A 56,266-nucleotide genomic window follows, 5' to 3' on the forward strand; every position below is an offset into this window, starting at 1 on the left:
TCAGCTGCGGAACAAGGACATGGGTCTGGAGCTGACCGACAACGCGCGGCGGTACCTGGCGAAGAAGGGTTACGACCCGGTGCTGGGTGCGCGGCCGTTGCGCCGGACGATCCAGCGGGACCTGGAGGACAGCCTGTCCGAGCAGATCCTGTTCAACGAGTTGCGGCCCGGGCAGATCGTCCTGGTCGACTGCGAGGGCGACCCGGACAACATCGAGAAGTCCAAGCTGGTCTTCAAGGGTGCCGACCGCGGTCCGACCGTGCCGGACGCCGTGCCGGCCGACCTGGGCGCGGCAGCCGCCGAGGAGTGATTCGCACCATCCGTCATCGGAACGGCCCGGCTGCCACGGCAGCCGGGCCGTTCCGCGTCCGGCGCTAAAGCTGCTGGACGTCGGTGCGGGAGCCGTCCCCGGCCAGGACGAACCGGTCGGCGTCCGAGCCGAGCGGCTCCACCAGCCCGTCCTCGACCAGCCCGGCCAGGGCCCGGGCGCGCTGCACGTCGTCCGCCCACACGACGTCCAGGCGCTGCCGGGGCACCGGGCCGGTGGCGTGCCGCAGCACCTCCAGCAGCAGGCCGCGCACCTGGCGGTCGGTGCCCGCGTACCGCTGCGGGCGGCGGGTCGGACCGGCCGGGGCCGGCGCTCCGCTCCGCCGCCATGCACAGACCGACTCGAAGGGGCAGTCCGGACACTTCGGCGACCGGGCGGTGCAGATCAACGCGCCCAGCTCCATGAACGCGATGCTGGCCCGGGCGGCCCGGGCCGGCTCCTCCGGCAGCAACTCGGCCGTCGCCACCAGATCGGCGTTCGTGGTCGTCGGGCCGGCGTCCGGCAGCCCCTCGACCGCCCGGGACACCACCCGGCGCACGTTGGTGTCCACGACCGGGTGACGCTGCCCGTACGCGAACGTGGCGACCGCCCGCGCCGTGTAGGTGCCGATGCCCGGCAGCGCGAGCAACTGGTCCAGGTCGTCGGGCACCTCGCCGTCGTGCCGCTCCACCAGCGCGACCGCGCACTGGTGCAGCCGCATCGCCCGGCGCGGATAGCCCAGCCGGCCCCACATCCGGATCGCCTCGGCCGGCGGATCCTGTGCCAGCGCGGCCGGCGTGGGCCACCGGGTCATCCACGAGTGCCAGGCCGGGAGCACCCGGACCACCGGCGTCTGCTGCAGCATCACCTCGCTGATCAGGACACCCCAGGCGCTGATTCCGGGTGTCCGCCACGGCAGGTCGCGGGCGTTCTGGTCGTACCAGGCGATGGCTTCGTCGGCCCAACTGCCCGGGGCGGGGGTGGGGAGGTCTGATGGGGTCATAACGAGCCTTACTGTAGGCGGGTGCATGAACTCGCCATCACCGTGATCGGGCCCGACCGGACCGGCATCGTCGCCGACGTGGCGGAGGCGCTGGCCGGCGTCGGGGCCAACCTGTCCGACTCGACGATGACCCGGCTCCGCGGTCACTTCGCCATGACCCTGATCTGTACCGGCCCGGCCCCCGAGGCGGTGGAGAAGGCGCTCGCCCCGCTCAACGCGGACGGCAAGCTGCTGGCCACGGTGCGGGCGGTGGAACCCGAGGACGACTCCGCCGAGAGCGGCGACCCGTACCTGGTGAGCGTGCACGGGGCGGACCGGCTGGGCATCGTCGCCGCGGTCACCCGGGTGGTCGCCGCGGCCGGTGGGAACATCACCGATCTCACCACCCGGCTCACCGGCCCGCTGTACGTGATCATCGCGGAGGTGGACCTGCCCCGCGACGCGGCCGACGAACTCCGCGAGCGGCTCACCGCGGCCGCCGGCGAGCTGGGCGTCGACGTCACGTTGCGCCGAGCGGACACGGAGATCCTGTGACCGAGGCACTCGGCGACTGGAAACCCGAACTGCTCGGCGTCGACGGCAAGGTGCTGCCGGTGGTCAGCGCGCCCGCCGCCGTACTCAGCGGGGTGGGTGTGGAAGTGGACCCCGCCGACCCGGCGACCGTGCAGCTGGCCGCGGACCTGGTCGCCACCATGCGCGTCTCCCCGGGCTGCGTCGGCCTGGCGGCGCCGCAGGTGGGCGTCGGCGCGCAGCTGTTCGTCGTGGACGTCACGCAGCACCCCAAGACGGCCACCACGCACGGCACGTTCGTGCTGTGCAACGCCCGGATCGTGGAGGCCAGCCGGTGGCGGCCGGGTCGTGAGGGCTGCATGTCGGTGCCGGACCTGACCGGCGACGTGAAACGGGCCAGCCGGGTCGTGGTCGAAGGGGTGCTCCCGGGCACCGCGGAACCGGTCCGGTTCGGCACGGACGCCTTCGAGGCCCGCGCGCTGCAGCACGAGATCGACCACTGTGCCGGGAAGCTGTTCCTGGACCGGGTGGCCGGCGCCCACGCGATCCATCAACGGAAGGTCTACCTCTAAGGCCTGTTGGGGAATCCGGCCAGGGCTACGGCGTGGCCCAGGCGCCGGCTGACGGCGTCCGCAGAACGGCCACATAAACCCCCGGTATGAGGCCGCCCTGTGGCCGACGCCAGCCGACCCCTGGACCTCGCCTCGCACTTGGCCGGGTTACGAACAGACCTTAGGCGCGGAGGTGTTCAACGATCGGTGCGCGAGTCGGTGTCGCGTAATCGGCGCGTCGCGACCGTTCGGATGGTCCACCGGGCGTACCGTGACTCCATCATGCGATCGACGGTTGGTCCCCTTCCGCCCGCCGTGTACTGGCGGCGCCGGGCCGTAGTGCTGGGAGCACTACTGGTCGTCGTCATCCTGCTGTTCGTGTCCTGCGGGGGCGAGGACGAGAAGCCGCAGCGCGGGCAGGGTGCCTCGGCGTCGTTGCCTCCGACTCCGGCACCGGCCGGGTCCACCCCCGGGGTGGAGACGTCGTTCGCGGACGTCGGACCGGACGCCGACCCGTCGCTGCCCGCCCCGGAAGACCTGCAACCGGAGGATCCGGACGACGGCGAGGGTGTCCCACCGTCCGGCGGCGCCAACGGCACCGGCACCAACGCGAACGTGACGGCGGCGACCGCGACCGGTTGCGGCGACAACGAGGTGTCCCTGACCCCCATGCCGACCGCCACGTCGGCGAAGCGCGGCACCCCGGTCGTCCTCAAGCTGAAGATCAAGAACATCTCGGCCCGGGTCTGCACGCGGGACCTCGGCGCCGGCGCCCAGGAGCTCTACATCGACCAGGGCGCGCGGAAGTACTGGTCGTCGGACACCTGCAACTCCGACCGCAGTCCCAATCCGCAGCGCATGCAGCCCGGCTCCGAGTATGAGTACCAGGTGACCTGGAACGGCCGCCAGTCGAGCAAGTGCACCGGTGCCCAGCCCGCCGGCCCGGCTCCGCCCCAGGGCCAGTACGAGCTCCGCGCCCGCCTCGGCACCAAGATCAGCGAACCGGTGGCGCTGGCCGTCACGGCCTGAGCGCCGGCGGTCGGCTGACCGGCTCGAAACGTACCGTCCCCGCTGTGTGGGGGACCGGGTGACTGGGCGCCGGGCACCGCTCGGTGACCCCCCAAGACCAGCACTGCACCCGATGGCGGGACCAGGTGTGGACGAGGTCGGTGCTCGGTTCCGTGGTGGGTAGGTATGCCAAGGGGTGCGAGTTCTCCGGGGCGCACAGATCTTGGAGGACCCAGGCAGATCTTGGAGGCTTGGGCAGATCTTGGTGGCTCGCGGCCCTCCAGGGGGCACTACGGCTCCAAGATTTGCTCACGCCTCCAAGATCTCGTCGGAACAAGGCCGCATACCGGGCAAGCGGCATACCGGGCAAGCGGCATACCGGGCAAGCGGCATTCCGGGCAAGCGGCATTCCGGGCAAGCGGCATACCGGTCGAGCCCGGTGCGGGTCGAGCCCGGTGCGGGTCGAGCCCCGCGCGGGTCGAGCCCTGGAGCCGGAAGAAGGCCGCACATCGGACGGCGAGGTCGCCGCGTTGTCGAACTCCGCGACCTACCGCATCCCGAACGAGTCGCCACCCGCAGGCAAGCCGTCCAGCCCGAAGGCCCGTCCAGCCCGAAGGCCGTCCAGCCCGAAGGCCGTCCAGCCCGAAGCCGTTCCAGCCAATCGGACCCGTTCCCGTCGTCGGAGCCGGTTCCAGCCGCCTGCACCCGGCACCACCGCCGTGGGTCACCGCATTTGCGCGGATGGTTCACGCGCACCAGGCGGGAACGAGTAGTCCGATGGCCGGGAACTCAGACGTAACGTTCCAGGATCGATGCCTCGGCCAGCCGGGACAGGCCCTCCCGGACGCCGCGCGCTCGGGCGTCGCCGACACCCTCGACTGCCTGCAGGTCCTCCACCGTGGCGCCGAGCAACCGTTGCAGGCTGCCGAAGTGGTGCACCAGCCGGTCCACGATCGGGCCGGGCAGCCGCGGCACCTTGGCCAGCAGCCGGAACCCGCGAGGGCTCACCGCGGCGTCCAGGGCGTCCGAGGCGCCGCCGTACCCGATCGCCTTGGCCACCGCGACCAGGTCGATCATCTCGGTGGCGGACAGCAGGTCGAGTTCGACCAGGGCCTCGTCGAGCGTGCGGGACTTGCGGCCGGTCGGCAGGTAGTCGCGGATCACCAGGGTGCGGTCGGAGTCGACGCCGGCCATCAGCTCGTCCAGCTGGAGGGCGAGCAGGCGGCCGTCGGTGCCCAGCTCCACCACGTAACCGGAGATCTCGTCGGCGATCCGGCGCACCATCTCGAGGCGCTGCACCACCGCCACCGCGTCGCGCACGGTCACCAGGTCTTCGATCTCCAGCGCGGAGAGCGTGCCGGACACCTCGTCCAGCCGCAGCTTGTACCGCTCCAGCGTGGCCAGCGCCTGGTTGGCCCGGGACAGGATCGCGGCGGAGTCGTCGAGGACGTGGCGCTGACCATTCACATACAGCCCGATGATGCGCATCGACTGGCTCACCGAGATCACCGGGAAGCCGGACTGCTTCGCCACCCGCTCGGCGGTGCGGTGCCGGGTGCCGGACTCCTCCGACGGGATGCCCGGGTCGGGCATCAGGTGCACGGCCGCCCGGACGATGCGGGTGCCGTCGCTGGACAGCACCACCGCGCCGTCCATCTTGCACAGCTCGCGCAGCCGGGTCGCGGAGAACTCCACGTCCAGCGCGAAACCGCCGGTGCAGATGCTTTCCACCACAGCGTCGTGACCGAGGACGATCAGGGCGCCGGTGCGGCCGCGGAGAATGCGTTCGAGGCCGTCCCGCAGGGCCGTGCCGGGTGCCATCAGCGCGAGGTTGGCGCGTAGCGGGTCGGCCGCGCTGGCGCCGCTGCCGGTGAGGCCGGGCGGGTTCACGGACGCCGCTCTGGGCGCCGAGCCGTTGACGCCAGGGCGTGGCGTCGCAGGGGCGGCGGGAGGCTTGGAACCATCGCGGTCGAGCGGCACCTGTACATTCTACGGACCCCGATCCAGGTCAACGAGCCGCGGTTCGATGAATGCTCCGTAGCGTGATCAATGGTGACCGCACGTTACCGGGTGCCGTGTGCGGCGGAGACCCGGGCCGCCGACTGCAGCGCCGACTTGAGGTCGCCCACCTCGGTCACCTGCATGCCCGCCGGGGCGCTGCCGGTGCCGTCGGGGCCGCACCCGGGCGGGACCAGAGCGTGCCGGAAACCGAGCCGGGCCGCCTCGGCGAGCCGCCGGCCGACCGCGCCCACCCGGCGGATCTCGCCGGTCAGCCCGACCTCGCCGATCGCCACCAGGTGCGGTGCCATGGCCAGATCCAGCCCGCCGGAGGCCACCGCGAGCGCCATGGCCAGGTCGGCGGACGGCTCGACCAGGCGGATGCCGCCCACGGTCGCCGCGAAGACCTCGCGGTTGTAGAGCTTGAGCTGCTTGGTGCGGCGCTCCAGCACGGCGAGCACCATGGCCAGGCGGGCGCTGTCGAGGCCGGACACGGTCCGCCGGGGCGAGCCCTGCACCTCCGCACCGATCAGCGCCTGCACCTCGGTGACCAGCGCCCGGCGTCCCTCCATCGCGACCGTCACGCAGGTGCCGGGCACCGGCTCGGAATAGCGGGTGAGGAACAGCCCGGACGGGTCGGCCAGGCTGCTGATGCCGCCCTCGTGCATTTCGAAGCAGCCCACCTCGTCGGCCGCGCCGAACCGGTTCTTCACGCCGCGGACCAGCCGCAGCGACGAGTGTTTGTCGCCCTCGAAGTGCAGCACCACGTCGACCAGGTGCTCCAGCACCCGGGGGCCGGCCACCTGCCCGTCCTTGGTGACGTGCCCCACCAGGACGGTGGCGATGCCGCGCTCCTTGGCGATGCTGACCAGCGCCGAGGTCACCGCCCGGACCTGGGTGACGCCGCCCGGCACGCCCTCGGTGCCCGGGGTCGAGATGGTCTGCACCGAGTCGAGCACCAGCAGCCCGGGCTTGACCGCGTCGAGGTGGCCGAGGACCGCACCGAGGTCGCTCTCGGACGCCAGGTAGAGCCGCTCGTGCAGGGCGCCCAGGCGCTCGGCACGCAGGCGCACCTGACTCACCGATTCCTCGCCGCTGACCACGAGGGACGGTGTGCCGGCACCGGCCGCCCACTGCTGGGCGACGTCGAGCAGCAGCGTGGACTTGCCCACGCCGGGCTCACCGGCGAGCAGCACCACGGCGCCGGGCACCAGCCCGCCGCCGAGCACCCGGTCGAGCTCGCTGACGTTGGTCGGCACCGCCTTGGCCGGCGCCGCGCTGATCTGGGCGATCGGCCGGGCCGGCTCGGCCGGCAGCCGTGAACTCACCACCCGGCCGGAGACCACCGGTCCGGTCACGGTGGACTCGATGACCGAGCCCCACTCGTGACACTCCGGGCAGCGACCCAGCCACTTCGGCGGCTGGTGGCCGCACGCGTCGCAGACGAACGCGGGGCGGGGAGCCTTGGTGGTCGTGCGGGAAGACGTCACCCGGACAAGCTAGCCGGGCGGTACGACATAACCGCTCAGCCCTCGTGTTCCTCGGCCTCGCCGCCGGGGGCGCGCGAAGCCGGGGACGTCGCCACCGCGACCGGGGCCTGCACCACCAGGGGCTGGGTGCCGTTGCTGAACTCGAACACCAGGTTCACCGAGTTGCCCGGCGCGAGCCGGTCGCTGAGGCCGATGGCCTGCAGCGTCTCGGCGTTACCCGGCTGGAAGGAGACGAAGCTGAGCGGGCCGATGGCGATCCGGGCCGGGCGGGCGTCGACCGGAGCGGGCTCGGTCGACGGCGCGGGATCCGCGGTCTCGGACGGGTCCACTGACGGGTCGCCGGACGCGGACGGCTGCTCCACCGAACCGGACGGGCCGGCGTCGGAGTCCGGGGTGGCCACCGGGCGGCTGCCGGACGGCTCCGGAAGGGCCGAGCTGGGCGTCGTCGGGCTGCCGCCGACCAGGCCGACCGCGCGGGCCGACACCACGCCGCGGCCCTCGCCGCCGGCGGTCAGCGGCTGGCTGCTGACCAGCACCGTGATTTCCTGGGTGGTCTCGTTGTAGAGGTTGACCTCGAGCGGCGCGTTCCCGCCGGCCTCGTAGCCCTCGGTGCCGGGGTAGGTCACCGCGAGCCCGCGGATCAGCACGCTGGCGTCGGCGTTCTGTGTGTTGACGCCGTCGGTCGACGGGTTCTTGAGCGCAGTCTCGGCGACCTGCCCGGCGCTGCAGGCGGCCAGTGCGACGGCGGCGACCGTGGCAACGCCCGCGACCAGGGCGGCGCGGCGGGTTCCCAACGTGCGCATCACAGTCCTCCAACTTCCGATACCGGGCGTGAGGCTCAGCCTAGAGGGAGGTGATCCCTCCGCGTGCGGCGACCCGTCCATCACACCACCCGCCCGCTGAGGATGAGCAGGAGCACGTCGATGAGTGCCACCACGATGACCGCCCGGAACATCGCCACCGGGCGGCCCTGGGCGCGGCGGGCCGCGTACCACCCCAGGGGAAGGACCACGACGGCGGCCGCGGCGGCCGCGATGCCGGCCCAGGACGGCGGTCCGGCCGGCCCGAAGACCAGCGTGAGCGTCGCGGCCAGCAGCAGCACCCCGGCCGCGATCTGGGACCAGGTGGCGCCGAGCCGGTGCGGCAGGCCGCGGACCCCGGTGGCGGCGTCGTCCGCCAGATCGGGCAGCACGTTGGCGAAGTGGGCGCCGCCGCCGAGCAGCGCACCGGCCGCCACCAGCCAGGCCGGCGGCGCCGGGTGGCCGGGCAGGGCCACCACCACGAACGCCGGCAACAGCCCGAACGCCACCAGGTAGGGCACCACCGAGAACGCGGTGGACTTCAGCGGCCAGTCGTACAGCAGCGCGAAGACGCCGACCAGCGTGATGCAGACTGTCGCGGCCGGGCCGAACGGCAGGCCCAGGAACGGGATGGCCAGCGCGGCGAGCAGACCGGCGAGCCCGACGGTACGCCGACCCACCGCGCCCTCGGCCACCGGCTTGTCGGTGCGCCCGGCGACCCGGTCCCGGTCCGCGTCCAGCCAGTCGTTCACCCAGCCCACCGCCAGCTGGGTGGCGGCCACCGCCGCGCACACGCCGGCCAGGCCCCAGCCGCGGTGCCCGACACCCGCCGCGAGCAGCGTCATGGCCAGGGTCACCGCCCCGCCCGGCTCGGGGTGGGCGGACCGCAGCAGAGCGATGGCGCGAGACATGAGAGCAGTGTGGTGGTTGGGACGTGGGCGTGCCACGCTCAGTCGCATGGCCCCGCCGGTACGCAACGACCCGCGCCAGTACGACGACCTGGCCGGGCAGTGGTGGCGACCGGGCGGCGACTTCGAACTGCTGCACTGGCTGGCCGCCGCCCGGGCCACCCGGGTGCCGCCCGCCGTCCGCCCGGGCGCGGTGCTGGTGGACGCCGGCTGCGGCGGCGGCCTGCTCGCGCCGCACATCCGGCACCTGGGCTACCGGCACGTCGGAGTGGACCTGCGGCGGCCCGGCCTGACCCAGTCCGCCGCCCGGGGGGTGCTCCCGGTGGCCGGCGACGTGAGCGCCCTGCCGCTCGCCGACGGGTGTGCCGACGTGGTGGCGGCCGGCGAGATCCTCGAGCACGTGACCGACCTGCCCGGCACGGTCGCCGAACTGGCCCGGGTGCTGCGGCCCGGTGGCCTGGTGGTGCTGGACACGGTCAACGACACCGCGCTGGGCCGGTTCGTCACGGTGACCGCCGGCGAGTGGCTGGGCATCGCGCCGGTGGGCCTGCACGACCCGGCGCTGTTCGTCCGCCCGCGCCGGCTGGCCGCCGAGTTCGCCCGGCACGGTGTCGCGCTGCGGGTCCGCGGGATCCGTCCGACGATGACGGGGCTGGTGCGCTGGCTGGTGCTGCCGCACGGTGCCACCGCCCGCCGGCCGATGGGACGGATGGTGCCGACGTTCTCCACGGCGGTGCTCTACCAGGGCGAAGGACGCAAACAGTAAGGGGACCCAGATGATCGACGAAGCGAGGCGGCTGGCGCCGCGGTTCGCGGCCCGGGCGGCCGGCTACGACTCCGACGGCGCCTTTCCGGTGGACGACTTCGCCGATCTGCGGGCGGCCGGCCTGTTCGGGCTGATGGTCCCGGAACGTCTCGGTGGCGCCGGCGCCGGCTTCGCGGACTACGCCCGGGTGGCGTACGAGCTGGCCCGCGGCAACGGCGCCACCGCACTGATCTTCAACATGCACGCCTCGGTCACCGGCGCGCTCAGCGGCGTCACCGACGGGCTGGCCGACGCGCTGGGCCTGCCGCCGGAGGCGCTCGCCGCCCGGGACCAGTACCTCAAGGCGGCCGCGAACGGCAGCTGGTACGCGGTCGCGATGAGCGAGCGCGGCGCCGGCTCCCGGCTGTCCGAGATGACCACCACGTACCGGGCGGTGGACGGCGGCTTCCACCTGACCGGGGCGAAGACGTTCTGCTCGGGTGCCGGGCACGCGGACGCGTACCTGGTCGCCGCGCGCAGCGACGCCGATCCGGCGCAGGTCTCGCAGTTCCTGGTGCCGGCCGGCGACGGCCTCCGGGTCGAGCCGACCTGGGACGCGCTCGGCATGCGTGCCACCGGGTCGCACGACCTGCACGTGGACGTCACGGTGCCGGTCGGCGCCCTGCTCGGCGGCGTCGAGGGACTGGCCCTGGTGGTGGCCCAGCTCGCTCCACACTGGATGGTGGCCAGCTATGCGGCGGTGTACGTCGGGGTGGCCCGGGCCGCCGTGGACGCCGCCGTGGAGCACGTCACCGCCCGGAAGCTGGGGCACCTGCCGGCCGTCCGCGCCCGGATCGGCCGGGCCGACGCCGCGGTCGCCGCCGCGCACCTCGCGGTCCTGGAAGCCGCCCGCCGGGTCGACGAGGCCCCCGGCGACGCCGAGACGAACCGGTGGGTGTGGCGGGCCAAGCTGCTGGCCGGCACGACCGCGGCCGAGGTGTCCGCCTCGATGCTGGAGGCGGCCGGCACGTCCGCGATGCGCCGCGGGCACCCGCTGGAGCGCCTGTACCGGGACGCCCGGGCCGGCTCGCTGCAACCGGCGACATCGGACGTCTGCGCGGACTGGCTGGGTGTCGAGGCTCTCGGCGGAGATCCGGACTCGGAGGGGTCTGCACCGCGCTGGTGAGGGTATGCAATCCGCGGCGGGGTACGGCCTGGGGAGGCACATGTGAAGAGGACCGCGACCATCGCCGGCATCGGCACCGCACTACCACCGTCGGCGGTGCAGCAGGACCTGTGGGACGGCTTCTTCGCCGGCCACTACGCGGCGGGGGGCGCGCGCGGGCTGGCCAGGCGGATCTTCGAGAACGCCGGTGTCCGTACCCGGCAGGCGGTGGTCAGCCCGCTGCTGGAGGACGTGTCGGACTGGTCCACCGAGCGCCGGATGCGCCGCTACCGGGTGGAGGCGATCCCGCTCGGCAAGGAGGCGGTGGGCCGGGCGCTCACCGACGCCGGGGTCGCGGCCGACGAACTCGGCCTGTTCGCGGTCTGCTCCTGCACCGGGTACGCCACCCCCGGACTGGACATCCTGCTGGCCCGGGACATGGGGATGTCGCCCGGCGTGCAGCGGCTGTTCGTCGGGCACATGGGGTGTTACGCGGCGCTGCCGGGGCTGGGCACGGTGTCCGACTTCGCGATCGCCCGGGACCGTCCCGCGCTGCTGCTCTGCGCGGAGCTGACCAGCCTGCACCTGCAGCCCGCCGGCACCCGCACGGACATCCAGCAGATCGTGTCGCACGCGCTGTTCTCGGACGCGGCGGCCGCCGTCGTGGTCACCCCCGGCGACGACCGTCCGGGGTACGCGGTGCGCGAGGTCGCCGCGGTCACCGACACCACCACCGCCGACCACATGACCTGGGAGATCACCGACCTGGGTTTCCGGATGGGCCTGTCCCCGCAGGTGCCGACGGTGCTGGCGGTGCACGTCCGGGCGCTGGTGGACGAGTTGCTGGCCCGGCACGGGCTGACCGTCGGCGAGGTGGACGGCTGGGCGGTGCACCCCGGCGGCCCGAAGATTCTCGACGTGGTGGCGGAGCATCTGGACCTCGGTCCGGACGCGCTCGCCGCCAGCCGGGACGTGCTGGCCACGTACGGAAACTGCTCCTCACCGACGGTGCTGCTGGTGCTGGACGCGCTCCGCCGGCGGCCGCGGCCACCCCGGCACGTGGTGATGCTGGCCTTCGGTCCGGGGCTTACGCTCTACGCCACGCTCCTGGAAGCTTCTACGCTGACCGGGTGATGGGGGACCGGTCGCGCGGCGTGGTGCTGTACGCGGCCACCGGGGTGGTGCTGCTGACCGGCGCGGTGTGGTTCGTGCGTGCCGCCCCGGACACCGGCGTGGACCCGCGGGTGGCGGCGTGGCGGGCGACCGCCGAGGGACTGTTGCCGGACGAGCCGCGGCAGGCGGTCGCGGACACCATGGTGCTGACCGGCGTGACCACCCGGGAACGCACGGCGCCGGTGGACAGCGGGGCGTACACGCTCATCATGGTCTGTGCCGGCACCGGCCGGGTCCGGGTCCGGCTGAGCGCGGTGAGCAGCGACTCCGGCCGGGCGGTGCGGTGCGCCGACGACCCGGTCCGCGAGCAGCTCGACGACCTGGGCCTGCCCGGCGAGTTCTTCATGCTGGTGACCAGCGAGCCGGCGGACACGGGGAGCGTGGTGTTCCGCTGGCGGCTGGACCGCGCTCTCGGCCCGTAGCGCGGACGACGTCGGTGTTCCGGTGCGCCGGCCACGGCCGGCGGACTCTCGGGACGGTGGGCTGGCTACAGCCGGGCGAGGTCGGCGCGGAGGTCCGTCACCGAGGCGAGCCGCGGCACCTTGCGGACGATCTCCCCGCCCCGGTTGACCAGCACGGCCGCCGCGGTGCCGTCGGGCGTGCCGAGATCGAGGTGGGAGCGGAGTTCGTCGGTGGGGTCGCGGAGTTGCCGGACGATCTTGCCCTGAGCCTGGGGCGTGGCGCCGGTGGGCGGCACCGTGCCGGGTGACGGACCGGTGGACGAAACGGTCACCACGGCGATGTCCCGGCGAACCGCCGCGATGGTGTCCGCCACCAGCCGGGCGCACGCACAACTCTCGGTGAGCAGGACCACGGCGGGCAGATGGCCACGGAGCGCGACCGGATTGCCGTCCGGTCCGATCAGCTCCAGTGCCGGCAGGGTGTCTCCCTGGTCGTCGGTGGTGCTGACGGCGCGCGGGGTGGCCGGCGACCGGGGCGGTCCGGGCCAGGCCGAGGCGAACAGACTGGCCACGGTCACCAGGACGGCCAGCGAGATGATCAGCATGGGGGCGCGGAGCCCGGCGGCGGCCAGCCGGCGCAGTCTGCGGAAGGCGGGCCGGTCGGTGAACTGCTGCCAGCGGGTGCGGTGCTCGGGCAGGTGCAGCTCGGCGCGGATGGCCCGGACCTCGTCGTCCAGCTCGGAGAGGTCGTCGGGGACGACGATGACGCCCCACTCGTCGGGCAGGTCGGGAAGATCGTCCGGGGAGCCACCATCGTGCGGCCACCCACCGCCGTTGTTGCTGCGACCGCTCACCACTCACCCTCCCCCCGGGCCGACCAGAATGCGCCGAGCGGGGACCCGGCTCTAGCGTCCCGCACCCCGGGCCGGATCGCTAGTAGTGGGAGGTTCTGGACCCGGGAGATAAGCTTGACCTCGCAAAGACGCCAGGTCCGGAATTTCCGACTCGCTCGCGGTGGCCGTCACGACTCCGTCACTTTCTGTGATGGAGGCATCTCGCCGCCCGCATGTCAAGCGGTAGAAAGACCTCTCACAGACCCCCTGAGCTGCACTAACAGTCACCGGCACGATGAGACATCGCTGGCTGAGCGTGTTACTCTAGACACAGCGAAAGGGGTTTCGAACCTATGGTTTTCAGTGTCGGCGAGACCGTTGTTTACCCCCACCACGGGGCCGCACTCATCGAGGCAATCGAGACTAGGGTCATCAAGGGCGAGGAAAAGCAGTACCTCGTTCTGCGAGTTGCCCAGGGCGACCTGACGGTCCGGGTGCCCGCTGAGAATGCCGAGTTCGTCGGCGTGCGCGAAGTGGTCGGCGAAGAAGGCCTGGGCGAGGTCTTCGACGTCCTCCGCGCTCCGCACACCGAGGAGCCGACCAACTGGTCGCGGCGTTACAAGGCGAATCTCGAGAAGCTTGCCTCCGGTAACCCGCTCAAGGTTGCCGAAGTCGTTCGTGACCTCTGGCGTCGTGAGCGTGAGCGCGGTCTTTCGGCGGGGGAGAAGCGCATGCTCGCCAAGGCCCGGGACATTCTTGTCGGCGAGGTGGCCCTCGCGGAGAAGAGCACCAAGGACGAGGCTGAGGTGCTTCTCGACAAGGTGCTTACCGAGGCCTGATCCGTCACCATCCCTCGCACCGTTAACAGGACCGCGACGTGACCGCGCAGCTCAATGCTCGCGGTGACGTCGCGGTCCTCGTTCCGGCGGCAGGTGCCGGCGTGCGGCTCGGCCCCGGCGGCCCCAAGGCATTGCGGTTGCTGGACGGCGAACCCCTGCTCGTCCACGCGATCCGTCGGGTGGCCGCGGCGCCGTCGGTCCGGATGATCGTGGTGGCCGCCCCGGCCGCCGAGGTCGACGCGGTCGCCGCCCTCCTCGCTCCGGTCGCCCCGGTCACCGTGGTGTCCGGCGGCGCCGAGCGGCAGGAGTCGGTGGGCCTCGCACTCGCCGCCGTCCCGGACGACATCCCCATCGCGCTGGTGCACGACGCGGCGCGGGCGCTGGCACCGCCGGCTCTGATCGAGTCGATCGCCGCGGCGGTCCGCTCCGGCCGGCCGGCGGTGATCCCGGTGCTCCCGGTGGTCGACACGATCAAGCAGGTCGGCCCGGGCGACGTCGTGCACGGCACGGTCGACCGGTCGGTCCTGCGCAGCGTGCAGACCCCCCAGGGGTTCCGCCGCGACGTGCTGGCCGCCGCGCACGCCGGCGCGACGGACCCGCTGACCGACGACGCCGGCCTGGTCGAGAAGGCGGGTGTCGAGGTGACCTGCGTGCCCGGTTCGGACCTGGCCATGAAGATCACCCGGCCGCTCGACCTGGTGCTGGCCGAGGCGCTCCTCCGCGTACCCTGACGCCGTGGTCTTCCCCCGTGTCGGCATCGGCACCGACGTGCACGCGTTCGACCCCGATGCGGAGTGCTGGGTGGCCGGGCTGCGCTGGCTGGACGGTCCCGGCCTGGCCGGGCACTCCGACGGTGACGTCGCCGCGCACGCGGCCTGCGACGCGCTCTTCAACGCGGCCGGGCTCGGCGACCTCGGCAGCAACTTCGGCACCGACCGGCCGGAGTGGGCCGGCGCGTCCGGCGTCGCCCTGCTCACCGAGGCGACCGCGGTGCTGCGCCGGGCGGACTGGTCGATCGTCAACGTGTCGATCCAGGTGATCGGCAACCGGCCGAAGATCGGCACCCGCCGCGACGAGGCGCAGAAGGTGCTGTCCGCGGCCGTCGGGGCGCCGGTCACGGTCTCCGGCACCACCACCGACGGGCTCGGCCTGACCGGCCGGGGCGAGGGCCTGGCCGCGATGGCGGTGGCGCTCGTGGTGCCCGGCGCCGGCTGACCCCGCCCACGGCGCGGACCGGTGAGTTCCCCTAGGCTCGAGTGGTGTCGAGCTCCCCATCCGAATCGGAGACCACCCCCGAGGAGTACCGCCAGCGCGCGCTGCTCTTCGCCGATCTGGGGCGGTACGACGAGGCGGCTTCGGAGATCGCGGCCGGCCTGGCCGGCGCGCCCGGCGACGCCGCGCTGCTGACCACGCTCGCCCGCATCCACCTGATCGCGGATCAGCCGGCCGAGGCGCTGATCGCGGCGGAGCGGGCCGGCGCGCTCGCCCCCGAGCAGATCGGCACCCTGGTGGTACGCGCCATGGCGCTCACCGACAGCCGCCGGTTCGGCGACGCCGCCCAGGTCGCCGCGGAGGTGCTGCGCCGCTGGCCGGACGACGCGTTCGCGCAGCGCACCGGGGCGGCCCTGCTCAGCGAGGCACGCAACGGGCAGGAGGCGCTGAACGCGGCCTGGAGCGGGGTACGGATCGCGCCCACCGAGGCGGAGGCGCATCTGGTGCTGGCCGTGGTGGCCGCCCGGCTGCGGCTGTTCGACCTCGCGCAGCGGGCCTACGCCGAGGCGCTTGACCTGGATCCGGCGATCGGCGACGCCCAGCGCGACGTGGGCGTGGTCCGGCTGGAACGGCGGCGCTGGGCGATCGCGCTGGAGGCGCTGGCCGACCAGGCCACCCTGGACACGTCCCCGCCGCCACCACCGCCGGCCGAGTCGTTCCCGCGGGCGTACCCGGCCCCGGACCGGCCGGAGCCGGCACCCGACGCGTACGACCCGACGCTCGGCGCACCCGGGCCGCCGGGGCCGCCGCCGATCGCCCGGCCGTCCGGTCCGGTGCTGGACCCGTCCGCCGACTCCGCCGACGGCATCCGGCAGGCGGTCCTGTACGGCACCAACGGCGTGCTGGTCGCCGCCCTGCTGACCGCGGTCATGTCCACCGTCAGCTCCGGCGTGTCCCGGGTCTGGGCGGGCTGCATCGGCGTGGTGATCCTGGTCGCGGTGCTGGTCTGGCTGTCCCGGCGGCTGCTGGAACCGGTGGGCACCGCCTTGTCCCGGCTGCGGACCCGGGACCGGCGGGTGGCGGTGGCGGCCTACGGCACCTTCACGGCGCCGCTTCTGGTGGTGGGGTACGCCCTGGTCGGCGGCCTGGCACCGCTGGTGGCGGCGATGGTCGTGGCGGCCGTCGCGGAGCTGCTGGTGATCACTCGCCGCTGAGGACCGGCCTCAGCCGTTGCGGACCGTGCTGAGCAACGACTCCCGTACCGCGGTGAGACCGGCGTCCAGCGCGCCCAGCAGCACCGCGTCGTCGGAGATCGTGGTCACCGCGATGGCGCACTCCAGGGGCGCGTTCCGGCGCATGGCGGCGGCGACCGCGGCGCGCAGCACCTCGCCGCCGGCCTGGGCCACCTGCCCGGCCAGCACCACGAGCGGCGGGTCCAGCACCGCCACCACGGCGGCCAGGCCCACCGCCACCCGGTCGGCCAGTACGGCCAGGAAGTCGACGGCCGCGTCCGGGTCGGCGGCCGCCCGGGACACCACGTCGGTCGGGGTGTCGCCGGCGATCCCGTGGTCGTGCCCGAGGTCCAGCACCGCCGGTCCGCCCACCAGGTCCTGCAGGTCGACCTTGCGGTGGGCGGAGTCCGGCGCGTACAGCGGCATGTAACCGATCTCGCCGGCGCCGCCGCGGGCGCCGCGCATCAGCGTGCCGCCGATGTCGATCGCCAGGCCCAGGCCGTCCTCGCCCAGCCAGAGCAGCGCGAAGCCGTCCGCGTCGCGGGCCACGCCGTGCCGTCGCTCGGCCACCGCGGCCAGGTTCACGTCGTTGTCCACGCCGACGTGGGTGCCCAGGTGCCCGGCCAGTTCCGGCACCAGGCCGGCGCGGCCGAAGCCGGGCACCTCGACGTGGTGGATGGTGGCGGTGCGGCTGTCGTACGAGCCGGCCACCCCGACCTGGACGTACCGGATGCGGTCGGGCGGCACCTCGGTCTCGGCCCGCATCCCGGCCACCACGTCGGCGAGGGCGGTCACCGGGTCGGTGTGCAGGAAGTCCACGTGCGACTCGGCGCGGGCGCGTACCGCGCCGGTGAGGTCGCGGAGCGCCGCCACCACGGAGGGCGCGCCGCTCGTACCGATGTCGCGCACCGAGATCGCCGCGATCCAGGCCGCGTCCGGGTCGACCGCGTAGATCTCCGCGTTTGGGCCGGGCCGGCCGCTGTTGTGGCCGACCACCGAGATCAGGCCGGCCTCAGTCAGCCGCCGCAGCACCTCGGAGATGGTCGGGGTGGACAGCTTGGTGAGCCGGCGCAGATCGGCCCGGGTGAGCATGCCCGGATCCAGCAGATGGGCGAGCGCGGCGCTCTCGTTCATCGCGCGCAGCAGCTTCGACGAACCCGCCAGACGCGACACGTGGCTCCTCAGAACACTGCACCGACCCGCCAAACAACGTTACGGAACGTAGGCGCGCGCCTGGGCGGTGTCAAGCCGTGGGCTGCGCTTAAGCCATCGATAAGAAAGAATTGCTAAAGCAGTTTAACTGACCGAGCGTGATGGCGCCGCGGTCAGCCCGGGTGGCGGTTCCAGGTCCACGCGTAGGCCGTGTCCTCCACCTGGAGGGCCGGTTCGCACAGGTCCAGGGGACGGAACGTGTCGACCATCACCGCCAGCTCGTCGAAGAAGTCGGCGCCCAGGGAGCGTTCCACGGCTCCGGGCTGGGGGCCGTGGGTGAAGCCCGACGGGTGCAGCGAGATGGAGCCCTGTTCGATGCCGGAGCCGCGGCGGGCCTCGTAGTTGCCGCCGGTGTAGAACATCATCTCGTCCGAGTCGACGTTGTGGTGGTGGTACGGCACCGGGATGGCCAGCGGGTGATAGTCGACCTTGCGCGGGACGAACGAGCAGATCACGAAGTTCGGGCCCTGGAACGTCTGGTGCACCGGCGGCGGCTGGTGCACGCGTCCGGTGATCGGCTCGAAGTCGTGAATGGAGAATGCCCACGGGTACTGGCAGCCGTCCCAGCCGACCACGTCGAACGGGTGCCTCGCGTACACGTGCTTAGTCCATCCGCCGCGCGCCTTCACCAGCACCTCGACGTCCGTACCCTCGGCCGTGAACGGGCCTTTCGGGCCGCGCACGTCGCGCTCGCAGTACGGCGAGTGCTCGAGGAACTGGCCCCGCACCGACAGGTAACGCTTCGGCGGGCCGATGTGCCCGGTCGCCTCCACGGTGAGCATGCGGACCTGGGTGTCCGGGACGATCCGGTGCACCACCGACGTCGGGATGATCACGTAGTCGCCCTGGATCACCTCCAGCGCACCGAACGTCGTCTCGATCGTGGCGGAGCCCGACTCGACGTACAGGCACTCGTCGCCGACCGCGTCGCGGTACAGCGGGGACGGCCGGTCGGCCACCACGTACCCGATCCGCACGTCCGCGTTGGCCAGCAGCGGCCGGCGGCCGAGCACCGCGTCCGCCGGGCCCGCGTCCAGTTTGTGGGTGCGCAGATGCCGCGGCTTCAGCGGCAGGTTCGGCACCTGGCGGTACGCGGGCGGCTCGAACACCTCGGCGGAGACGATCGCGGTCGGCGGATTGCGGTGGTAGAGCAGCGACGAGTCGGACGAGAAGCCCTCCTGACCCATCAACTCCTCCGCGTAGAGCCCGCCGTCGGGCCGGCGGAACTGGGTGTGCCGCTTGCGGGGCACCTCGCCGACGCTGCGGTAGTACGGCACCGTTGCCTCCCACCTAAAATCTGACATAGCGGACGTGGTTGTCCACCTCTCGAAGCGTCCATTAGGTTCAGTATTCGTGTCAACGCTGGTGCCACCGCTGTTCGCCGGGCTCGTCGACGACGCGTCCGTGCTGGCACCCAGCACGCTCGACGCGGACGAGGCCGTGGCCGCGCACCGGGAGAAGAGAAGTGCCTGGTTCGCCGACCTGCTCGGCGTCTTCCTCATCCCCGCCTCCCTCGCCGACCCGGGTGTGCCGGCCGAGGGCCTGCCGGTCGGCGTGGTCAGCGACACCGGGATCGCCGCGCTGCCCGCCGCGGCCGCCGAACTGCGCGACGCGGGCGCCGTGGTGCGCCAGGTGGAGGCGGCGGTGGCGCGCCGCGGCGAGGACCCCCAGCCGGGCCTCGCCGATCTGCGCGGGCTCGCCGCGGACCAACCCGACCTGGACGTGTACGCCGAGATCCCGCTGAGCTGGGGCCTGCTCGCCGCGCTGGACGTGGTGGCCGAGGCGCGGACCGGGGGCTCCCGGATCGCCCCGAAGTTCCGGATCGGCGGGCTGGCCGCCGAGCTGTTCCCGACCCCGGTCGAGTTGGCCGCCGTCATCTGCGCGTGCCGCGACCGGGAGCTGCCGTTCAAGCTCGCCAGCGGGACCCGGCACGCGCTGCGGCACACCGACCCGGAGACCGGCTTCACCCACCACGGATTCCTCAACGTGCTGGTCGCCACGGGCGTGGCCGGGGACGGCGGCGAGGTGGCCGAGGTCGCCGAGGTGCTCGCCGCGACGCATCCGCTGCCGCTGGTCGAGCCGGCCCGCGTCCAGCGCGACGGCGCCCGCCGGCTCTGGGTCGGCTTCGGCACCCCCGACCCGCGGGAACCGCTGACCGAGCTGGTCCGGCTGGGCCTGATCAACGGGGGATACGAGTGAGCGGGTACGGGGTGGAGAACCTGCCGTACGGGGTGTTCAGCTCCGGCGACGGCGTGCGCCGGATCGGGGTACGCCTCGGCGACGACGTGCTCGATCTGTCCCCGCTCGGCGACGACCTGGTCCGGCAGCCGACGCTGAACCCGCTGCTGGCGGCCGGCCGGACACAGTGGACGGCGCTGCGCGACCGGGTCACCGAGGCGGTCCGGCGCGACGAGGTCACCCGGGTCCCGCTCCGCGAGGTGACCCTGCACCTGCCGTTCGAGGTGGCCGACTACACCGACTTCTACTCCTCCGAGCACCACGCCACCAACGTCGGGCACATCCTCCGGCCGGACCAGCCGGGCCTGCGGCCGAACTGGCGGCACCTGCCGATCGGCTATCACGGGCGGGCCGGCACCGTGGTGGTGTCCGGCACCCCGATCGCCCGGCCGCACGGGCAACTCGGGCCCGGCGAGTTCGGACCGTCGCGACGGCTCGACATCGAGGCCGAGGTCGGGTTCGTGGTGGGCGTGCCGGGCGCGCGGCTGGGCACCGGCGACTTCGCCGACCACGTCTTCGGCGTGGTGCTGGTCAACGACTGGTCCGCCCGGGACATCCAGGCCTGGGAATATCAGCCGCTCGGACCGTTTCTGGGCAAGTCGTTCGCCACCTCGGTGTCGCCGTGGGTGGTGCCGCTGGCCGCGCTGCCCACGGTCGCCGCGCCGCACCAGGATCCGGTTCCGCTGGACTACCTGCGGCCGGCCGGCTCCGGATTCGACCTGCGGCTCGCCGTGGACTGGAACGGGACCCGGGTGAGCGAGCCGCCGTTCGCGCAGATGTACTGGACGCCGGCCCAGCAGCTGGCCCACCTGACCGTCAACGGCGCGTCCGTGCGCACCGGCGACCTGTACGCCTCCGGCACCGTGTCCGGCCCGGCCCGCGGGCAGTCCGGGTCGTTCCTGGAGCTGACCTGGAACGGCACCGAGCCGGTGAAGCTGGACGACGGTTCCACCCGCGGCTTCCTCGCCGACGGCGACACGGTCACCATCACCGGCACCGCGCCCGGACGGGACGGCGATCCCATTGCGCTCGGTGAAGTCGTCGGGACGGTAGTCGGCTAATCGCTGTTCGGCCTGACCGATTCCCCGTACGGTGTACGCGGGGGGTAACGCAATGTCGACAGTCGCGGTGACACGGTTGATCGAGGCGCCGGTGTCCGAGGTGTGGCGGGTCTTCACCGACCTGCCCCGGCGCTGTGACTGGCTGTCCACGGTCACCGAGGTGCAGTTGCTGACCACCGGCCCCTTCGGCGCCGGCACGGTCTGGCGGGAGACCCGCACCATGGCCGACGGCGAGGAGATCACCGAGGAGTTCCGGGTACGCGAGTGCGTGGTCCCGGAGCGGTTCGTGGTGGCGTCTCCCGGCATCGGCGCGGACTACCGGATGTCGTACACGTTCGTGCCGGTCCTCGAGGGCCGGCACCGCGGCGGCACGATGGTCACCGTGGTGCAGGACGGCACGCCGACCGCGCCGGCCGGCCGGTTCCTGGCACTGGTCTTCGGCGGCCTGGCCGCCCGCACCGTCGAGGGTGCCCTCCGCCGCGACCTCGACGACCTCGCCGCCGTCGCCTGAGCCGGCCCCCACGGCGGCTCGGTAGGGTCGGCGGGTGCGGGGGACTCGGATCGTGGGCGCGATGGTGGCGGTCCTGTGTGCGCTGGCCGCCGGACTCGTCGGTTGGCGGGTGCTCGGGCCCGCCGAGGTGCTCGCCCCGGCCACCGGCGCCTACCCGGCCGTCCCGGTGCGCCCGCCGGGTGTCACCGGGCGGACCGCGCAGGCCCCGCTGATCGTGGACGGACGGATCCGGGTGTACGCCGGCAAGCGCCAGGTCCGCGCGGACGGGCCGGTGGACGCGAAGACCACGTACACCGCGCGGTGGTCGTACCGGCGGTGGCCGCAGCAGGTGCACGGGATGGTGGCGGCCGGGACCACGGTGGTGACCCGGTGGTCGGACGGGCGGCTGGTGGCGATCGACGGCCGTACCGGGCGGATCGGGTGGCGCGCCGACGGCCCGGCCGCGGGCGGGTACGCCGGCCACCGCACCGGCGCGGCGACGGTCTGGGCACCGGACGGGCTGCACCTGGCCGGTTCCACGCTGCTGGTGGCCGGGGCGGGGCGGCTGACCGGGTACGACGTGGCCACCGGCGCGCGGCGCTGGACGACCGACTGTGCCGGGCCCACGTTCACCACGGCCGGCGGGCAGGTGATCTGCGGGGCGGGGGCGTACCAGGCCGGCTCGGGCGTGGTGGCGCTGGACTGGCCGCGCGGCCCGTTCACCCCGCTCGGCTGCGACGTGGCCCGGTCCGGCTGCCGGGGCGTCCGGGACGGCGCCGGCGCGGGCTGGCTGACCGGCACCGCGGTCCCGGCCCGGGCCCGCCCGCTGGACGCCGCGGACACCACCGTGCTGACCGTCCGGCGCACCACCGCGAAGGGCGCGGCGACGAGCGCCTTCGCGATCAGCACGGGGGACGCGGTGGTGGCCCGTTCCCCGCTGACCGGCACCGAACTGTGGCGCCGTCCGGACGCCGGTGCCACCGTGCTGGGCGCCGGCCCGGACGCGGTCTACCTGCTCACCGGCCCGGCCGGGGCGCGGAATTTGGTCACCCTGGACCCGTCGACCGGCGCGGAACGTGCCTCGTTCCGCCCCGCCGTCGGCACCGAGAAGACCGACTGGAATCCGGGCGGCTGGCAGGTCGCGGACGGCTTCGTGGCGGTCGAGCGGATGAGCACGGACGGCGACCCGGACCACTACTTCACGGTCGAGACCGTGGTGCTCGCCGCCGTACCCTAGATCTGCCCGAGCGCCGCCTCCGCGGCGGCCAGGAACGCATCGTTCTCCTCCGGCGTGCCGATGGTCACGCGTACCCCGTCGCCAGGGAACGGCCGCACGATCACCCCGCGGCTCTCGCAGGCGGCGCCGAACGCGGCGGCCCGGTCGCCCAGCGGCAGCCAGACGAAGTTGGCCTGGCTGGCCGGCACGTCCGGGAGGAGCTTGCGCAGCGCCTCGGTGACCCGGTTCCGTTCCGCCACCACGATCGCGCAGCGGCGTTCCACCTCGGCGCCGGCGTCCAGCGCGGCGATCGCCGCGGCCTGCGCCACCAGGCTGGTGGAGAACGGCGTCACCACCTTGCGGATGGCCGTCGCCACCTCGGGCTGCGCCACCAGGAAACCGACCCGCAGCCCGGCCAGGCCCCACGCCTTGGACAGGGTGCGCAGCACCACCACGTTGGGCCGGTCGCCATAGGCCGCCAGGGCGTCCGGAACCTGGGCGTCCGTGACGAACTCGCGGTACGCCTCGTCCAGCACCACCAGCACGTCGGACGGCACGTCGTCGAGGAACCGGTCCAGGTCGGCCCGGGTCACGCTGGTGCCGGTCGGGTTGTTCGGGTTGCACACCAGGACCAGCCGGGTCCGGTCGGTCACCGCGGCCGCCATGGCGGACAGGTGATGCCCGTGTCCCGGGGTGTTGGGCACGCGCACGCTGGTCGCGCCGACCCCGGCCGCGATGATCGGGTACGCCTCGAACGAGCGCCACGCGTAGACGATCTCGTCGCCCGGGAAGCAGGTGGCCTTGGCCAGGTGCTCGGCCAGTGCCACCGAGCCGCAGCCGGTGACGATGCGGTCCGGGTCCACGCCGTACCGCGCGGCCAGCTTGTCCCGCAGCACCGTCACGCCCATGTCCGGGTAGCGGTGCGACGTGGTCACCGCCTCGGCGATCGCCTCCGGCACGCCGGGCAGCGGGCCGAACGGGACCTCGTTGCTGGCCAGCTTGATCGCCTCCGGGATGCCCAGGTCGCGGGCCAGGTCGGCGACGTTGCGCCCCGGAACGTATCCGGGCAGGGCATCCAGGTCGGAACGGGTCAGCCGGCTCATTTCTCTCCTTGCATGGCGTCGCCACCGCCGGTGGCCTTCACGGTGGGTGCATAGCCCCGCGGTAGTGCGACCACCACGGTACGAGCGGACTTGTCGTGCAGCGCCTGGCGCATCCGCGGGTCGAACGCCGGCGACAGCGAGTCCACCAGCTGCATCACCAGCCCCAGGCCGAAGCACGTCCACAGCGGCGTCCACATGCCGAGGCGGGCCCACCGGCGGAACGCCCGGCCGTTGCCGATCCGCTCGGTGTTCTCCACCGCGAGCACCTTGATCCGCATGATCCGTTTGCCCAGGGTCTGGCCGCTGGTGCCGAGCGCCGGTACCTCGTACGCGAGCCACAGCGCGGTCGTCACGAACAGCATGGTGAGCATCAGGTAGTCGGCGCGCGGCGACGGCTGCTGCTGGGAGCCGAACGGGTCGTTCAGCGCGGCCCGGAACACCGGCTCCACCTCCAGCCACCACTGGTAGCCGAGGTAGCCGTTGACCAGCACGTTGAGCAGGAGCAGGGCGGCGATGTCGATGAGCCGGGCGACCAGGCGGGTGCCCAGGCCGGCGAGCGCGAAGCCGTGCGGGCGGGCCTGCACGGGGTATGGCACCGGGTAGCCGGGCGGCGGCACCCAACCGGGCGGCGGCACCCAGCCTTGGGGCGGCATCCACCCCTGCGGCGGCGGCCCGCCGGGCGGCGGGGTCCAGCCCTGCGGCGGTGCGGTCCAGCCCTGCGGCGGCGGCCCGCCGGGCGGTGCGGTCCAGCCCTGTGGCGGTTGCCCGGGGGCCGGGGTCCAGCCCTGTGGCGGCGGTCCGCCGGGCGGTGGGGTCCAGCCCTGCGGCGGCATCCATCCCGGCGGGGGAGCCCAGCCCGGGGGCGGCGTCCAGCCCGGCGGGGGAGCCCAGCCCGGTGGCGGCGTCCAGCCCGGTGGCGGCGTCCAGCCCGGCTGGGGCGGCTGCCCCACCGTCGGCGGCTCCGGCGAGACCGGGGGCGGGGTGGTCGCGGGCGGTGACGGGACCGGCGACGGGGCCGGCGACGACGGTGCGGCCTCCTCGGCCGGCGGCGGGCCGTCCGGCGGTACCGCATCGGCCGGGATGGCCTTGCCGAGCCACCCCTCGCCGTCCCAGTAGCGCTGGGTGACCGGATCGGCCGGGTCCTTGTACCAACCGGCGGGGAGCGAGCTCATGCGGAAACCTTTATCACGACAGTCTGGGCGGCCTTGTCGTGCAGGGTCTGCTGCAGCGGGGAGTCCCACAGCTGCCAGAGCCCGTCGAGGTAGACGAACAGCGGCACGAACGTCCCGGCCACGAACTCCACGAGGTACCGCTTCGCCGCCATGGTCCGGGTCAGCCGCCGGGCCGGGTCGGCCGCGACCACCCGGATGCCCAGCAGTTTCTTGCCCACGGTCTGGCCGGAGCGGTGCATCATCTCGACGTAGTAGACGTAGTAGGCGATCAGAAGGACGGCTATCAGGCCCAGCTCGACCAGCAGCAGCGGCCCGACGATCTCGCCGAAGAACGCCCCCGGGTCGGCCGGGCCGCCGGAGAAGTCGACCCAGCGCAGCAGGAAATAGAACATCACCGGCGTGGCGAACAGCGTCGCCACGGCGAACAGGATCGCGGAATCGATCAGGTAGGCGAGCAGCCGCGTGCCGAAATCGGCCAGTGGCTGCCCGCCCGGGCTCAGCGCCGGCGGCGGCGGACGGTACCCCGGCGGAGCGGGATGGTGCGGCGCCGCCGGGTACGGCCCGTATGGTTGAGTCACGCGGACAGTGTTACAGGTTCCCGCGCAGCTCCTGCTCCCGCTCGATGGCCTCGAACAGCGCCTTGAAGTTGCCCTTGCCGAAGCCGAGCGACCCGTGCCGCTCGATCAGCTCGAAGAACACGGTCGGGCGGTCCTGCACCGGCTTCGTGAAGATCTGCAGCAGGTACCCGTCCTCGTCCCGGTCCACCAGGATCTTCCGGCGCTTCAGCTCCTCGATCGGCGCGCGCACCTCGCCGATCCGGGCCCGCAGCGACGGGTCGTCGTAGTACGAGTCGGGCGTGTCGAGGAACTCGACGCCGGCCGCCCGCATGGCGTCCACGCTGGCGATGATGTCGTTCGTGGCGACCGCGATGTGCTGGGCGCCCGGGCCGCCGTAGAACTCGAGGTACTCGTCGATCTGCGACTTGCGCTGCGAGACGGCCGGCTCGTTCAGCGGGAACTTGACCTTGCGGGTGCCGTCCGCCACGACCTTGGACATCAGCGCGGAGTAGTCGGTGGCGATGTCGTCGCCGACGAACTCGGCCATGTTGGTGAAGCCCATCACCCGGCGGTAGAACTCCACCCACTCGTCCATCCGGCCGAGCTCGACGTTGCCGACCACGTGGTCGACGGCCTGGAAGAAGCGCTTCGGCTGCAGGCCGGCGGCGATGGCCGGCTGCCGGTCCACGATCGGGCCGCGGGCGGTGAAGCCGGGCAGGAAGGGACCGGTGTACCGGGAGCGGTCGACCAGCGTGTGGATGGTGTCGCCGTAGGTGGCGATCGAGGCGACCCGGACCGTGCCGTGCTGATCGGTCACGTCCTTCGGCTCGCTGACGCCGCGCGCACCGGCGGAGAGTGCGTGCGCGTACGCCCGGTCGACGTCCGGGACGGCCAGCGCGATGTCGTAGATGCCGTCGCTGTGCTTGGTGACGTGCTCGGCGCCCGGGGCACCGGCGTGCACCGCGCCGGTGATCAGGAACCGGGCGGAGCCGCTGACCAGGACGTACTCGGCGTGGTCGCGATAGCCGTGTTCGGGGCCGCGGTAGGCCACGCAGGTCATCCCGAACGCGGTGGAGTAGTAGTGGGCCGCCTGCTTCGCGTTGCCCACCAGGAACTGCAGGTAGTCGACGCCCTTGACGGGGAAAACGTCGGCTCGTCCGGTCGTCTGTTCCATCATCTGCGTCATGTCAGGATGCTGGACCTCCGCGCCGCGGTGAGCAATAGTGACGTTCTGGGCTGGTCAGTCTGCGCAAGTCGTAGACCAAGGGAGCGCTATGGCTGCACAAGATGTCTACCTCGACGGGCTCGACGCGAAGATGCTGGCGCTGCTCGACGCGGAACCCCGGATCGGGGTACTGGAGCTGTCCCGGCGCCTGGCGGTGGCCCGGGGCACGGCGCAGGCCCGGCTGGACAAGCTGATCGCGCGCGGCGCGATCCGCGGCTTCGGGCCGGACGTCGCGCCCGCCGCGATCGGCTTCGGCGTGACCAGCTTCGTCACCCTGGAGATCAGTCAGCGGTACGGGCACACCGCGGTCGCCGAGCACCTGGCGGACATCCCGGAGGTGCTGGAGGCGCACACCATCACCGGCAGCGGTGACCTGCACTGCCGGATCGTGGCCCGCTCCAACGCCGACCTGCAGCGGGTCATCGACCAGATCGTCGGGTACGAGGGCATCGTCCGGGCCTCGACGATCATCGCGCTGGCGGAACTCATCCCGTACCGGGTCATGCCGTTGGTCTCCGCAGCGGCGAATCATCCTTAAGGCCAACGACACGGACTAAACGGGCTTACCCCATCCGGCCCGTTGATCTCCTAGCGTGTCAGCGTGGCCGGGGCAGGGGGAACGCCGAAGGGTTACGCGGCGATCCTCGCCGTGGTGGCCCTCGTCCTCCTGGCCACCACCGGCGTGTTCAACCCCTGGCCCAAGGTCTGGTCCTGGGTGACCACCAGCGGGCCGATCGCCGAGGGCGCCTCGCAGTGGCAGATCAACCTGGGCGGCTCCCCGGCCAGCGTCGCGCTGGCCGGCGACGCGGTGATCGTCGAATACCGCACCCGGGTCGAGTCGTACGGCGTGGGCGCCGGGGTGAAGCTGTGGCAGTCCGACGCCGACTGGGCCTCGGTGGCCGGCAGCGGCGGAGACGCGGTCGTGGTCACCGGCAAACTCCTCACCAAGGGCTACCAGGTGCTGGACCCGCGTAGCGGCGCGGTCCGGCGCACCGACACCGCGGCCACCGCGGTGTGGACCTACGCCAACGCGATCGTCGACCTGCGCTGCGCCAAGGGCGACGAGTGCGAGGTGACCGCCTGGGACCCGCGCGGCAAGGACCCGCTGTGGACCGTCGGCACCGGGGGCATCGGCTTCGTGCTGGACGCCGCCAACCCCGACCTCCCGGACACCCGGTCGCTCGGCTCGGCGCGGGTCCACGACCAGGCGGGCGGCCGGCCGCCGATGCCGGAACTGCTCGGCCTGCCGGACCAGGGCCGGATCCGGATCGTCGACACCGCCGCCGGCCGGGTCGTGCACACCGTCGCACCCGGCCCCAACCAGCGGGTCTCGGTCACCGGCGGCCGGGTACTCACGGTGACCGGCGAGGCCCGCGACGGGACCTGCTACTACGAAGTGACGGCGACCGACCCGCCCGCGGGCACACCGGTGTGGCGCCGGGAAGCCCTCAACCTGCGCACCGCCGACGACGGTGCGGCGTGCAAGCAGGACCGCGACCCGGCCGGCGGCGACGACGTGGTGCTCGGCGTCGACCCGTACGGCCGGGAAGAGGTGGTCGCCGCGCACGACGGCCGGATCCTCTGGCGCGGCGAGAAGAACCAGGACGTGATGGCGGTCAACGACGGGTACGTGGTGGTGCGCAGCGCCGACCAGGACACGTTCACCGGGCGCTCGTTCCGGCGCGGCGGCCGCACCTGGCGGCGGCCGGTGAACGCCGGCGCGTCCGCGGCGCTCACCCGGCACGCGGCCATCGTGGCGACCGTCAAACCGAGCCGGCTCACCGCGCTGTCCCCCGGCGGCGGCGCGGTACTCACCGAGGCACGTACCGATGCCAAGGTCTTCGCGGTCGGCGCCGACGGCATGATCGTGGTCGCCGGGCGGGACATGGCGTACCTGCCGTTCCGTTGACCGAACCGGTATGGAGCGGGTTCGCACCGCCGCCGGGGGCTGGCCTAGGCTTGCCGCTCATGAGCAGAGCCGCCGCCTTCTCGTACACCCCGCTGTTGCCCATCGGTGACGACCTCACCGACTACCGGTTGGTGACCGACGAGGGTGTCGACGTGGTCGACGGGCCCGGCGGCCGGCGGTTCCTCACCGTCGAGTCCTCGGTGATGACCCAGCTCACCGCGGAAGCCATGCACGACATCGCGCACTACCTGCGCCCGGCCCACCTGGCCCAGCTGCGCGCGATCATCGACGACCCGCGGGCCTCGCCGAACGACCGGTTCGTCGCCCTGGACCTGCTGCGCAACGCGAACATCGCGGCCGGCGGCGTGCTCCCGATGTGCCAGGACACCGGCACCGCGATCGTGATGGGCAAGCGCGGCCGGCACGTGCTCACCGACGGGCTCGACGAGCAGGCCGTGGCGCAGGGCGTCTACCAGGCGTACACCCGGCTGAACCTGCGGTATTCGCAGCTGGCGCCGCTGACCATGTGGGACGAGAAGAACACCGGCACCAACCTGCCGGCGCAGATCGAGCTGTACGCCGAGGACCCGGGCGGCCAGCCGGACGCGTACAAGTTCCTGTTCATGGCCAAGGGCGGCGGCTCGGCCAACAAGTCCTACCTCTACCAGGAGACCAAGGCGCTGCTGAACCCGGCGCGGATGATGCAGTTCCTGGACGAGAAGCTGCGGCTGATCGGCACGTCCGCCTGCCCGCCGTACCATCTGGCGATCGTCATCGGCGGCACCAGCGCCGAGTACGCGCTGAAGACCGCGAAGCTGGCCAGCGCGAAGTACCTGGACAACCTGCCCCGGCACGGCACGATGGGCGCCCACGGCTTCCGCGACGTCGAACTCGAGGCCGCGGTGCTGGAACTGACCCGCGACTTCGGCATCGGCGCCCAGTTCGGCGGGCGCTACTTCTGCCACGACGTACGGGTCATCCGGCTACCCCGGCACGGCGCGTCCTGCCCGGTGGCGATCGCGGTGTCCTGCTCGGCCGACCGCCAGGCGCTCGCCAAGATCACCCCGTCCGGCGTGTGGCTGGAACGGCTGGAGACCGACCCGGCCCGCTTCCTGCCCGACGTCGACCTCGGCGCGGAACCGGTCGTGCAGATCGACCTGAACCGCCCGATGGACGAGATCCGCACCGAGCTGTCGAAGTACCCGGTGAAGACCCGCCTGTCGCTCACCGGTCCGCTGGTGGTGGCCCGCGACATCGCCCACGCCAAGATCGCCGAGCGGCTGGATGCGGGCGAACCGATGCCGCAGTACCTGCGGGACCACGCCGTCTACTACGCCGGACCGGCGAAAACCCCCGAGGGGTACGCGTCCGGCTCGTTCGGACCCACCACGGCCGGGCGGATGGACGCGTACGTGGAGAAGTTCCAGGCCGCGGGGGGTTCTCTGGTCATGCTCGCCAAGGGCAACCGGTCCAGCCAGGTCACCCGGGCCTGCCAGACCTATGGCGGGTTCTATCTCGGGTCGATCGGGGGGCCGGCGGCTCGGCTTGCCCAGGACTGCATTCGCCATGTCGAGGTGCTGGAGTATCCGGAGCTTGGCATGGAGGCGGTGTGGAAGATCGAGGTTTCCGATTTTCCCGCTTTTATCGTGGTGGATGACAAGGGTGAGGATTTCTTTGCCGAGGTGACTCGGCCTTCGAGTGTCTTTCAGATCGGGGCTCGGCCCTAGTCGGGTTGCCTGCGGCACCCACCCTTGCCGGGCGGCAGGTTCCGGGTGGGTGAGCGGTTGCTCGGATCTGGGTGCGGGTCTGGGCCCGGTGGTCACCTCGCCGGTTGCGGTTAGCCCCACCCCACGGGTCGTCCGGGTCATGGTGGGCTGGCGGGGCCGCTGGTCCCTTACGGAGTGCGGCGGTTTACGTAGGTGCCGCGCTGCGGCGCGGTTGTTACGAGACCGCGCTCCCGCAGTACGCGGATGGCCGAGCGCACCGTTCCGCGTGCAAGGCCGTACTCCTGTTGCAAGTACGACTCGCTTGGCAGCGGATGTCCCTCCTCGAGTTCGCCGCGCTCGATCATTCCCGTCAACATGTCGGCGAGCTGCACATACAGCGGAGTCGGGGCAAGCGGGTCGATCACCCGTCCCACGCTAAGACGTTCAAGATGAGCCTATTCGTGGAATACGTTCTAGACGTTCAGAACGTACATACGTTGGGCTCGGGGCAACTCATGAGGGACAGCGCGGCGGGCAGTGGTTGGGTTCGCCCGTGGTCGAGGTTGCGGCCCGGCGCGATCGAGATGCGCCGGGCCTGCACCTGTCTACAACCGCTATACGCGGTGCGGTGGGAGAGGATCCGATTGGCTGCGGTGGGGTGCTCAGTCGATCCGGCTGGTGTTCAGTCCGCTACCCGGAAGCGCCGCCGCCGAGCGTCAGGCGCAGTAGCCGGCCACCGGGGTCAGCCACTCGGCCATCCGGTTCTCGATGGTCCGGTCCAGGTCCTTCTGGGTCTTGATGCTGTCGAAGAACTTGCGGTCCGCGGCGCTCTTGGTCAGCTTCGCGGCGGACGAGGCGCCGGCCGTCTTGAGGTCCGGGTCCTGGGCCGCGGCGGTCTCCTTGCGCACCTTCGTACCGATGTTCTTGAGCTGGGTGCCGGCCGCCTTCTCCGCCTTGTCGGCCTCGGCGCCCTCCTTGGCCTCCTTGTAGGCGATCATCTTGCCCATCTGGGTGCCGAACGCCTTGATGTCCTGGGCGAAGATCTTGTTGACCTTGCCGCAGACCACCTTGGTGTTCGCCGAGTAGTCCGGGGCCGGGCTGGTCGCCTCCGCCGACGGGGTGGTCCAGGCCGGGGCCGCGTCGGTGGCCTCCGGGTCGTCGCTGCAGGCGCTCGCGGTGAGCAGGGCGCCGCCGAGGGCCAGGGCCAGGAAGGCGCGTCGCATGACAGATGATCCACTTCGTGAGGCGGGTCCAAACTCTCGGGACGATACGTTCCGTAGCGCCGATCGTCCAACCACCCGACCGCGGCGAGGCCCCGATCACCTGCAGGCGGGAGCACCTCGGGGCACCATGGAACGGTGACGACTGACGAGAGTGGCTACCGCATCGAACGCGACACCATGGGCGAGGTCCGCGTGCCCGCCGACGCGCTGTGGCGGGCGCAGACCCAGCGGGCGGTGGAGAACTTCCCGATCTCCGGGCGTGGTCTGGAGTCCGCGCACATCACCGCACTGGCTCAGATCAAGGGCGCCGCCGCGCAGGTGAACGCGTCGCTGGGGGTGCTCGACGAGGACCTCGCGAAGGCCATCGCCACGGCCGCGGCGCACGTCGCGGGCGGCGGCTACGACGACCAGTTCCCGATCGACGTGTTCCAGACCGGCTCGGGTACGTCGTCGAACATGAACACCAACGAGGTGATCGCCACCCTGGCCGCCCGCGAGCTGGGCCGGCCGGTGCACCCCAACGACCACGTCAACGCGTCCCAGTCCAGCAACGACGTGTTCCCCTCGTCGATCCACCTGGCCGCCACCGAAGCGGTCACCAACAACCTGCTGCCGGCCCTGGACCACCTCGCCACGGCGCTGGAGGCCAAGGCCGGGGAGTGGGCCGAGGTGGTGAAGAGCGGCCGTACCCACCTGATGGACGCCACGCCGGTCACCCTCGGTCAGGAATTCTCCGGGTACGCGGCGCAGGTGCGTTACGGCATCGAGCGGCTCGGCGACGTGCTGCCCCGGCTGGCCGAACTGCCGCTCGGCGGCACCGCGGTGGGCACCGGCGTGAACACCCCGCCCGGGTTCGCCGGAGCCGTCATCCGGCAGCTGCGCGAGGTGACCGGGCTGCCGCTGACCGAGGCCCGGAACCATTTCGAGGCGCAGGGTGCCCGGGACGCGCTGGTGGAGGCGTCCGGTCAGCTGCGGGTCGTGGCGGTCGGCCTCTACAAGATCGTGAACGACATCCGGTGGATGGGCTCCGGGCCCCGGGCCGGCCTGCGCGAGCTGCGCCTGCCGGACCTGCAGCCGGGCTCGTCGATCATGCCGGGCAAGGTGAACCCGGTGGTGCCGGAGTCGGTCCGGCAGGTCTGCGCCCAGGTCATCGGCAACGACGCGGCGGTCGCGTTCGCCGGCACCCAGGGCGACTTCGAACTCAACGTGATGCTCCCGGTGATGGCCCGCAACCTGCTGGAATCGGTCCGGTTGCTGGCCGCGGCGGCCCGCATGCTGGCCGACCGCTGCGTGGCCGGCCTGGAGGCCGATCTGGAGGTCACCCGGGCCTACGCGGAGGGTTCGCCGTCGATCGTCACCCCGCTCAACCGCCACCTGGGGTACGACGAGGCCGCCGCGATCGCGAAGCAGGCGCTCAAGGAGAACAAGTCCATTCGGGACGTGGTGCTGAAACGCGGTCACGTCGGCACCGGCAAGCTCACCGAGGAGCAGCTGGACGAGGCACTGGACGTGCTGCGGATGACCCGGCCCTGAGCCCGGCCGGCGGTCACCCGGCACGGGGAGAAATCCCGCGCCCCGGGTCGGTACCCTTGACCGGTGACGCTCCGCCTGCATGACACCGCGACCCGATCCGTCCGGGACTTCGTCCCGAAGACGCCCGGTCAGGTCGGTGTCTACCTGTGTGGTCTCACCGTGCAGTCACCGCCGCACATCGGTCACCTACGGTCCGCGGTCAACTACGACGTGCTGCGGCGATGGCTGCTGCACACCGGCCACGAGGTGACGTTCATCCGCAACATCACCGACGTCGACGACAAACTCCTGGTCAAGTCGTTGGAGCAGGACCGGCCGTACTGGGCCATCGCGTTCGCCAACAAGCTCGTGCTGGACCGCGACTACGCCACGCTCAACGTGCTGCCGCCGACGTACGAGCCGCTGGCCACCGGGCACATCCCGGAGATGCACGAGCTGATCGGCGAGCTGATCGACCGCGGCCACGCATACCCGTCGGCCGGGCACACCGGTGATGTCTACTTCGACGTCGCGACGTATCCGGACTATGGCGCGCTCTCCGGCCAGAAACCCGAGGACATGTTGTCCGCCGGGGAGTCGCCGGAACGCGGCAAGCGCCAGCCCGCCGACTTCGCGCTGTGGAAGGGCCTGAAGTCCGAGGAGCCGGCCGACGCCTCCTGGCCCTCCCCGTGGGGGCGCGGCCGTCCCGGCTGGCACATCGAGTGCTCGGCGATGGCCCGGCGTTACCTGGGCGACGAGTTCGACATCCACGGCGGCGGCCTGGACCTCACGTTCCCGCACCACGAGAACGAGATCGCCCAGTCCCGCTCGGCCGATCTGCCGTTCGCCCGGTACTGGGTGCACCACGCGCTGCTCAACCTCGGCGAGGCCAAGATGAGCAAGTCGCTGGGCAACGTCATCGACGTGGACTCGGTGACCGCGATGGGGATCCGGCCGGTGGAGCTGCGGTACTACCTCGGCACCCCGCACTACCGTTCGCGCATCGACTACTCCGACGACGCGCTGCGGGAGGCCGCCGTGACGTACCGGCGGATCGAGGGTTTCGTGCACCGCGCGGCCGAGGTGGTCGGTCCCGGCCGGCCGATGGACGTACCCCCGTCCTTCGCCGCCGCGATGAACGACGACCTGAACACGTCCGCGGCGTTGGCCGTCGTGCACGACACGATCCGCGAGGGCAACACCGCACTGGCCGAGAACGACGAGACCGGGGTACGCGGCGCGCTGACCGCGGTGCGCGCGATGCTCGGTGTGCTCGGACTCGACCCGCTGGATGCTGCCTGGGGTGGCAGCGACCGCGGCGGCGATCTGAAGCCGGTTGTCGACGGGCTGGTGAGCCTCGCGCTGGAACAGCGGGCCCAGGCCCGTGGACGCAAGGACTGGGCGGCCGCCGATGCGGTCCGCGATCAGCTCAAGAACGCGGGTATTCAGGTGGAGGACACTCCTACCGGTCCGCGCTGGACGGTAGGAGAGCAGCACTGATGCCGGGAAACTCGTCGAATCGCAGCCGGCGCGTCGCGTCGAAGAAGGGCGCAACCGCCGGATCCGGCGGCAAGAACCGGGCCTCGCTCAAGGGGCGCGGCAAGACGCTGCCCGCCGACGAGCGGCCGTGGCACAAGGCGTACTCCGGAACGGAGGAACTGCCCGCCAAGACCGCCCGGAAGCAGGACAAGGAACGCCGGGCCGCGGCGGCCGAGGGCCGGGCGCCCAAGGTCGGCGTCCCCGGCACCAAGGACACCACCTGGGGTCGCGGCGGAGGCCGCGGCTCCGGCCGGCCGGCCCAGCAGCGCGGCGGCAAGCTGCCCCACCGCAACGGGCCGCGGATCGCTCCGGGGCGCCGGTCGAACCCCACCCGGGAAGGGCCGGAGCTGCTGCTCGGCCGCAACCCGGTGGTCGAGGCGCTGCGTGCGCTGGTGCCCGCCACCGCGCTGTACGTGGCGCAGGGCATCGACGTCGACGAGCGGATCACCGAGATCGTCCGCGGCGCGGGTGACCGGGGCATTCCGATCCTCGAGATCAGCCGCAACGAGCTGGACCGGATGACCGGCGGCGTGCTGCACCAGGGCGTCGGCCTGCAGGTGCCGCCGTTCGCGTACGAGAACCTCGACGACCTGATCGCCGCGTCGCTGGAACAGACCGCACCGCTGCTGGTCGCGCTGGACGGCGTCACCGACCCGCGGAACGTGGGCGCGGTGATCCGGTCGGTGGCGGCGTTCGGCGGCCACGGCGTCTTCATGACCGAACGCCGCGCGGCCGGCATCACCGCCACCGCCTGGCGCACCAGCGCGGGCGCGGCGGCCCGGGTGCCGGTCTCCCAGGTGGTCAACCTGACCCGCGCGATCAAGGCGTGCCAGCAGGCCGGGTTCACCGCGATCGGCCTGGACGCGGACGGCGAGACCGACCTCTACCAGCTCGAGGCGGCGGTGGGCCCGCTGCTCGTGGTGGTGGGTTCCGAGGGCCGGGGACTGTCCCGGCTGGTCGGCGAGACCTGCGACCTGCGGGTCAGCATCCCGATGGCGTCCACCGTCGAGTCGCTGAACGCCAGCGTCGCGGCGGCGGTCACGCTCGCCGAGGTGGCCCGGCGCCGTACGTACGGCTGATCCGGCCTGGTCCGCTCGCCCTGTCCCACCCTGGCCGTACCATGACGGCCGGGTGTGGGGAGGCGAAGTGATCACTGGTCAGGACGGCGTCGTGCTGGGCGTCGACCTGGGCACCTCGCACACGGTCGCGATGCTCCGGCGGCCGGACGGGCGCACCCGGCCACTGCTGTTCGACGGCCTGCCGCTGCTGCCGTCGGCGGTGTTCCTGGACGCCACCGGCCGGCTGCACGTGGGCCGGGACGCGCTGCGTCTCGGACAGGCCGAGCCCGGCCGGATGGAACCGCACCCCAAGCGGCACATCGACGCCGAGACGCTGCAGCTGGGCGCGGCGACGGTCCCGGTACGCGACCTGTTCGCCGCCCTGCTCGGCGCGGTGGCGTCCGAGGCGGTGGCCACCGCCGGGTTCCTGCCGCCGGCCGTGGTCACCTACCCGGCGGCGTGGGGCGCGGGACGCCGCGCGGTGCTCACCGAGGCGCTCGGCAAGGCCGGCTGGCCCGCCGGGACGCAGACGCTGCCGGAACCGGTCGCGGCGGCGCGCTATTTCGCCGGCGTGCTGCGCCGCCCGGTGCCGGTGGGCTCGGCGGTGGCCGTGTTCGACTTCGGCGGCGGCACGCTCGACGTGGCCGTGGTCCGCAACACCGGCCCCGGCCCGGACGGCCGTCCGCACTTCGAGGTGGCGGCGTCCGGCGGCGCCGGTGACCTGGGCGGCCTCGACCTGGACGCCGCGCTGGTCGACCACCTCGGCACCGCCCTGGCCGGCACCGAGCCGACGGCGTGGCAGGCGCTGACCGACCCGGTCACGCTGGCCCAGTGGCGGGCCCGGCGGCAGTTCTGGGAGGACGTCCGCGGCGCGAAGGAGATGCTGTCCCGCACCCCGCTGGCGCCGGTTCCGGTGCCCGGGGTGGAACAGGCGGTGCACGTCACCCGCGACGAGTTCGAGACCGCGGTCGGCCCGCTGATCCGGCACGGGGTCACCGAGACCGGTGCGGTGCTGGCGGCGGCCGGCGTCACGCCGGGCGAGCTGTCCGGGTTGTTCCTGGTCGGCGGGTCGTCGCGGGTCCCGATGGTGGCCCGCCTGCTGCACGGCAAGCTGGGCGTCGCGCCGACCGTCCTGGACCAGCCCGAGCTGCCGGTCGCCGAGGGCGCCACCCTCCCGGTCGCGGACGGCCCGCCGGGGGTCGAGTCGCCGATCACCCCGACCGCCATCGAGTCCGATCCCGCGACGGACGCCGGGGTGCGCTTCCATACCGGCGTGGCGGACGCCGCGACTCCGCCGCCGACCGCGGACACCGTGCCGGACCGGCCGCGGTCCCCGGAGACCTTGGCCGGTCCGGAGACCGAGGCCGGTCCAGAGACTATGGCCGGTCCGGGGACCTTGGCCGGTCCGGAGAGCGACAGCGTCCCGGACACCGAGCCGCAGGGGCCCGCCCAGCCGCCCGGTCCGTCGGCTCACCTGCCCGGTCCGTCGGCTCACCTGCCCGGTCCGTCGGCTCAGTCGACGAGCGCGTCGCACCAGCAGGCGGGCGTGTCCGCACCGGCAAGCTCGGCGGGCGAGCCGCCCGGCACCCGGCCAGCGGGCCCGGCGGCTTCCGGCCCGGCGGCTTCCGGCCCGGCGGTGTCGGCCGAGCCGGAGCGGGAGTATGCCGAGCCGGTCGACCCGTGGGCCACCGCCGAGGCTGCCGCCATCGCCGCGGGTGGCGGCGCTCCGCATTTCCCCGGCTCGGGCGCGCCGGTGAGTGGCGGCGCCCCGCACTTTCCCGGCTCGGGCCCGCCCGCGAGCCACCCGACACCCCCGCACCCGGCCCCCGCATCATGGCTCGCCTCCGCGGAAGCTCACCAGAACGGGCCGGACCGTCCGCAAGTGCGCGTGCGGGCGTACCGGAAACCGGTCCTCTGGCTGACCGCCGCGGCCGTGGTGATCGTCCTGAGCGTGGCCACGACGCTGGCCGTGATCTTCTGGCCCGGGTACCGGGCGCTGGACTTCCAGCCGCTGGCGGCGGCCGATCCGGTGCGGCTGGCGCCGGCGGTCCCGGTGACGTCCGGTTTCGCGGACACCGCCGTACTCGGCAACCGCGCCTACTTCGCCAGCGTCTCGGACAGCGGCGAACTGGGCGTCGTGGCGGCCGACGCGGCATCCGGCAGACGGCTGTGGGCCAGCACCCGCGCCGGCACGGCACCGCGATGGGAACGCATGGTGGCGCTCCCGAGCGGCCTCGCGGTCTTCACCGACGCCGATTCGGCCACCGGCAAGGCACGGATGGCGATCCTCGGCGCGCAGAACGGCGACCTGCTCTGGGCGCGCACCATCGACCGCGACGACAGCGTGCTGTTCGTGGCGGACGTCGCGGTGCTGGTCGACCGGGCCGAGCACCGCCTGCTGTTCCTGGAGATCAACGGCCAAGGGCGGGTGCGGAAGGAACAGGCCGACCCCAAGACCGAATCGGGTACGTCCACCGCGGTCGTCGCGGTCAGCACCCCGGCCGACGTGTCTGGGCCGGCCGGCGTGCTGGGTGTGGCGGCGGCGCCGGACCCGGACGACGACCCGCGGATCGTGCAGATCAGCGCGGACCGGTCCGCCCGGGTCCTGAACGGGCGCACCGGGGAGATCGTGGTGCCGTCCCGGCAGAGCGTCGCCGACCCGGACGACGACGTGGTCGCGCACAACGGCCGGCTGATCGTGCGGGAGTCCGTGGAGACCCACCGGATCCTCGCGTACGACCTGGAGACGCTCGCCGAGCCGAGGATTCTGTACACCGCGTTACGGCGGAGCAATCAGCTCGGCAACCTCACACCGTGCGGCGACGAGCGGGTTTGCTGGGTGGAGACCGCCGACTACCAGGCGCAGAGCACCGAGGTGGTGAGCGTGAACGCGGCCGAGGGCGGCGACGCGTGGCGGCGGGCCGTCGCCCGGACCGACGCCCTGGTGCCGGTCGGCGACTGGGTGCTGGCCGTTCAGGACACCAGCCCGCCCACGGTGCACCTGCTCGAACCGGACGGCCGGGTGGCGTGGATCCACGCCGGGGTGGCGGCCCGGCTCGACGCCGGCAACGTGCTGCTCTTCTCCAAGGGCCTGAACACGTCACCGGACGATCCGTCGCTGAGCGGACGCCACCTCGGCGACGGCGTGCAGCCGCTGGGCCCGCTCAGCGACGTACGGTCGCAGACCTGCTCCTGGAACACGTCCGTGCTGGCCTGCGTGGCCGACGAGGACTTCCTGCTGCAGCGCTTCACCGGCTGACGTCGCCGGGCACGCACAAGGGCGGCCCCCGTGCCCGGGGACCGCCCTCGATGCTGCGTCAGATCAGATCCGCGCGCCGCTGGTGGCGTTGAAGACGTGCACCTGGTTGGCCTGCGGCTTGATGTACACCGTCTCGCCCATGGTCGGCATGTGCCGCCGGTCGGTGCGGACCACGAACCGCTCCGAGCCGCCGTCCAGGTCCGCGTGGCCGTACACGTTGGCGTCCGAGCCGAGGTCCTCGACCAGGTCCACCACGATCGGCAGGCCGCCCTCGTTCGGCGACACCACGTCGGTGGCCTCGGGACGGAAGCCGATGGTGACCTTGCCGCCGCCGTTCTGCGCGGCCGAGACCTGGTCGCGGGTCAGCGGCACCGCCAGCGAGGCGAACGCCGCGCCGGACTCGGTCAGCGGAACCGTCTTGATGTTCATGGCCGGGGAGCCGATGAAGCCGGCGACGAAGACGTTGCCCGGACGGTCGTACAGCTCGCGCGGGGTGTCGCACTGCTGCAGCACGCCGTCCAGCATGACCGCCACGCGGTGGCCCATCGTCATGGCCTCGACCTGGTCGTGCGTCACGTACACGGTGGTGATGCCGAGCTTCGCCTGCAGCGTGGCGATCTGCGAACGGGTCTGCACCCGGAGCTTCGCGTCGAGGTTCGACAGCGGCTCGTCCATGAGGAACACCTGCGGCTCGCGGACGATGGCGCGGCCCATGGCGACACGCTGGCGCTGACCGCCGGAGAGCGCCTTCGGCTTGCGGGACAGGTACTCGTCGAGCTGCAGGAGCTGCGCGGCCTCCTTGACCCGGCGGTCGATCTCGGCCTTGCTGGTCTTGCGGAGCTTCAGCGCGAACGCCATGTTCTCGTACACCGACATGTGCGGGTACAGCGCGTAGTTCTGGAACACCATCGCGATGTCACGGGACTTCGGCGGCAGGTTGGTGACGTCCTTGCCCTGGATCAGGATGCGACCGCGGTCGACGTCCTCGAGGCCGGCGAGCATGCGCAGGCTGGTGGACTTGCCACAACCGGAGGGGCCGACCAGAACGAGGAACTCGCCGTCACCGATCTCGAGGTCCAGCTCGTTGACCGCGGGGCGGTCCGAACCGGGATAGACGCGGGAGGCCTTCTCGTACGTGACTGTAGCCATGGTGTATCGACTTCCTTTCCACCGGCAGGAACGTGCCGGACGATCCGAGTGGAGGAACACAGCGTGAGGTCACTCACGCCAGGTCACCGTAAGTCCTTTCGGGTGACCTGCCAAGCGTGGACCTTGTTTCTGGGACGGTCGGTTGGCGCGGGGTGCACGTTTCGGTCCGTCCCGTGGTCAGCCGCTATGCTGAGACCGCGCCCCTGTAGCTCAGTTGGCCAGAGCACTCGCCTTGTAAGCGAGATGTCGTCGGTTCGATTCCGACCGGGGGCTCCACCCTGATTGCCACGGGTCCCGGCGCATGCGGACCTCGCCGGGGAGTTCGCGATCGAATCTGGCACCGGGTGCCGCAGCGGGACTGCCGGTAACCTTCGGCGCTGTGATGGTGCGGGTGTTGTTCACGGTGGCGTTCGCGGTGGCCATCCTCGTCTCGGTGAGCCTGCACGAGGCGGGGCATCTGCTCACCGCGAAGCGCTTCGGGATGCGGGTCACCCAGTACTTCGTGGGGTACGGGCCGACGATCTTCTCGTGGCGGCGCGGCGGGACCGAGTACGGCCTCAAGGCCGTCCCGCTCGGCGGATTCTGCAAGATCGTCGGGATGACCCCGGACGACGACGTCGACCCGGCGGACCAGCACCGGGCGATGTGGCGGTTCCCGGTGTGGAAGCGCACCGTCGTCATGGCCTCCGGCGTCCTGGTGCAGTTCGCCCTGGCCGTCGTCGCGCTCTGGTTCGCCGCCGCGTACGTCGGTGTGCCCAACCGCGACTATCCGCAGAGCGAGGCCGACCTGGCCGCCCAGCCGGCCGCGATCACGGTGGGCGACTGTGTCACGCCGGACGCCGTGCGGCCCTGCACCTCCGCCGACCCGGTGGCGCCGGCCAAGGCGGCCGGGCTGCGTACCGGTGACGTACTCACCGCCCTCAACGGGGTGCCGATCTCCACCTACGCCGAGATGCTGTCGGTCGTCCGCCAGGCCAGGCCCGGCCCGGCGGAGGTGGCCTACACCCGCGACGGGCGCCCCGCCGTGGTGCGGGCCGACCTGAGCGCGGTGCGGCGCCCGCCGCTGGACGACCCGGCCGGCCCGGTCGGCACCGTGGCGGCACTGGGCGTCGGCCTGCACATCTCGGCCCCTCGTGAGGTGACCTTCGGCCCGGCCGGCGCGGTCGGGGCGACCGTGACCTATTCCGGCTGGCTGGTGGAGCAGACCTACGAGTCGGCCAAGCGGATCCCGTCGAAGATCCCGGCGCTCTGGCATTCGATCACCGGTGGGGAGCGTGACCCGAACACGCCGGTCAGCGTGGTCGGCGTCAGCCTGATCGGCGGCGAGGCGGCCTCCCTCGGCCTCTGGTCGACGGTGTTGATGATCTTCATCGGGCTGAATGTGTTCATGGGCTTCTTCAACCTGTTGCCGCTGTTGCCGCTGGACGGCGGGCACATCGCCATCGCCTGGTTCGAGCGGGTCCGCGCCTGGGTCGCCGCGCGGCTGGGCCGGCCCGAGCCGGGACAGGTGGACTATCTCAAGCTGATGCCGCTGACGTACACGGTGATCCTGATCGGCGGCGCCTTCACGCTGCTCACGGTGGCCGCCGACATCATCAACCCCATCACCATCCGGTAGGTCGCCCTAGAGTGGTGGGATGCGGATCGAGCGCGTGGTGGATGCCGCGGAGGTGCTGCGCGCGGCGGATCTCTTCGATGCGCCGCCGCTGCCGGCGGCCACGGACCGATTTCTCGCCGAGCCGACGCATCATCTGCTGTTCGCGTACGACGACGCCGGCCGCGCGGTCGGCATGATCTCCGGCGTGGAGACCACCCACCCGGACAAGGGCACCGAGATGTTCGTGTACGAACTGGGCGTCGCGCCCGCCGCCCGCCTGCAGGGTGTCGCCACCGAGCTGGTGCGGGAGCTGGCCGCCCTGGCCCGGGAGCGCGGTTGTTACGGCATGTGGGTGGGCACCGAGCCGGACAATGCGGCGGCGCAGGCGACGTACCGCCGGGCCGGCGCCACCGAGGAAGCGCCGTTCATGCTGCTGAACTGGGATCTAACCGGCGGCTAGCCCACGCAGCAGCAGGTCCAGGCCGCCGGCGAACTCGTCGTCCGCGGGCACCGTGCGGGCCTGCCGGGCGGTGTCCGACATGTACGGGAACTCCGCCTCGGGCAGGTGCGCGATGACGGTGGTGCCGGGTCCGGACAGCGGTCCGAGGTGTTCCAGTTGCAGTGCGCCGATCAGATAGCTGAGCAGGGCGCGCAGCGCGACCACGCGGCGGGTGCCGTCGAGGCCGGCGTCGTGCAGGATCCGGGCCACGGTCTCGGACCAGCGCAGCAGGGTGCCGGACCGGTGCCGGTGGCGGACCAGCAGCGGCACGGTGCCGGGGTGCGCGCCGACCGTGTCGCGTACCCGTTGGGCGAGGGCCCGGAGCCGGTCCGGCGGGTCGTCGCCGGTCGGTGCGGTGGTGTCCAGGTCCCGCAGCACCCATTCCACCGCGAGCAGTTCCAGCTCGTCGCGGTCGCTGACGTACCGGTACAGCGCCATGGTGCTCATGCCCAGCTCGGTGGCGACGGTGCGCATGGTGAGGGCGCCCAGGCCGTCGCGGTCGACGACCGCGACCGTGGCCTCGGCGAGACGGTCGGGGCTGAGGGAACGGGGACGGGGCACGGCTTGACAGCGTACGACATACGCCTACCATTCTTAGGTATATGCTGTACGCCTACGAAGGGCCCGTCATGCAGGTTGCCGCGCGTCAGCTCGCCTCCGTCACCGACCAGCCGATCCCGGTCCCCGATCCGCAGCGCCTGATCCATCTGCAGTTCCGCCGGTTCGCCGGGTGCCCGGTCTGCCACCTGCACATCGGCACGCTGATCCGCCGCCGGGACGAGATCGACGCCGCCGGCATCCGCGAGGTGCTGGTCTTCCACTCGCCCGCCGAGGAGCTGCGGGAACACGCCCCGAGCGTGCCCTTCGATCTGGTCGCCGACCCGGACAAGCGGCTGTACCGGGAGTTCGGCGTGACCGAGGCGCCGCGGGCGCTGCTGGATCCGCGGGTGTGGCCGGCGATCCTGCGGGCCGTGGTGCGCAGCGTCGTCCAGATCCTGCGCCGCCGGGAACGCCCGCCGTCGGTGCACCCGCACGGCGGCCGGATCGGGCTGCCGGCCGACTTCCTCATCGCCCCGGACGGTTCGGTGCTGGCCCACCGCTACGGCGCGCACGCGTACGACCAGTGGTCGGTGGACGAGCTGCTGGCGCTCGCGGCCGGTCAGGACACCGGTCCGGACGGGACGGCGTCGCCCCGGCAGCGCGCCGGACGGTCCGACGCCGGCCAGAAGTAGGGCAGGTCGTCGGCCACGTCGCCGAAGAGCGGGCGGTACCGCTCCGGATCCTTGCGAACCAGCGCCGACCGGTGGCTGACGTGCACCGCCTCGTCGCCGAGCCAGGGCGGCAGGTCACCGGCCGCGGCCAGCTCGGCCTGGGGCCGGATCGCGGTGACGCCGCACGCGGCGGTCAGATCCGTGACCAGGGTGGTGGCGCAGGTGTCGGCCCGGCCGGTCTGCGACCAGACCGTGCACATGTCCAGGCCGTACCGCACCAGGGCCTCCTCGTAGCCGGCCCACATCTTGACCGCGGGGTGGTGGCGCCAGCCGTACCCGGGCTGGATCAGCCCGCGCAGCACCTGGATGGCCTCCACCCGTTGCTTGCCGAGACGCTTCTGGTCCAGCGCGTGCGCGCTGGCCGTGAAGTCCGGGTACGGCAGGAACGTCTGCATGGGCCCAGAGTTCCCCACCGCGGGACCGCCAATCGGTGGACCGCCATTTACCATCCACGCATGAGTGCCGAAGCGGGGCGGGACGGGGGGCGCCGCTCGCTGGTGTCGCGGCTGCAGGGACGGCTGAGCCAGAACGGCGCCGACGGCCTGCCGCACTTCGTGGTCTGCGGCAGCGACGCGCTGGTGTACACGCTGGTCGAGGAGTTGTCGAAGGCCGGCCACCGGATCCGGATCACCGTGGTGCTGCCGTACAAGGTGCGTGCCGACGTGCCGGATCTGACCCACCTGCGGTCGGTCCGGGTGATCCGGTCGAACCGGCTGGACGAGGCCACCTTCCGTACCGCCGGGCTCGCCGGGGCCGCGGCCCTGGCCCTGGTCATGCCGGACGACGTGGTCAACCTGCACGCGGCGCTGTGCGCGCAGTCGGTGGAACCGGACCTGCGGCTGGTGATCCGGATGTTCAACACCGGTCTCGGGTACGGCGTCCGCAAGCTCTTCGACGACTGTGCGGTGCTGTCCGACGCCGACATGGCCGCGCCGTCGTTCGTGGCGGCGGCGCTCGGCGAGGTGGCGCCCACGCACTTCCGGCACGCCGGGCGCACGCTGTACATGACCCGGCGGGCCGACGTATCCGAGCGGCGGGTGGTCTGCACGCTGACCACCGCGGGCGAGGTGGGCGAGACCGTCGTGCTGCCCGCGGAACCGGCCGGGGACGCGGCCCGGCCGACCGACCTGGTGCTGGCCGAGGCCACCGGGCAGGCCGCGGCGACCCGGCGGCTGACCCGGGCGGCGCGGCGGCGCCGGCCCCTGCGGGCGTTCGGCCGGGCGGTGGGGGCGGCGTTGAGCCGCAAGCTGGGCATCGCGGTGCTGATCACGCTGGGCGTCACGGCGGTGGCCGGTACGGTGCTGGCGCTGGCCGACGAACATGTCGACGGCTTCTGGCAGGCCATCTACGTGACGCTGCTGACCGCAGTGGGTTCGTCCGATGTGGAGGACGAATACGGCGCGGTCGCGCAGGCCGCGCAGCTGGTGCTCACCATCTCCGGGCTGGCGTTCCTGCCGCTGATCACCGCGGCCGTGGTCGAGGGCATGGTGAATGCGCGGCTGGCGCTGTCCAGCGGCAAGGTCCGCGGCGCGCGTACCGACCACGTGGTCCTGGTCGGCCTGGGCAGTGTGGGCACCCGGGTGCTGCGCCAGTTGACCGACCTCGGCATGGACGTGGTGGCGATCGACCGGCAGGCCGACGCCCGTGGTGCGAAGGTGGCCGAGCAGCTCGGCGTGCCGCTGATCGTGGCGGACGCGGCGCTGGAGGAGACGCTGCGGGCCGCGTCCGTGGACGCCGCCCAGGCGCTGGTCGTGGTCTCCACCGACGATCCGACGAACCTGCAGGCCGCGTTGAACGCCCGCTCGGTGCGCAGCGACCTGCGGGTGGTGCTGCGCCTGTTCGACGACGACTTCGCCCGCCGGGTGCAGACCGCGTTCAACATCGGCATCTCGCGCAGTGTGTCCCGGTTGGCGGCGCCCGCGTTCGCGGCTTCCATGCTGGACCGGGACGTGCTCGCCACCATTCCGGTGGACCGGCACGCGCTGCTGGTGGCCTCGGTCCGGATTCTGCCCGGCGCGCCGCTGGACGGCGCGCCGCTGAGCCGGGTGGACCGGCCGGAGAGCGTACGGGTGATCGGCATGTCCGCGGCCGACTCCGAGTGGGTGGACTGGTCCCCGGATCCCCGCCGGGTGCTGGCCGCCGGCGACCGGGCCGTGGTGGTGGCCCGCCGGGCCGGGCTGCGCGCGCTGCTCGAGCAGGCGACGCCGCCGCCGGTGGCGATCGAGGGAATCGCCTAGAGCATCTCCAGCTCGCCGACCTCGACGCCCAGCACGGCCTGCTCGTCCGGCTTGTGGGCGAGCACGTCGGTCAGGTAGGACTGCACCGCCGGAGCCATCCCGACGTCCCGCCCGGCCCGCTCGGACAGCAGCCACTTGTGCTGGATGATCTGCGAGAAGATCTCCTGCGGTTCCAGCTTGCGGCGCAGCTTCGCGGGCACCGCGCGGACCACCGGCTCGAACACCTCGGTGAGCCAGCGGTGCGCGGCCTGGTGCTCGTCGGTGAGGTCGCTCTCCGCCCGGTACGCGTCCAGGTCGTTGAGCAACTGCCGGGCCTGGTTCTCCTCGGCGTCCAGTCCGGTCAGGCGCAGCAGCCGGCGGGTGTGGTAGCCGGCGTCCACCACCTTGGGGCGGACCGCGTACCCGCCGCCGTCCACGGTGGACATGGCCACCTCGGCGACGTCGAAGCCGAGGTCGTTGAGGCGCCGGATCCGGCCTTCGATGTCGTGCCGGGCGTCGCGCGGGATCCGCTGCTCGTACGTGACCTCGTGCCACAGCCGTTCGTACCGCGCCACGATGTCGTCGACCACGGTCTCCGGGTCGATCGCCTCGTGCAGCAGCTCGGCGGCCTGCAGGTCGAGGCATTCGCCGAAGATGTTGAGCCGGAGGATCTCGATGTCCTCGAGCCGCTGCCCCTCGGACAGTTGCGGGTACAGGTTGCCGGTCTCCGCGTCCACCAGGTACGCCGCGAACGCGCCGGCGTCGCGGCGGAACAGCGTGTTGGACAGCGAGCAGTCACCCCAGGAGAAACCGGTGAGGTGCATCCGCACGATCAGCGCGGCGAGCGCGTCCAGCAGGCGGTTCATCGTCTCCGGCCGGAGCACGTGCGAGAAGAGCGCCCGGTACGGCAGCGAGAACTGCAGGTGCTGGGTGATCAGCACGCTCTCCAGTGGCTCGCCGTCCGCGTCGCTGACCCGGTCGGTGACGATGGCCACCGCGCGTACCGCCGGGAAGTCGATCCGCTCCAGCGCGCGGAGCAGGTCGTACTCCTTCTCGGCGATCCGCTCGCGGGTTTCCTTGAGCGCGTAGACGGTGTCGTTCAGTTTGACGAACCGGACGATGTGCCGCGAGATGCCCTGGGGCAGCGCGACCAGGTGATCGGCCGGCCAGTCCTCCAGGGGAGTGCCCCACGGCAGATCCAGCAGGGCCGGGTCGACGAGGGCGGACGTGATGCGCACGGACCTAGTGTGCACGCTCGGGTGCGCGCGTCGCTGCCGCTCGTGGCTCGTTACACAGAAGCGAGATACGTGTATTGGCGTATATGTCCGCGATGGGAATTTCGGGAGAAGCATGCGACGCAAGGTGGGCATCGTCGTCGGAGTCTGCGCCGCCCTCGCCCTGGCCGGTTCGGCGGGCGCGGCGGCGCGGACGTACACCAGCGACGAAGGCCGCCCGGTCGGCACCTGGCACGAGGCGCCGGGCGTTGCGCGTACCCCCGTCGCGGTCGCCAAGGTGCAGCCCGCACCCGCCGCCGGGCCGGAGACCAAGACCACCGCCCGGCCGGCCCCCACCGCGTCGGCGCCGCGGGCCGTCCGGACGGAGAGGGCCACCAACGGTCGGCAACGGGTAGGGGAACTGCTCGACGTCAAAACCGTGCTCGGGTACGCCGGAAAGGCGCACCGCCAGACGTTCCGCTACCCCGGAGCGTCCTACGTGAAGCTGCACCTCAACCGCATGCTGCTGCTGCCCGGCGACTACCTCACCGTGTCCGACCCGGCGGGGCAGGAGTCGTACCGGTACGACGCGCCGAAGCCGATCGGCACCGGCGCGGTGGACAAGTGGACCATGTCGATCACCGGCGACACCGCGGTCCTGGAACTGCACCGCGGCGGCGGCAGCGCGGCCGGTGTCCTGCTCGGCAGCCTGGGCGTGCACGTCGACCGGGTGGCCCGCGGCTTCACCCGCACCGAGCAGTCCCGGGCCCCGGAGCCGGCCGCACCCGGCCGGACCGGACGCGAGGAGTCGGTGTGCGGCGGCGACCAGAGCGCCGACGCGATCTGCTACCGCTCCACCGCCCCGGTGGCCTACACCCGCTCCAAGGCGGTCGCCCGGCTGCTGATCAACGGCGTCGAACTGTGCACCGGCTGGCGGGTCGGCGAGAAGAACCGGATGCTGACCAACAACCACTGCTTCACCACCTCGGCCGACGCCTACGACACCGAGGTCTGGTTCAACTACCAGTGCACCCGGTGCGGCGGCTACCAGGTCTTCCGGCCCACCAAGGTGTGGGGCGACCGGGTGCTGGCCACCAACCGGATCTACGACTACACGGTCTTCACGGTGGAGAACTTCCCGCTGGTGCGGAAGTTCGGCCACCTCAACCTGGACCCGGTGCGCCCGGTGAAGGGCCAGCAGCTGTACGTGCCGCAGCACCCGGCCGGCGAACCGGTCCGCATCGCCGGGGCCCTGGGCGACCGGGCCGGCAACTGCGCGGTGGTGGACAACGCCTACGACGGGTACGCCCGGGACACCGACGTCTCCTACTTCTGCGACACCGAGGGCGGCTCGTCCGGGTCCCCGGTCCTGTCCCGCAAGACGAACCGGGTGGTGGCCCTGCACCACTTCGGCGGGTGCCCGAACTCCGGCGTCCGCGCCGACATTCTGGTCAACAAGCTGAAGGCCGTGCTGTAGCCGCTCGTCCGTCGCCTCGCCGGGGGTGGGAACGGTGGGCGACCTGGCCCGCCGGGTTTGCCCGGGTCGGTAGCGTGGGAGCGTGACCCGTCCCAAGAACTGGTGGCCCGACCTGGCGAGCCTCGTCGGGTTCGTGCTGCTCACCGGGCTGCTGGCCGCCGGGCATCTGCTGGATCTCGACGCTGCGGTGGCCGACTGGGCGGATGACCACCGGCCGGCGCCGCTGTACTGGGCCGCCCGCGTCCTCAACTACCTCGGGCAGGGCGGACAGGTGCTGATGCCGGTGTCCGTCCTGCTGGCCGGGGTGCTGGCGTGGCGGCGGCGCTCGGTGCGGCCGCTGATCGTGTTCGCGGCCGGGTTCGGGTTGACGTACCTCACGATCGGGCCGTTGAAGGTCTGGCTCCAGCGGGCCGCGCCGCGGTTCGACGGGCCGGACCGGACCCACCTCTTCAACGAGGCGGCGATCGGTCCGCTGGGGATGAGCTACCCCTCGGGGCACGTGGCGAACGCGCTGGTCTGGTACGGCGTCATCGCCCTGCTGCTGGCGGCGCTCCTCGGTGGGCTGGACCCGCGGGTGCACGCGGCGCTGCGGATCGTGCCGCCGGCCGTGGTGTTCGTGACGACCACGTATCTCAGCTTCCACTGGATCACCGACTCGGTCGCGGGGCTTCTGCTCGGCCTGGTGCTGACCCGGCTGATGGCCCGGGTGCCGTGGGACACAATGCCGTTGCCGCGCCTGCCGGACGGCTGGGACCGGCCGGCCGGTCTTCAGCCGACCCAGGAACCGGCCCGCATGACGCGCTTGACCTGAAGGTCCGGCGTCAGCACCACCAGGTCGGCGCGCAGCCCGGCCTCCAGCGCGCCCAGCTCGTCGGCCAGGCCCAGTGCCCGGGCCGGCGTGGTGGCGGCCATGGCGCAGGCGTCGGTCAGGGCAAGCCCGGCGCCGACCGCCCGGCGCAGGGCCGCGTCCATGGTCAGGGTGCTGCCGGCGATCGAGCCGTCGCGGGTCAGCCGGGCCACCCGGTCCGCCACGGTCACCTCCTGGCCGCCCAGGTCGTAGCGCCCGTCCGGCATGCCGGCCGCGTCCATCGCGTCGGTGACCAGCGCGGCGCGGCCGGGTCCGGCGGCGTGGGCGGCGAAGGTCAGCATGCCGTCGTGCAGGTGTACGCCGTCGGCGACCAGTTCGCAGATCACCGACGGGGAGTCGAGCAGCGCCACCACCGGACCGGGTTCCCGGTGGTGCACCGGTCGCATGCCGTTGCAGAGGTGGGTGGCGACGGTGGCGCCGGCCCGTACCGCGGCGCGGGTCTGCTCGTGGGTGGCGTCGGTGTGCCCGACCGCGGCGATCACCCCGGCCTGAGCGAGGTCGGCGATGGCGGCCAGGGCACCGGGCAGTTCCGGGGCGATGGTGACCATGCGGACCGCGCCGGCGCCCAGCTCGATCAGCGCCGACAGTTCGTCCGGTGCCGGGTCGCGCAGGTACGCGGGGTTCTGCGCGCCGCACCGCACGCCGGACAGGTACGGGCCCTCGAAGTGCAGGCCGGCGAGGGTGCCGTCGGCCACCAGCGGGCGGTAGGCGGCGGTGGCGTCGCGCATCAGTTCGTACCGGGAGCTGACCAGGCTGGCCAGCATCGTGGTGGTGCCGTGGCGCAGGTGGAACGCGGCGGCGGCGCGGGCGGCGTCCGGCGAGCCGGTGGTGAAGGTGTGCCCGCCGCCGCCGTGGCAGTGCAGGTCCACGAATCCGGGTACGACGTAGTCGACACTGTCGGTCGGGTGCTCGCCGACGGCCGCGATGGCCGGCCCGTCCACCTCGACGTATCCCGGCACCACCGCGCCGGCGCGGACGATGCGCCCGGTCACCCTCGTCATGCCGGCCGGCCCGCTGCCGAGTCGAGGGCCAGCAGGGCGGCGCCGAGGCAGCCGGCGGTGTCGCCGAGCGCGGCGCGCACCACCCGCGGCATCCGGTGGAACGTGAGGCGCTGGTCGAGCGCGGTCAGCAGCGGCGCGAGCAGGGCCTCCCCGGCCTCGGCCAGGCCGCCGCCGAGCACCACGATGCCGGCGTCGTACAGCGCCTGCGCGGTGAGCAGGCCGTCGGCCAGGGCTTCGACGGCGTCGCGCCAGACCGCGGTGGCGAGCGGCTCCCCGGCGGCGGACCGGGCCGCCACGTCGAACGCGGCCGCGTCGGTGATGCCGGACAGTTCGGCGTACCGGCGGCCGATCGCGGAGGCGGACGCCACCGACTCCAGGCAGCCGCGCGCGCCGCAGTTGCAGGGCAGTCCGCCCGGACGCACGATGACGTGCCCGACCTCGCCGGCCGCGCCGTGCGCTCCGGCGAACGCCCGGCCGTCGACCACGTGCGCGGCCGCGATGCCGGTGCCGATCGCGATGAACAGCACGTGCGGTTCGCCCCGGCCGGCACCGAGGCGGGCCTCGGCCATGCCGCCCACCCGGACGTCGTGGCCGAGCGCCGCGGGCACGCCGAGCCGGGCGGTCACCAGATCCCGCAGCGGTACGTCGCGGAAGCCGACGTTCGACGACCACACCGCGGTCCCGGTCGCCTCGTCCACCACGCCGGGTACCGCCACCCCGGCGGCGACCGGGTCCAGCCCGTCGGCCCGGGCCCGGTCGGCGAGGCCGGCGGCGATGTCCAGGATGTTCGCGGTGACCGCCTCCGGACCGCGGGCGGCGAGCGTCGGATGCCGTTCCGCGTGGTGCACCACCCCGGTGGGCCGGACCAGCGCGCACTTCATGCCGGTGCCGCCGACGTCCAGGGCGATGACGACCGGATCACCCGGAGTTTTAAGGTCCTCCGCGGATCGGCGCTCGTTCACCGGGACTCGACGGACCGGGTGAGGTGGCGTGGTCGGTCCGGGTCGAGGCCCTGGCTGGTGGCGAGCAGGACGGCGACGCGCTGGGCGAGGATCAGGTCGGCCATCGGGTCGAGCGGGTCGCGGCCGCCGCCCCAGGCGCCGAGCGCGGCGTACCCGCCGTGGTGGCGGCTGTGCACGAAGGCGGCGCCGGTCGACTCCACGTCGTCGGCGAGGCCGGGCGGGATCTCGCCGAAGGCCCACACCACCCGGCGCGGACCGGCGATCGAGATGGGTCCGTGCCGGTAGTCCATGGCCGGGTAGGCCTCGGTCCAGTACGCCGCCGCTTCGCGGCACTTCAGTGCAGCCTCGTGGGCCAGGCCGACGGTCCACCCGCGACCGAGGAACGTGATCTGCTCGGCGAGTGCAGGGTGCACCGGCAGGGGCATGCGGACGGCCACCTCGGCGTCGCAGGCGATCGGCGTCAGGTCCTCGCCGAGATGGGCGCGGAGCAGCGCGAGCGTGCTGGTGGCGAAGCGGGTCTGCACCACCGCCTGCTCGTCGGCGAAGTCCAGCACCACCGCGTCGGTGGCCAGCGCCGCGGCGGGCCGGCCGCCGTCCGTGGTGAGTACCGTGGTCGGGCTGCGGCCGTCCAGGGCGTCCAGCAGGTGCAGGATCTCGGTGGTGGTGCCGGAGCGGGTGATCGCGACGACCCGGTCGTAGCGGCGGCCGAGCGGGAACTCCGACGCCTGGAACGCGTCGGTCTCGCCCTGGCCCGCCTGCTCGCGGAGCGCGGCGTACGCCTGGCCCATGAACCAGGACGTTCCGCAACCGACGACGGCGACCCGTTCCCCGGGCTGCGGCAGGCCCGGTGACCCGGCCAACTTGGCGGCGAGCATCCAGCAGTCGGGCTGGCTGGCGATCTCCGACTTCACGTGCGTCATGCTGATCCTTCACGGCGTGTGATGCGCAGATGCGCTCGGTCCAGCGCCCTTTCGAGCGCCATTCTGCGCAGAGGCCCCGGGGAGGCGCAACCATCCGCCGTGGTTCGCGCAAGCGCCTTCTTTGCTTCCCGGCCTTTCGCGCACTAATGTGCACACTCTTATCACGGATTGTGCATCGGGGTGGGTTGGTGGACCGGTACGCGCGGTGGAATGCCCTGCTCGAGCTACTCACCGACAGCGGGCGGGTGAGCGTCGAGGAGGCCGCCGAGCGCCTGGAGGTCTCGCAGGCCACCATCCGCCGCGACTTCGACCAGCTGGCCCAGCAACAGATGATCACCCGGACCCGGGGCGGCGCGGTGGCCAACGGCGTGTCGTACGACCTGCCGCTGCGCTACAAGAGCGCCAAGCACTCGGCCGAGAAGCAGCGCATCGGCGAGGCCGCGGCCAAGCTGGTCACGCCGGGGACCGTGGTCGGGCTGAACGGCGGCACCACGATGACCGAGGTGGCCCGCGCGCTGGCGGTCCGCCCGGACCTCAACGCCAGCGGCGAGGGCGCCCAGCTCACCGTGGTGACCAACGCGCTGAACATCGCCAACGAGCTGCTGGTCCGGTCCCGGATGAAGATCGTGGTGGCCGGCGGCGTGGTCCGCCCGCAGTCGTTCGAACTGGTCGGCCCGCTGGGCAGCGCGCTGCTCAAGGAGGTGACCCTGGACATCGTGCTGCTCGGTGTGGACGCGCTGGACGTGGAGTTGGGCGCGGCGGCCCACCACGAGGGCGAGGCCGCGATGAACAGCCTGATGGTGGCCCGGGCCAAGCGGGTGGTGGTGATCGCGGACTCGTCCAAGTTGGGCGGGCACGCGTTCGCCCGGATCTGCCCGATCAGCAAGGTGGAGATGTTGGTGACCGACTCGGGCGCGCCGGAGCCGGTGGTCGAGGGTTTCCGCGACGCGGGCGTACAGGTGGTCTGCGCCTGACTCATTCGGTGGCAATCACCGCCTAGAGTCCGCTACGTGACCGCTGTACTGGAGATATCGGGTCTCGCGAAGACGTATCGCAGCCGCAAGGGCGTGCGCCGCGCGCTGGACGGTTTCGACATGGTCGTCGAGGCCGGACAGGTGCACGGCTTCCTCGGGCCGAACGGCTCGGGCAAGACCACGACGCTGCGTACCCTGCTCGGCCTGATCAAGCCGAACGGTGGCCGGATGGCCGTCCTCGGCCGCGAGGTGCCGCGGCACCTGCCCGAGGTGGCCGGTCAGATCGGCGCGATCGTGGAGAGCCCGCAGTTCTTCCCGCACTTCACCGCGCGGGACACGCTGTCGCTGCTGGCCGACGCCGGTGGCGTGGACCGGCACCGGGTGGTCGAGGTGCTGGAACTGGTCGGCCTGCGGGACCGGGCCGGCGACCGGGTCAAGACCTACTCGCTCGGCATGAAGCAGCGCCTGGCGGTGGCGTCGGCCCTGCTCAAGAACCCCAGGCTGCTGATTCTGGACGAGCCCGCGAACGGCCTCGACCCGGGCGGCATCCGGGAGATGCGCACGCTGATGCGCAACCTCGCCGAGTCCGGCATGACCGTGGTGCTGTCCAGTCACATCCTCGGCGAGATCCAGCTGATCTGCGACTCGGTCACGATCATCTCGGCGGGCCGGCGGGTGGCCGCAGGCTCGGTCGCGGACGTGCTCGCCCAGCACAAGTCGTCGTCCGTGCGGGTCCGGGTGGAGGCCGGCGTGGATCTGCTCGCGGTCGCCCAGGCGCTGCGTACGGCCGGCGCCCCCACGGTGGAGCTGGAGCAGGACTATCTGATGGTCAGCGGGGTGGACCGGCCGGCCTGGATCACCTGGGCGCTGGCCCAGCACAACGTCTGGGTCAGCGAGCTGGCGCCGGTCGAGGTCGACCTGGAAAGCGTGTTCCTCCAGCTCACCGGCACCGCGCCGGTGGCCGGGGAGAACCGCCAGGTGGATCAGACCGCGGCGGCGCCGGCGGCGCTGCAGGGAGGGTGGGGACAGTGAGCCTGTACAAGGCCGAGACCCGGCGCCTGGTCAAGCGGCGTTTCACCCGCTGGCTGGTCATCGGCAGCCTGTTCGCGCTCGCCGCGGTGGCGGTCGGCACGGCGGTGACCAACTCCAAGGTCGGCCCGGAGCAGATCGCCGCCGCCCAGGCCGAGGCGGAACGCTACTACCAGGAGAGCGTGCGCTACGCCGAGCAGGACCGGCTGCGGTGCGAGGCGGCGAAGGGCACCCCGGAGGCCGGCCAGTACCCGGCGGACTGCGGGCAGATGTACACCCCGTCCCGGGAGGACTACGGCTACCAGGGGTACATGACGCCGACGTTCGACTTCCGGGAGGAGTTCGGGAACATGGTGGTCACCCTGGCCGCCATCCTGGCGCTGGCGGCGTTCGTCATCGGCGCGTCCTACGTGGGCGCCGAGTGGAGCACCGGCGGCATGATGAACCTGCTGCTCTGGCGGCCGAAGCGGCTCCAGGTGCTGACCACCAAGCTGCTCGCGCTGCTGGTCAGCCTGGCCGTGCTGACCGTGTTGACGGCGGTCGCCTGGACCGGTGCGTTCGCGTTGATCGCCAACCTGCGGGGCAGCCTGGACAGCATGACGTCCGGAGCCTGGCAGTCGTTCGCGCTGATGGAGCTGCGGGCGCTCGGGCTGGTGCTGGCCGCCGGGGCGATCGGCTTCGGGATCGCGTCCCTGGGCCGGCACACCGCGCTCGCCCTCGGCGCCGTCGTCGGCCTGCTGGTGGTGTTCCAGTTCGGTCTGGTCACGGTGCTGTCGATGGCCGAGGTGAAGTTCGCCGAGGCGTGGCTGCTGCCGATCTGGGTGATGGCCTGGATGTCCAAAACGGTCACCATCGAGGACTTCAACTCCTGCAACTACTCGGCCGACGGCTGCCGGCCGGACCAGTTGACGCTGACCTGGCCGATGGCGGGCGGGGCGATGGTGGTCGCGGTGGTCCTCGTGGTGGGGACAGCTCTGTGGACTATGCGTAGTCGCGACATCACCTGATGTAGCGTCGGGGATCCGGGTACCGCGGGCGGCGGGGATCGGCGGCGGCCATTATGCTGACCATCCCTTCGTACGTACGTGCGTGCTCTCGACCCCGCCAACGAGGAGCGCCATGCAGCCCGCCGAGGACGCCACCGCCCTCACCGAACGCGAACAGCAGATCATCGCGTTCGAGAGCAAGTGGTGGAAGCATGCCGGCAGCAAGGAGCAGGCCATCCGGGACACCTTCGGGCTGTCCTCGACCCGGTACTACCAGATCCTCAACGGCCTGCTGGACAACCCGGCCGCGCTTGCGCACGACCCGGTGGTGATCGGCCGCCTGCGGCGCCTGCGTTCCACCCGGGCCCGCACCCGCCGGCGTTAGTCAGGCCCGGTGCGTCTCGGCGTACGACGCCAGCCAGGCCACCTGCTCCGGGTCCAGTGACGGGCGCACCCGTTCCCGGGCGGTCGCCACGTTCTCCGCGGTGACCATGGTGGCGTCCAGCGAATGCCGCATCGCCGCCAGTGCCGCCTCCCGGATCAGCGCGGCGCAGTCGGCCGCCGAGAAACGGTCCAGCTCCGCGCCGAGCGCGTCCAGGTCGACCGACGGGTCCAGCGGCACCGCCTTGGCCGACGAGCGCAGGATGGCGGCCCGCGCCTGGGCGTCCGGCGGCGGCACGTACACCAGGCGTTCCAGCCGGCCGGGCCGCAGCAGCGCCGGGTCGATCAGGTCGGGCCGGTTCGTCGCCCCGATCACCACCACGTTGCGCAGGTCCTCCACGCCGTCCAGCTCGGTGAGCAGCGCGGCCACCACCCGGTCCGTGGTGCCGCCGTCGGTGGCCTGGCCGCGGGTCGGCGCCAGCGCGTCCACCTCGTCCAGGAAGACCAGCGTCGGGGCCGCCTCCCGGGCCCGGCGGAACAGCTCCCGCACCGCGCGTTCGCTGTCGCCCACCCACTTGCTCAGCAGCTCCGCGCCCTTCACCGACAGCACGTTCGCCCGGCCGGTCCCGGCCATCGCCTTGACCAGGAAGGTCTTGCCGCAACCGGGCGGGCCGTAGAGCAGCACGCCGCGCGGCGGGGAGACGCCGAGCCGGGCGAACGTGTCCGGATAGGTCAGCGGCCACAGCACCGACTCGGTCAGGGTCTGCTTCGTCTCGGCCATGTCGCCGACGTCGTCCAGCGTCACCGCGGCCACCTCGAGCGTCGACTCGGACATCGACGTCGGGCGGACCACGTCCAGCGCGGCCTCGAAATCGGCCATGGTCACGGTCGGCGACTCGGCGGTCTTCTGCCGCAGGGCGGCGCGCACCCCGGCCTCCCGGGCCAGCGCGCCCAGGTCGGCCGCCACGAACCCGGGGGTACGGCCGGCCACGTCGTCCAGCCGGACGTCCTCGGCCAGCGGCATCCCCCGGGTCAGCACGCCGAGCTGCTCGCGCCGCATGGCCGCG

55 protein-coding genes and 1 tRNA gene (1 of these 56 cut by a window edge) are annotated in these 56,266 nt (G+C 72.6%); 34 read left to right on the top strand and 22 right to left on the bottom strand.

Translation table 11 applies throughout. From position 1 onward, the window contains the following. On the top strand, positions 1 to 310 hold a 310-nt coding region (locus LDL48_RS11960), incomplete at its 5' end, for a ClpB D2-like domain containing protein (RefSeq protein ID WP_504785487.1). 64 nt (positions 311 to 374) lie between these two features. Here LDL48_RS11960 and LDL48_RS11965 read toward each other — a convergent pair. Continuing rightward, the gene (locus LDL48_RS11965; protein ID WP_225255141.1) at positions 375 to 1,310 is read right to left on the bottom strand and encodes an HhH-GPD family protein; all 936 of its coding nucleotides are present in this window, start codon (positions 1,308 to 1,310) and stop codon (positions 375 to 377) included. A gap of 21 nt (positions 1,311 to 1,331) precedes the next feature. Here LDL48_RS11965 and LDL48_RS11970 point away from each other — a divergent pair, with 21 nt between their 5' ends. The 3 genes from LDL48_RS11970 to LDL48_RS11980 all read left to right on the top strand — a co-directional run bounded on the left by LDL48_RS11970 (position 1,332) and on the right by LDL48_RS11980 (position 3,400). Then, on the top strand, positions 1,332 to 1,844 hold the full coding sequence (locus LDL48_RS11970) for a glycine cleavage system transcriptional repressor (RefSeq protein ID WP_225255142.1): 513 nt from the start codon (positions 1,332 to 1,334) through the stop codon (positions 1,842 to 1,844). Then, positions 1,841 to 2,392, top strand: a complete 552-nt coding sequence (locus tag LDL48_RS11975) for a peptide deformylase (RefSeq protein WP_225255143.1) — start codon at positions 1,841 to 1,843, stop codon at positions 2,390 to 2,392. Before LDL48_RS11970 ends, LDL48_RS11975 begins: the two co-directional genes overlap by 4 nt. 261 nt (positions 2,393 to 2,653) lie before the next feature. Further along, entirely contained in the window at positions 2,654 to 3,400 is a 747-nt protein-coding gene (locus tag LDL48_RS11980) for an adhesin (RefSeq protein ID WP_225255144.1), read from the top strand. 768 nt (positions 3,401 to 4,168) lie between these two features. Here LDL48_RS11980 and disA read toward each other — a convergent pair. The 4 genes from disA to LDL48_RS12000 all read right to left on the bottom strand — a co-directional run bounded on the left by disA (position 4,169) and on the right by LDL48_RS12000 (position 8,578). After that, positions 4,169 to 5,359, bottom strand: a complete 1,191-nt coding sequence (gene disA / locus LDL48_RS11985; RefSeq protein ID WP_372472113.1) for a DNA integrity scanning diadenylate cyclase DisA — start codon at positions 5,357 to 5,359, stop codon at positions 4,169 to 4,171. An 83-nt stretch (positions 5,360 to 5,442) separates the two neighbouring features. Beyond that, on the bottom strand, positions 5,443 to 6,867 hold the full coding sequence (gene radA / locus LDL48_RS11990; RefSeq protein ID WP_225255146.1) for a DNA repair protein RadA: 1,425 nt from the start codon (positions 6,865 to 6,867) through the stop codon (positions 5,443 to 5,445). A gap of 35 nt (positions 6,868 to 6,902) precedes the next feature. Next, positions 6,903 to 7,670 (bottom strand): hypothetical protein, encoded by a 768-nt coding sequence (locus LDL48_RS11995; RefSeq protein ID WP_225255147.1) that lies wholly within the window; start codon positions 7,668 to 7,670, stop codon positions 6,903 to 6,905. Positions 7,671 to 7,750: 80 nt separating this feature from the next. Continuing rightward, entirely contained in the window at positions 7,751 to 8,578 is an 828-nt protein-coding gene (locus tag LDL48_RS12000) for a UbiA family prenyltransferase (protein WP_225255148.1), read from the bottom strand. A 46-nt stretch (positions 8,579 to 8,624) separates the two neighbouring features. Here LDL48_RS12000 and LDL48_RS12005 point away from each other — a divergent pair, with 46 nt between their 5' ends. Genes LDL48_RS12005 through LDL48_RS12020 form a run of 4 tightly spaced genes read left to right on the top strand, consistent with a single transcriptional unit; the run spans position 8,625 to position 12,080 of the window. Further along, positions 8,625 to 9,341, top strand: coding sequence for a methyltransferase domain-containing protein (locus LDL48_RS12005; protein ID WP_225255149.1), 717 nt, complete (start codon positions 8,625 to 8,627; stop codon positions 9,339 to 9,341). Positions 9,342 to 9,351: 10 nt separating this feature from the next. Then, entirely contained in the window at positions 9,352 to 10,506 is a 1,155-nt protein-coding gene (locus LDL48_RS12010; protein ID WP_225255150.1) for an acyl-CoA dehydrogenase family protein, read from the top strand. Between the two features lie 42 nt (positions 10,507 to 10,548). Next, positions 10,549 to 11,619 carry a type III polyketide synthase gene (locus tag LDL48_RS12015; protein ID WP_225255151.1) on the top strand — a complete coding sequence of 357 codons (1,071 nt, stop codon included), beginning with the start codon at positions 10,549 to 10,551 and terminating at the stop codon, positions 11,617 to 11,619. Further along, the gene (locus LDL48_RS12020; RefSeq protein ID WP_225255439.1) at positions 11,619 to 12,080 is read left to right on the top strand and encodes a DUF6023 family protein; all 462 of its coding nucleotides are present in this window, start codon (positions 11,619 to 11,621) and stop codon (positions 12,078 to 12,080) included. The genes LDL48_RS12015 and LDL48_RS12020 overlap by 1 nt, the downstream gene beginning before the upstream one ends. A 65-nt stretch (positions 12,081 to 12,145) precedes the next feature. Here LDL48_RS12020 and LDL48_RS12025 read toward each other — a convergent pair whose 3' ends face one another. After that, positions 12,146 to 12,913 (bottom strand): hypothetical protein, encoded by a 768-nt coding sequence (locus tag LDL48_RS12025; RefSeq protein ID WP_225255152.1) that lies wholly within the window; start codon positions 12,911 to 12,913, stop codon positions 12,146 to 12,148. Between the two features lie 332 nt (positions 12,914 to 13,245). Here LDL48_RS12025 and LDL48_RS12030 point away from each other — a divergent pair, with 332 nt between their 5' ends. Genes LDL48_RS12030 through LDL48_RS12045 form a run of 4 tightly spaced genes read left to right on the top strand, consistent with a single transcriptional unit; the run spans position 13,246 to position 16,157 of the window. Next, positions 13,246 to 13,731, top strand: a complete 486-nt coding sequence (locus LDL48_RS12030) for a CarD family transcriptional regulator (protein WP_225255153.1) — start codon at positions 13,246 to 13,248, stop codon at positions 13,729 to 13,731. A 38-nt stretch (positions 13,732 to 13,769) separates the two neighbouring features. Next, a complete protein-coding gene (gene ispD, locus LDL48_RS12035; protein ID WP_225255154.1) occupies positions 13,770 to 14,462 on the top strand; it encodes a 2-C-methyl-D-erythritol 4-phosphate cytidylyltransferase in 693 nt (230 codons plus the stop codon). A gap of 4 nt (positions 14,463 to 14,466) precedes the next feature. Next, positions 14,467 to 14,946: a 2-C-methyl-D-erythritol 2,4-cyclodiphosphate synthase gene (gene ispF / locus LDL48_RS12040; protein ID WP_225255155.1), complete on the top strand. Its 480-nt coding sequence runs from the start codon at positions 14,467 to 14,469 to the stop codon at positions 14,944 to 14,946. Between the two features lie 44 nt (positions 14,947 to 14,990). Further along, positions 14,991 to 16,157 carry a tetratricopeptide repeat protein gene (locus LDL48_RS12045; RefSeq protein ID WP_225255156.1) on the top strand — a complete coding sequence of 389 codons (1,167 nt, stop codon included), beginning with the start codon at positions 14,991 to 14,993 and terminating at the stop codon, positions 16,155 to 16,157. Positions 16,158 to 16,166: 9 nt separating this feature from the next. Here LDL48_RS12045 and LDL48_RS12050 read toward each other — a convergent pair whose 3' ends face one another. Further along, positions 16,167 to 17,348 carry an ROK family transcriptional regulator gene (locus LDL48_RS12050; protein ID WP_225255157.1) on the bottom strand — a complete coding sequence of 394 codons (1,182 nt, stop codon included), beginning with the start codon at positions 17,346 to 17,348 and terminating at the stop codon, positions 16,167 to 16,169. A gap of 152 nt (positions 17,349 to 17,500) precedes the next feature. Beyond that, on the bottom strand, positions 17,501 to 18,664 hold the full coding sequence (locus tag LDL48_RS12055; RefSeq protein ID WP_225255158.1) for a homogentisate 1,2-dioxygenase: 1,164 nt from the start codon (positions 18,662 to 18,664) through the stop codon (positions 17,501 to 17,503). Between the two features lie 76 nt (positions 18,665 to 18,740). On the opposite strand from LDL48_RS12055, the gene LDL48_RS12060 reads away from it, so the two are divergent. Genes LDL48_RS12060 through LDL48_RS12075 form a run of 4 tightly spaced genes read left to right on the top strand, consistent with a single transcriptional unit; the run spans position 18,741 to position 22,413 of the window. Next, positions 18,741 to 19,586: a hypothetical protein gene (locus LDL48_RS12060; protein WP_225255159.1), complete on the top strand. Its 846-nt coding sequence runs from the start codon at positions 18,741 to 18,743 to the stop codon at positions 19,584 to 19,586. Next, entirely contained in the window at positions 19,583 to 20,686 is a 1,104-nt protein-coding gene (fahA, locus tag LDL48_RS12065) for a fumarylacetoacetase (RefSeq protein ID WP_225255160.1), read from the top strand. The genes LDL48_RS12060 and fahA overlap by 4 nt, the downstream gene beginning before the upstream one ends. 52 nt (positions 20,687 to 20,738) lie before the next feature. Next, on the top strand, positions 20,739 to 21,197 hold the full coding sequence (locus tag LDL48_RS12070) for an SRPBCC family protein (RefSeq protein WP_225255161.1): 459 nt from the start codon (positions 20,739 to 20,741) through the stop codon (positions 21,195 to 21,197). 34 nt (positions 21,198 to 21,231) lie between these two features. Then, on the top strand, positions 21,232 to 22,413 hold the full coding sequence (locus LDL48_RS12075; RefSeq protein ID WP_225255162.1) for an outer membrane protein assembly factor BamB family protein: 1,182 nt from the start codon (positions 21,232 to 21,234) through the stop codon (positions 22,411 to 22,413). Here the strand turns inward: LDL48_RS12075 and hisC are convergent. The 4 genes from hisC to hppD are packed head-to-tail and all read right to left on the bottom strand — an operon-like array spanning position 22,410 to position 26,410. Further along, on the bottom strand, positions 22,410 to 23,495 hold the full coding sequence (hisC, locus tag LDL48_RS12080) for a histidinol-phosphate transaminase (protein ID WP_225255163.1): 1,086 nt from the start codon (positions 23,493 to 23,495) through the stop codon (positions 22,410 to 22,412). The genes LDL48_RS12075 and hisC overlap by 4 nt on opposite strands. Next, a complete protein-coding gene (locus tag LDL48_RS12085) occupies positions 23,492 to 24,667 on the bottom strand; it encodes an RDD family protein (protein ID WP_225255164.1) in 1,176 nt (391 codons plus the stop codon). Before LDL48_RS12085 ends, hisC begins: the two co-directional genes overlap by 4 nt. Further along, entirely contained in the window at positions 24,664 to 25,245 is a 582-nt protein-coding gene (locus LDL48_RS12090; protein ID WP_225255165.1) for an RDD family protein, read from the bottom strand. Before LDL48_RS12090 ends, LDL48_RS12085 begins: the two co-directional genes overlap by 4 nt. Positions 25,246 to 25,255: 10 nt before the next feature. Then, on the bottom strand, positions 25,256 to 26,410 hold the full coding sequence (hppD, locus tag LDL48_RS12095) for a 4-hydroxyphenylpyruvate dioxygenase (protein ID WP_225255166.1): 1,155 nt from the start codon (positions 26,408 to 26,410) through the stop codon (positions 25,256 to 25,258). Between the two features lie 88 nt (positions 26,411 to 26,498). Between hppD and LDL48_RS12100 the strand changes: the two genes are divergently transcribed. The 3 genes from LDL48_RS12100 (at position 26,499) to LDL48_RS12110 (ending at position 30,085) form a co-directional block, all read left to right on the top strand. Continuing rightward, a complete protein-coding gene (locus LDL48_RS12100; RefSeq protein WP_225255167.1) occupies positions 26,499 to 26,987 on the top strand; it encodes an Lrp/AsnC family transcriptional regulator in 489 nt (162 codons plus the stop codon). Positions 26,988 to 27,050: 63 nt separating this feature from the next. Then, a complete protein-coding gene (locus tag LDL48_RS12105; RefSeq protein WP_225255168.1) occupies positions 27,051 to 28,358 on the top strand; it encodes a PQQ-binding-like beta-propeller repeat protein in 1,308 nt (435 codons plus the stop codon). Between the two features lie 59 nt (positions 28,359 to 28,417). After that, positions 28,418 to 30,085 (top strand): fumarate hydratase, encoded by a 1,668-nt coding sequence (locus tag LDL48_RS12110; RefSeq protein WP_225255169.1) that lies wholly within the window; start codon positions 28,418 to 28,420, stop codon positions 30,083 to 30,085. Positions 30,086 to 30,252: 167 nt separating this feature from the next. Here the strand turns inward: LDL48_RS12110 and LDL48_RS12115 are convergent, their stop codons facing one another. Continuing rightward, a complete protein-coding gene (locus tag LDL48_RS12115; protein WP_225255170.1) occupies positions 30,253 to 30,489 on the bottom strand; it encodes a GntR family transcriptional regulator in 237 nt (78 codons plus the stop codon). A 291-nt stretch (positions 30,490 to 30,780) separates the two neighbouring features. Further along, positions 30,781 to 31,287: a hypothetical protein gene (locus LDL48_RS12120; protein ID WP_225255171.1), complete on the bottom strand. Its 507-nt coding sequence runs from the start codon at positions 31,285 to 31,287 to the stop codon at positions 30,781 to 30,783. A gap of 135 nt (positions 31,288 to 31,422) precedes the next feature. Between LDL48_RS12120 and LDL48_RS12125 the strand changes: the two genes are divergently transcribed. The 4 genes from LDL48_RS12125 to LDL48_RS12140 all read left to right on the top strand — a co-directional run bounded on the left by LDL48_RS12125 (position 31,423) and on the right by LDL48_RS12140 (position 38,655). After that, a complete protein-coding gene (locus LDL48_RS12125; protein ID WP_225255172.1) occupies positions 31,423 to 32,820 on the top strand; it encodes a class II fumarate hydratase in 1,398 nt (465 codons plus the stop codon). Positions 32,821 to 32,883: 63 nt separating this feature from the next. Continuing rightward, entirely contained in the window at positions 32,884 to 34,299 is a 1,416-nt protein-coding gene (gene cysS, locus LDL48_RS12130; RefSeq protein WP_225255173.1) for a cysteine--tRNA ligase, read from the top strand. Further along, positions 34,299 to 35,417, top strand: coding sequence for a 23S rRNA (guanosine(2251)-2'-O)-methyltransferase RlmB (rlmB, locus tag LDL48_RS12135; RefSeq protein ID WP_225255174.1), 1,119 nt, complete (start codon positions 34,299 to 34,301; stop codon positions 35,415 to 35,417). The genes cysS and rlmB overlap by 1 nt, the downstream gene beginning before the upstream one ends. A 67-nt stretch (positions 35,418 to 35,484) precedes the next feature. Continuing rightward, entirely contained in the window at positions 35,485 to 38,655 is a 3,171-nt protein-coding gene (locus tag LDL48_RS12140) for an Hsp70 family protein (RefSeq protein WP_225255175.1), read from the top strand. 63 nt (positions 38,656 to 38,718) lie between these two features. On the opposite strand, the gene LDL48_RS12145 is transcribed toward LDL48_RS12140, so the two are convergent. After that, a complete protein-coding gene (locus LDL48_RS12145; RefSeq protein ID WP_225255176.1) occupies positions 38,719 to 39,804 on the bottom strand; it encodes an ABC transporter ATP-binding protein in 1,086 nt (361 codons plus the stop codon). A gap of 199 nt (positions 39,805 to 40,003) precedes the next feature. Between LDL48_RS12145 and LDL48_RS12150 the strand changes: the two genes are divergently transcribed. The 3 genes from LDL48_RS12150 to LDL48_RS12160 all read left to right on the top strand — a co-directional run bounded on the left by LDL48_RS12150 (position 40,004) and on the right by LDL48_RS12160 (position 41,861). After that, a tRNA-Thr gene (locus LDL48_RS12150) sits at positions 40,004 to 40,080 on the top strand. 106 nt (positions 40,081 to 40,186) lie between these two features. Further along, positions 40,187 to 41,422: a M50 family metallopeptidase gene (locus LDL48_RS12155; RefSeq protein ID WP_225255440.1), complete on the top strand. Its 1,236-nt coding sequence runs from the start codon at positions 40,187 to 40,189 to the stop codon at positions 41,420 to 41,422. Between the two features lie 19 nt (positions 41,423 to 41,441). Beyond that, positions 41,442 to 41,861: a GNAT family N-acetyltransferase gene (locus LDL48_RS12160; protein ID WP_225255177.1), complete on the top strand. Its 420-nt coding sequence runs from the start codon at positions 41,442 to 41,444 to the stop codon at positions 41,859 to 41,861. Here LDL48_RS12160 and LDL48_RS12165 read toward each other — a convergent pair. After that, positions 41,847 to 42,461, bottom strand: a complete 615-nt coding sequence (locus LDL48_RS12165; protein ID WP_225255178.1) for a TetR/AcrR family transcriptional regulator — start codon at positions 42,459 to 42,461, stop codon at positions 41,847 to 41,849. The two genes, LDL48_RS12160 and LDL48_RS12165, sit on opposite strands and share 15 nt — an antisense overlap. Positions 42,462 to 42,502: 41 nt before the next feature. Here LDL48_RS12165 and LDL48_RS12170 point away from each other — a divergent pair, with 41 nt between their 5' ends. Beyond that, positions 42,503 to 43,132 carry a peroxiredoxin-like family protein gene (locus LDL48_RS12170; protein WP_225255179.1) on the top strand — a complete coding sequence of 210 codons (630 nt, stop codon included), beginning with the start codon at positions 42,503 to 42,505 and terminating at the stop codon, positions 43,130 to 43,132. Here the strand turns inward: LDL48_RS12170 and LDL48_RS12175 are convergent. Then, positions 43,060 to 43,566 carry an MSMEG_6728 family protein gene (locus tag LDL48_RS12175; RefSeq protein WP_225255180.1) on the bottom strand — a complete coding sequence of 169 codons (507 nt, stop codon included), beginning with the start codon at positions 43,564 to 43,566 and terminating at the stop codon, positions 43,060 to 43,062. The two genes, LDL48_RS12170 and LDL48_RS12175, sit on opposite strands and share 73 nt — an antisense overlap. 60 nt (positions 43,567 to 43,626) lie before the next feature. On the opposite strand from LDL48_RS12175, the gene LDL48_RS12180 reads away from it, so the two are divergent. After that, entirely contained in the window at positions 43,627 to 45,408 is a 1,782-nt protein-coding gene (locus LDL48_RS12180) for a potassium channel family protein (RefSeq protein ID WP_225255181.1), read from the top strand. Here the strand turns inward: LDL48_RS12180 and LDL48_RS12185 are convergent. Next, the gene (locus tag LDL48_RS12185) at positions 45,405 to 46,625 is read right to left on the bottom strand and encodes a DUF4032 domain-containing protein (RefSeq protein ID WP_225255182.1); all 1,221 of its coding nucleotides are present in this window, start codon (positions 46,623 to 46,625) and stop codon (positions 45,405 to 45,407) included. The genes LDL48_RS12180 and LDL48_RS12185 overlap by 4 nt on opposite strands. Positions 46,626 to 46,737: 112 nt before the next feature. Here LDL48_RS12185 and LDL48_RS12190 point away from each other — a divergent pair, with 112 nt between their 5' ends. Together LDL48_RS12190 and LDL48_RS12195 are read left to right on the top strand one after the other, a co-directional pair. After that, entirely contained in the window at positions 46,738 to 48,078 is a 1,341-nt protein-coding gene (locus LDL48_RS12190; RefSeq protein ID WP_225255183.1) for a trypsin-like serine peptidase, read from the top strand. Between the two features lie 82 nt (positions 48,079 to 48,160). After that, the gene (locus LDL48_RS12195) at positions 48,161 to 48,889 is read left to right on the top strand and encodes a phosphatase PAP2 family protein (RefSeq protein ID WP_225255184.1); all 729 of its coding nucleotides are present in this window, start codon (positions 48,161 to 48,163) and stop codon (positions 48,887 to 48,889) included. Here LDL48_RS12195 and nagA read toward each other — a convergent pair. Genes nagA through LDL48_RS12210 form a run of 3 tightly spaced genes read right to left on the bottom strand, consistent with a single transcriptional unit; the run spans position 48,847 to position 51,829 of the window. Continuing rightward, a complete protein-coding gene (gene nagA / locus LDL48_RS12200; RefSeq protein ID WP_225255185.1) occupies positions 48,847 to 49,947 on the bottom strand; it encodes an N-acetylglucosamine-6-phosphate deacetylase in 1,101 nt (366 codons plus the stop codon). The genes LDL48_RS12195 and nagA overlap by 43 nt on opposite strands. Then, entirely contained in the window at positions 49,944 to 50,909 is a 966-nt protein-coding gene (locus LDL48_RS12205; RefSeq protein ID WP_225255186.1) for an ROK family protein, read from the bottom strand. The genes nagA and LDL48_RS12205 overlap by 4 nt, the downstream gene beginning before the upstream one ends. After that, positions 50,906 to 51,829, bottom strand: coding sequence for an SIS domain-containing protein (locus tag LDL48_RS12210; protein ID WP_225255187.1), 924 nt, complete (start codon positions 51,827 to 51,829; stop codon positions 50,906 to 50,908). The genes LDL48_RS12205 and LDL48_RS12210 overlap by 4 nt, the downstream gene beginning before the upstream one ends. A gap of 188 nt (positions 51,830 to 52,017) precedes the next feature. On the opposite strand from LDL48_RS12210, the gene LDL48_RS12215 reads away from it, so the two are divergent. The 4 genes from LDL48_RS12215 to LDL48_RS12230 all read left to right on the top strand — a co-directional run bounded on the left by LDL48_RS12215 (position 52,018) and on the right by LDL48_RS12230 (position 55,203). Next, positions 52,018 to 52,803, top strand: a complete 786-nt coding sequence (locus LDL48_RS12215) for a DeoR/GlpR family DNA-binding transcription regulator (protein WP_225255188.1) — start codon at positions 52,018 to 52,020, stop codon at positions 52,801 to 52,803. Positions 52,804 to 52,839: 36 nt separating this feature from the next. Beyond that, positions 52,840 to 53,835, top strand: a complete 996-nt coding sequence (locus LDL48_RS12220) for an ATP-binding cassette domain-containing protein (RefSeq protein WP_225255189.1) — start codon at positions 52,840 to 52,842, stop codon at positions 53,833 to 53,835. Further along, positions 53,832 to 54,839: an ABC transporter permease subunit gene (locus tag LDL48_RS12225; RefSeq protein WP_225255190.1), complete on the top strand. Its 1,008-nt coding sequence runs from the start codon at positions 53,832 to 53,834 to the stop codon at positions 54,837 to 54,839. The genes LDL48_RS12220 and LDL48_RS12225 overlap by 4 nt, the downstream gene beginning before the upstream one ends. A gap of 112 nt (positions 54,840 to 54,951) precedes the next feature. Then, the gene (locus LDL48_RS12230; protein ID WP_372472117.1) at positions 54,952 to 55,203 is read left to right on the top strand and encodes a DUF3263 domain-containing protein; all 252 of its coding nucleotides are present in this window, start codon (positions 54,952 to 54,954) and stop codon (positions 55,201 to 55,203) included. On the opposite strand, the gene LDL48_RS12235 is transcribed toward LDL48_RS12230, so the two are convergent. Beyond that, positions 55,204 to 56,266, bottom strand: partial view of an AAA family ATPase gene (locus tag LDL48_RS12235; RefSeq protein ID WP_225255191.1) — the 3' portion only. It continues 1,154 nt past the right edge of the window; only the last 1,063 of its 2,217 coding nucleotides appear in the window; the start codon falls outside the window, past its right edge — the gene reads right to left on this strand; the stop codon is at positions 55,204 to 55,206. It lies immediately after the preceding gene.

The organism is Jidongwangia harbinensis (assembly GCF_020216025.1).
In the GTDB taxonomy this organism is placed as follows: domain Bacteria; phylum Actinomycetota; class Actinomycetes; order Mycobacteriales; family Micromonosporaceae; genus Actinoplanes; species Actinoplanes harbinensis.

Bases quoted from the DNA above. Each gene is read 5' to 3' on its own strand.
- LDL48_RS12110 (WP_225255169.1), top strand. From the start codon at position 28,418: ATGAGCAGAGCCGCCGCCTTCTCGTACACCCCGCTGTTGCCCATCGGT.
- LDL48_RS12210 (WP_225255187.1), bottom strand. From the start codon at position 51,829: ATGACGCACGTGAAGTCGGAGATCGCCAGCCAGCCCGACTGCTGGATG.
- nagA (WP_225255185.1), bottom strand. From the start codon at position 49,947: ATGACGAGGGTGACCGGGCGCATCGTCCGCGCCGGCGCGGTGGTGCCG.
- LDL48_RS12190 (WP_225255183.1), top strand. From the start codon at position 46,738: ATGCGACGCAAGGTGGGCATCGTCGTCGGAGTCTGCGCCGCCCTCGCC.
- LDL48_RS12155 (WP_225255440.1), top strand. From the start codon at position 40,187: ATGGTGCGGGTGTTGTTCACGGTGGCGTTCGCGGTGGCCATCCTCGTC.
- LDL48_RS12170 (WP_225255179.1), top strand. From the start codon at position 42,503: ATGCTGTACGCCTACGAAGGGCCCGTCATGCAGGTTGCCGCGCGTCAG.
- LDL48_RS12085 (WP_225255164.1), bottom strand. From the start codon at position 24,667: ATGAGCTCGCTCCCCGCCGGTTGGTACAAGGACCCGGCCGATCCGGTC.
- LDL48_RS11980 (WP_225255144.1), top strand. From the start codon at position 2,654: ATGCGATCGACGGTTGGTCCCCTTCCGCCCGCCGTGTACTGGCGGCGC.
- LDL48_RS12145 (WP_225255176.1), bottom strand. From the start codon at position 39,804: ATGGCTACAGTCACGTACGAGAAGGCCTCCCGCGTCTATCCCGGTTCG.
- hppD (WP_225255166.1), bottom strand. From the start codon at position 26,410: ATGACGCAGATGATGGAACAGACGACCGGACGAGCCGACGTTTTCCCC.
- LDL48_RS12010 (WP_225255150.1), top strand. From the start codon at position 9,352: ATGATCGACGAAGCGAGGCGGCTGGCGCCGCGGTTCGCGGCCCGGGCG.
- hisC (WP_225255163.1), bottom strand. From the start codon at position 23,495: ATGAGCCGGCTGACCCGTTCCGACCTGGATGCCCTGCCCGGATACGTT.
- rlmB (WP_225255174.1), top strand. From the start codon at position 34,299: ATGCCGGGAAACTCGTCGAATCGCAGCCGGCGCGTCGCGTCGAAGAAG.
- LDL48_RS12230 (WP_372472117.1), top strand. From the start codon at position 54,952: ATGCAGCCCGCCGAGGACGCCACCGCCCTCACCGAACGCGAACAGCAG.
- LDL48_RS12005 (WP_225255149.1), top strand. From the start codon at position 8,625: ATGGCCCCGCCGGTACGCAACGACCCGCGCCAGTACGACGACCTGGCC.
- LDL48_RS12120 (WP_225255171.1), bottom strand. From the start codon at position 31,287: ATGCGACGCGCCTTCCTGGCCCTGGCCCTCGGCGGCGCCCTGCTCACC.
- LDL48_RS12000 (WP_225255148.1), bottom strand. From the start codon at position 8,578: ATGTCTCGCGCCATCGCTCTGCTGCGGTCCGCCCACCCCGAGCCGGGC.
- LDL48_RS12030 (WP_225255153.1), top strand. From the start codon at position 13,246: ATGGTTTTCAGTGTCGGCGAGACCGTTGTTTACCCCCACCACGGGGCC.
- LDL48_RS12020 (WP_225255439.1), top strand. From the start codon at position 11,619: ATGGGGGACCGGTCGCGCGGCGTGGTGCTGTACGCGGCCACCGGGGTG.
- LDL48_RS12100 (WP_225255167.1), top strand. From the start codon at position 26,499: ATGGCTGCACAAGATGTCTACCTCGACGGGCTCGACGCGAAGATGCTG.
- LDL48_RS11995 (WP_225255147.1), bottom strand. From the start codon at position 7,670: ATGCGCACGTTGGGAACCCGCCGCGCCGCCCTGGTCGCGGGCGTTGCC.
- LDL48_RS11965 (WP_225255141.1), bottom strand. From the start codon at position 1,310: ATGACCCCATCAGACCTCCCCACCCCCGCCCCGGGCAGTTGGGCCGAC.
- LDL48_RS12175 (WP_225255180.1), bottom strand. From the start codon at position 43,566: ATGCAGACGTTCCTGCCGTACCCGGACTTCACGGCCAGCGCGCACGCG.
- LDL48_RS12070 (WP_225255161.1), top strand. From the start codon at position 20,739: ATGTCGACAGTCGCGGTGACACGGTTGATCGAGGCGCCGGTGTCCGAG.
- LDL48_RS12180 (WP_225255181.1), top strand. From the start codon at position 43,627: ATGAGTGCCGAAGCGGGGCGGGACGGGGGGCGCCGCTCGCTGGTGTCG.
- LDL48_RS12160 (WP_225255177.1), top strand. From the start codon at position 41,442: ATGCGGATCGAGCGCGTGGTGGATGCCGCGGAGGTGCTGCGCGCGGCG.